Consider the following 52,776-nt stretch of genomic DNA (forward strand, 5'->3'; position numbering starts at 1 on the left):
TACAGAAACGAATTGTGAATAAGACAATCAGCGCATGCTGATAGTACAAACCCGCATATCGTTGCCTAGGGATTGAGCACGCACGGGGTTTTCAAATGCCAAAAACTATCGAATATTGAACATCCATAGAAGGCATGAACACAACAATGCCCCTGCCCCGGTATCGCCTGTGACGAGGCCGCCTCCTACAATGGGCCGCCCTCCCGGCCTGCGGCGCACGCGTGGCAGTCGGCGTGAATGGCACCTTCCTGCTCCCATCCCTTTTGTCCGAGCTCTGAATCCATGCAACGCCGTCAACTTGTTTCCCTGCTTCCCCGTGCTGCAGCCATCGCAGCGGTTCCCGCGCTGGCGCCGGCCTTCGTGCGCAATGCCTTCGCCGATGAGGCAGGCCTGTCCGCCAAGACCCTCACCATCGGCTGCTCGGCCGCCATGAGCGGCCCGCTGGCCGGGTTCGGCTCCGACATCAAGCTGGGCACGGAAGCGGCCATGGCGCAGATCAACGCACGTGGCGGCATCCAGGGCCGCACGCTGCAGCTGCAGATGGTTGACGACGGCTACGTGCCCCAGCGCTCGGCCGACAACGTGCGGCAGATGCTCTCCAAGGGCACGGCCTTTGCCCTGCTGTCCTGCGTGGGCACGCCCAACAACGCCGCCGTCATCCCGCTGATCGAGGAAGCCGGCGTTCCCTATGTGGCGCCGTTCACGGGCGCCTCGTCGCTGCGCAAGGGATCGCGCAACGTCTTCCATGTGCGCGCCAGCTACACCACCGAGGTCCGCCGCCTGGTCCAGCGCCTTGCGGGCATGGGGCTCAAGGGCATTGGCATCGTCTACCTGGACAACGCCTACGGCCGCGAAATGCTGGAGGACGCCACGCGCGCCCTGGAGGCCGAGAAGATGGCCCCCGCCGTGCAGGCGGCCATCGCCACCGATGGCAAGAATCTGGCCGATGTGTTGAACAAAGTGGACGCGGCCCACCCCTCGGCCGTGCTGCTGGCCACGGCTGGCACGGTGTCGGTCGATCTGGTGCGCGGCCTGCGCAAGAGCGCGCCCGGCGTGCTGCTCACCGGCCTGAGCGTGACCCTGCCCAACGACAGCCTCAAGCCGCTGGGCGAGGACGCCCGGGGCATCGCCCTGACCATGGTCGTTCCCGCGCCCCACCAGGCCAAGCTGCAGGTGGTGCGCGACTACCAGGCCGCCATGCGCGCCCACGGGCAGCAGGAGTTCTCGCTGGGCACGCTGGAAGCCTATGTGAACACACGCGTGCTGGCCGAGGGCCTGGAACGCGCAGGCCGCGACCCCAGCCAGGCCAAGCTGCGCTCGGCGCTGGCCGGCATCCGCAACTGGGACATGGGCGGCTTCGTCATCGACTACAGCGGCCAGACGCCCCATGTCGGCTCCAGCTTCATCGACCTGGGCGTGCTGGGCAATGCGGGGCGCTTCATCGGTTGATGAAGGCGGGTGGCTTGCGGGCCAGGCCGCTGGCGGATCGGCCCATCGTTTCTTCCTGTCGCTGCACCAAGGAGCCTTCGCCATGCCTGCCGAACGTCACCCACTTCCGCACCCCGCCTTGCACCCTGCTGCACATCCCGCTTCGCACCGGGGCCTGCAGCGCCGCCTGCTCATACTGGCAGCGGCTGCCCTGCCCGGTCTTGCCCTGGCGCAGAAATGGCCTGCGCAGCCCGTGCGCATCGTTGTGCCCTACACGGCCGGAGGCGGCTCGGACAACATCGCCCGTGCGCTGGGCACGGAGCTGTCGCGCGAACTGGGCCAGCCCGTGGTCGTGGACAACAAGCCCGGCGCCTCGGCCATGCTGGGCGCCGAGCTGGTGGCACGCGCCGCGCCCGACGGCTACACGCTGCTCCTGGCCGACATGCCGCACACCATCACGCCCAGTCTCTACAAGACACCGTACGACGCGCTCAAGGACTTCACGCCCGTGGCCCTGATCGGCTCCTCGCCACTGGTGCTGGCCGTCAACCCCAAGCTCAAGGCGCAGAGCGTGAAGGAATACATCGCGATGGCCCGGGCACGGCCCGGCCAGATCAACTTCGCCTCGGGCGGCACGGGCACGGCCACGCATCTGGCAGGCGAGCTGTTCAAGCAGCAGACGGACACCTTCATCACCCACATTCCCTACAAGGGCTCGGGCCAGGCCGTCGCCGACGTGGTGGCCGGCCATACCGAGAGCATGTTCTCCTCGGCCCCCACCGTGATACCCCATATCAAAAGCGGCGCGCTGCGCGCCCTGGCCACCACGGGTGCCCAGCGCTCGCCGGCCCTGCCCCAGGTGCCCACGATGGCCGAAAGCGGCGTGCGCGGCCTCACCGTGCTGCACTGGTTCGGCCTGCTGGCGCCTGCCCGGTTGCCCCCCGGCATACAGACCGCGCTGCACGATGCCGTGGCCCGCGCCATGGCCACGCCCGCGCTCCAGGCCAAGCTGCAGTCCCTGGGGCTGGAACTGACGCCCCGCACTCCAGCGGAGTTCGGCGCCCAGATGGAGACCGACGCCGCACGCTGGGCCCGCGTCATCAAGGAACGCAACATCAAGGCGGACTGAATGCCCTCCCTGCACCATCACCACGACGCCGTTGACCTGCGCAGCGACACCGTCACGCGCCCCACGCCGCAGATGCTCGAAGCCATGGCCTGCGCCCCGCTGGGCGACGACGGCCTGGACGGCGACCCGACGGTGCGTGCGCTGGAAGAGACGGCGGCCCAGCGCTTTGGCAAGGCCGCAGGCCTGTTCGTGGCCAGCGGCACCATGGGCAACCTCGTGGCCGTGCTCGCCCATGGCCGCATGCCCGGCGAGGTGTTGGCCGAGGCCGGCAGCCATCTGCTGAACGCCGAGCGCGCAGCCGCGGGCCTGACCGGCATGCACTACCGCAGCCTGCCCGGCGACGGCGGCCTGATCGCCCTGCCCGCGCTGGAAGCGGCGCTGGACACCTCGGCATCCGCGCGCTGCCCCAGCGCCCTCGTGGCCGTGGAGAACACCCACAACGCACGGGGCGGCAGCGTCGCGGCGCCCGAGTCGCTGGCGGCCCTGCATGCCCTGGCCGCCCGCCATGGCGTGCCCGTGCATACCGATGGCGCGCGCCTGTTCAATGCCGCCGTGGCACTGGGCCTGTCCTGCCGCGAGATCGCCGCGCACACGGATTCGGTCACCGTCTGCCTGTCCAAGGGCCTGTCGGCTCCGGTGGGCTCGGTGCTCATGGGCCCGGCCGACTTCATCACGCGGGCGCGCGGCATACGGCGCATGCTGGGCGGCACCATGCGCCAGGCCGGCGTGATCGCGGCGGCGGGCCTGGTGGCGCTGGAGCACATGGTCGATCGCCTGGCCGAGGACCACGCACGCGCCCGCCGCCTGCACCAGGGCCTGCGCGCCATCCACCCGGCATGGTGCACGGCCGAGCTGCCGCAGACCAACATCGTGCAGGTGCGCGTAGGCACCAGCGCGGCCGATGCGCGCCTTTGGGAGGCACGCCTGGCCGAAGCCGGCGTGCTGGTGCGCACGGGCAGCGCAGGCCTGCTGCGCCTGGTCACGCACCGCCACATTGACGACGAGGCCGTGGACAGCACCCTGCAGACCTTCACGCGGCTGCATCACGACAACTGAGCACCACGCGAGGCAGGCAGGAGTGCCGGCCCTGGCTACACTGCCCATCGACCCTTGCATCCCCCATCACCATGACCCGCAGCACCGATATCCTCAACCTGACCGACCGCGTGACCGAGCAGCTGCGCAGCAAACTCATCGATGGTGCCTGGGAGCCCGGGCAAAAGCTGTCGGAGGCCTCACTCAGCGAAAGCCTGCAGATCTCGCGCAACACGCTGCGCGAGGCCTTTCGGCTGCTGACCAAGGAGGGGCTGCTGGTGCACGAGCCCAACAAGGGCGTGTCGGTGGCGGCGCCCAGCATCGCCTCCATCATCGACATCTACCGCGTGCGCCGCATGGTGGAGTGCCAGGCGCTGGCCCAGGCCTATCCCATGCACCCGGCTCGCAGCCTGATGCGCGAAGCCGTGGAGGCAGCGCAGCGCCACCGCGAGGCCCAGGACTGGTCGGGCGTGGGCACGGCCAACATGAGTTTCCACAAGGCCGTGGTGCAGCTGGCCGACAGCGAGCGCCTGGACACCATGTTCGAGCACCTGCTGGCCGAGCTGCGACTGGCCTTCGGCCTGCTGCGCGACCCGCACTTCCTGCATGCCCCCTATGTGGACATGAATGCGCGCATCCTGCAGCAGTTCGAGGACGGCAAGCCGGCCGAGGCCGCTGCCGCGCTCAATGACTACCTGGTGCATTCGGAGCGGCTGATCCTCGCCGCCTACGCCCGACGCCTGGCTGAGAAGGGCATCAAGGTGTGAAAACAATAGACACCCCCTGAGGCGCTTCGCGCCTTCCCCCTCTCTCGCTACGCGGGAGGGGGACGACACCCTCGGTGCGGGGCTGCCCTTCCTCGGTGTCCCCGGCTTTGGGCAGCGCCGGTTTCATTGGCGGTGTTCAGCGCACAACACTGGCTCGCATTCAACGCCGCGCGTCCAGGCTCCAGCGCGCCACGGGCGCCAGCATCAGTTGCACGAATCCCCCGGCGATCGCCAGGTTCTTCAGGAACTGCACCAGTTGGCCCTTGTCGCCGAACTGGTTGTGGAACATCAGCGCCGACATGACGCTGAACACGGCCATCACGGCCGCGGCCTCGCGGGTACGCCAGCCCAGCAGCAGGGCCGTGGCCACGCCCAGCTCCACCACCAGCGCCATGGCATACGACAGCATGGGCAGCGGCAGGCCCGCCTTGGCGATATAGGCCATGGTGCCCTCCGGCCCCATCAGCTTGCCGATGCCGCTGTAGATGAACAGCAGGCTCAGCAGCACCCGGGCCAGCAGCGGTGCGAAGTCGGCCCAGGGCGATGCTGCGGCGTGGGCAGCGGAATGCGTTGCGGCGCGCATGGTCGGCTCAACCCGGGACACGGCCGGAACCCTGGCCTTCGGCCGCCTTCACCGAGCCGCCCAGGCGCTGCACTTCGGCCAGGTACTCGGGGCCGCTGCGCATGCGCTGGTACTGGGCCAGGCGCTGCTGGTAGTCGGCATCCCAGTGGTTCATGTCGGACTCGCGGTAGACGTTGAGGCCGGCGCGGTTCCACAGGGCCAGGTCGGCTTGCACTTCGGCGCGCGACAGCGCGGGGCCGGAGGCGACGGGCTCGGCGCCGAACCAGGTTTCTGCAGATACCGTGGCGGCCGAGGCCATGCCCGACCACAAGGCGGAGGAAAGGGCGGCAGAAAGGGCGGTGATGGCGAAGAGGGTCTTTGCGTGCTTCATGGCGAATCCTTTGTCAAATCCTGCAGCGCGTGATTGCGTTCTGCATGGCTGCAGTCTCGTCTTCGCCCGCCTGCACGTCAGTGCCTAAACGCACAGCTTTGCGCAAACTCTCCGGTTCCCGCGCTCACCGTCCACGCCCACCATCCACGCTCACGGCCACTGCAGGCCGGGCCGCGCCACATGCAGGGCCTGCAGGGGCTCGGAGCGCCCGCGCACCTGCACCTGCCGGACTTCGCCCAGGCCATCGGCCACGCCCGCGCGGCGCGCCACCTCCAGCGACAGCACCAGCCGCGCCTGGGCGCTCTTGGTGTATTCCTGCAGGCGGCTGGCCGTATTGACCACCTCGCCCACGGCCGTGAAGGTGGTGGTGTGCTCGAAGCCCACGCGCCCCACGGCGGCGCGCCCCGCATGCAGGCCCATGCCGAAATCCACCGGCTGGCCGAACTGCGCCTCGAAGGTTTGGCTCCATTCCTGCATGCGCCGGTCGATGAGGGCGCTGGCCTGCACGGCCTGGCGGCAGGCCGTGTCCAGGTCGGTATCCAGCCCGAAGATGGCCATCACGCTGTCGCCGATGAACTGGTTGGCCATGCCGCCGCTGTCGTGCACAGCCTGGCCCACGCGCTCGAAATACTGGTCCAGCACCCAGGACAGGTCCACGGGCCATTGCCGCTCGGCCAGGCCCGACCAGCGGCGCAGGTCCACGAACAGGATGGCCACCGCGCGCACTTCGCGGACCTCGCGCTGCTCGTCGCCCCGCCCGGCCTGGGCGGCTGCCGGCGAGCGGAACAGCGGCGCCACCTGCACATCGCCCGTGGGCCGCAGCTGGCAGGCCAGCCGCACGTCCTGCGGCGCGCCCACGCGCTCCAGCGTGAGGCGCTCGTCCCGCCCTGGCGCAGGCAGGTGGGCCGCCGGGCCGGACACGCGCACCCGGCAGGTGGAGCAGCGCGCCCTGCCGCCGCACAGCGACAAATGGGCAATGCCATGCTCGCGGCTGGCTTCGAGCACGCTCATGCCCTGGGCCACCTGCACGGTGCGGCCCGGATAGTGCAGCAGCACCTGGCGGGCGCCGCGCAGGCGCATGCGCCGCCACAGCCAGGGGCCGGCCAGCAGCGCGGCCAGGCAGGCCAGCCAGCCCTGGCGCAGCCCGGTCGTCAGCGCGCGCAGCCACTGCGATGCCTCGGGCGAGGGGCCGGCCGACGCTGGCAGGCCGGCCGCCGCGATCTCGCGCGCCATGGAGACGATGCCCAGCGCCGCCAGCACGGGCAGCAGCACGGCGGCCGTGAGCAGCAGCGGCTGCCAGCGCCGCCACCAGCCGCGCGCGCGCAGGGCCATGTGCAGGCCCATGCAGCCATGGGTCCAGGCAGCCGTCATCAGCAGCAGCTGGATGGCCATGCTGGACGGATTCCAGGAAGAACGCACGATACGCGCATACGAGGGGTCCACGCCCCAGGCCTCCTGCGCCAGCCGCGTGGCCGGCACGTGCAGGGCCAGCAGCAGCGGCAGGCCCAGTCCCAGCAGCAGCCGCACGGCCTCCAGCGCCGGCATGCGCAGGCTGCGCCGCCGCGCGAGCGCCTGCAGCGCCAGCCCCATGTGCACGGCCAGCGCGCCGTAGAGCAGCAGGCTGCCGGGCAGGGATCGCCACACGCCGTGGACCCCCTCGCGCACGGCCTCGGCCGTGCCCAGCGAGACCAGGCCCAGGGCATGATTGAACAGGTGCAGCGCCGCATAGGTCCACAGCACCAGGCCGGTGGACCAGTGGAGGCTGCGCAGGGACGGCAGAGCCGGCAAAGCCGGATGAGGGACACGGGCCATGGAAAGCGATGATGCGCCCGACGGCGGAAGAAGACAGGAGAAGACCGCAAGAACGGCAGCTTGAAGGAACTTAGGCCGGGCCTGGCCGATCCAGAATCTTTGTACCTTACGCCCGCTATTGGTTCCATGGCCCACCCCACCCAGCCCTCCAGTTTCGCCCTGCGCGGCATCGCCCTGTTCGAGGGCCTGGGCAGCGCCAGCCTGGACCGCATCGCCGCCGACTGCGAATGGCGCCCGCTGCAGGCCCGCCAGCCCGTGTTCAGCCGCTGCTCCACGGGCAGCGACGTGTTCTTCCTGGTCAGCGGGCGCGTGCGCATCACCACCTATTCGCCGGGCGGGCGCGAGGTCAGCTTCCGCGACTACGGGCCCCGCGAGCACTTCGGCGACCTGGCGGCCATTGACGGCCAGGCCCGCTCCACCGATGTGGTCACCCTGGAATCCTCGCTGCTGGCCAGCCTCTCGCGCCAGGACTTCCTGGCCCTGCTGGCGCGCGAGCCCGCCGTTGCCCTGCGCATGATGGAAGGCCTGGCCGGCCTGGTGCGGCGGCTGACCGACCGCGTCATGGAACTGAGCACCCTGGGCGTGCCCACGCGCCTGCACATGGAACTGCTGCGCCTGGCGCGGGAGGCGGGCGTATCGCCCGAGCACACGGCCCTCATCAGCCCCGTGCCTTCGCACTCGGTGCTGGCCAGCAAGATCAGCACCAACCGCGAGCAGGTCACGCGCGAGCTGGGCGCCCTCACCCGGCGCGGCCTGCTGCGCAAGGAGGGGCGCCAGGCGCTGCTGGTGACCGATGTGAACGCACTGCAGGCGCTGATAGCGCAGGAAAGCTAGGCGGACTCCATTCGCCAGCCCTGCGGCGACCACACCAGGCGCTCGGTCAGCCCGATGGCCTGCAGAAAATCCTCGTCATGCGAGACCACGACCAGCGTGCCGGCGTAGCCGCGCAGCATGGCCTCCAGCGCCTGCAGGGAAGGCAGGTCCAGGTGGTTGCAGGGCTCGTCCAGCAGGAGCAGGGGCGCGGGCGGCTCGGCATGCAGCGCGCAGGCCAGGGCGGCCTTGAGCTGCTCGCCGCCGCTGAGCCGGTCCGCGGGCTGCTCCACCTGCCGGGCCGCCAGCCCGAGCCAGGCCAGGCGCGTGCGCAACACATCCACGGGGGTGCCTGGGCAGGCGTCCTGCAACTGCTCCATCACCGTGCGCCCGGGCTGCAACAGGGACAGGCGCTGGTCCAGGTAGGCACAGGCCTGCATGCGGCGCACCTCGCCCGCCTGGGGCGCAAGGCGGCCCGACAGCACATCGAGCAGGCGCGTCTTGCCGCAGCCGTTGGGACCGGTCACGGCCAGGCGCTGGCCGCCGTACAGAGACAGGTTCAGGCGCGGCCCCGTGGACAACGAAAACGGCAGCAGCACATCGTCCAGCAGCGCCACCACGTCGCAGGGAGCACCGGCCGGTGGCGGCGCCTGCATGCGGATGCCGGCCTGCAGGTCGATCTGGCGCGCCGCCTCGCGCACGCGCTGGTCCAGCGCCTCGCGCGTGTCTGCATGCTGGCGGCGCAGGCGGCCGGCCGACGCCTCGCTGCGCTCCTTTTGCCGGTCCAGCAGAATGCGCGCCTGGTTGGCCTCCTGGCCCTGGCGGCGGCCGCGCGCCTCGCGGCGCTGCTGGCGCTCCTGCTGCTCGCGCAGCTGCTGCGTTTCGCGGCGGCGCTCCAGCTTGCGCTGCTCCAGCAGTTGCACCGCCGAGACCATCTCGCGCGCCTTGGCTTCGGCATAGAAGGCGTAGCCGCCGCCGTAGCTGCGCAGCCCCTGCGGCGACAGCTCCACGATGCGTTCCATGCCCTGCAGCAGACTGCGGTCATGGCTGACCACGACCAGGCCACCGGGCCAGCGCTGCAGTTGCGCGGCCAGGGCCTGGCGGCTTTCGCGGTCCAGGTGGTTGCTGGGCTCGTCCAGCACCAGATGGTCGGCGCCCGACAGCAGCGCGCCCGCCAGGGCCGCGCGCATGGCCTCGCCGCCGCTGAGGGCGTGGCCCGGCGTATCGGCACGCAGATGGCCCAGGCCCGCCAGCTCCAGCTGGGCCTGCAGGCGCTGGCGCAGATCCCAGCGGTCGGCCAGCCGCTCGAAGTCCCGGGCATCGCAGCTGCCGCCCTCGATGCGCGCCAGCGCCTCCAGCGCGGGCTGCAGCCCGGCCAGCGCCGCCACCGAAGGCTGGTCATGCCAGTCCGTGCGCTGGGCCAGGTACAGCACCTGCCCCGAGCGCAGGCAGCGGCCCTGCGAGGGCGCATCCAGCCCGGCCAGGATGCGCGCCAGCCGCGACTTGCCCACGCCGTTGCGTCCCACCAGGCCGGTGCGGCGGTGGTCGAGGGTTTCGGAAAGATCGGAGAAAAGGGGGCTGCCATCGGGCAGCACGCAGGAAACGCCGTCGAGCGTGATCGTGGTATTCGTCATATCGCAGTTCATGGATGCCAACGCAGTTCCTTGCCGCTTTGCATGCATTGCGCGTGCGGTGGGCAGGGTCGGGAAAAGCGGGCCGCTGGGACAGCGGCAGCATCAATGGCGCATGGGACGAATACCTCCTGCAATGGCGAACGAAGCCGCCATTGTAAATCATGGCCCCGACCTACACCCCGCGTGTCTGATGACAAGACCGCTACGAGCCAACCTGCCCCGAGCATTTGGCGGTTGAAGCGATGCAGAAAACTTTGGAAATATGAGCACCAGACCCTTATCCACCCTAGTTCTCCCTTTCAAGGCCGCACACCTAAAAACGGGTCATCTCCTTCAGGACGGACCGGAAAAAAAATTATTCATCTCAACCGATACTATTAGGCCACTTATTATTAGCAAGCCAAAAATTTTCTTCGGAGTTTTTCACACATAGCTTCATCGCGTAAGCTTTTTTTACGTGCAGAACTGCATAATGGCAGAGGCCATTTCGCCAACTCTGGAGTATGTGATGAATCTCTGCCTAAGCCCGAAGCTCCTCGCAATTGCCATAGGAATTGGAATTTCCTCCACGATGGTGCATGCGGACGTTGATCAATTTCCTTATAAAGAAAAACCATTAAAACTGCTTACCAAGCGCGGCTTTGAGCAACGGAGTTCTTCCGGCACAGATTCCTTATATCGGATTCACCTCAATCCGTTTGTTTTGCAAAAAATAGAAATGGATATGGTTGCTGCCGGAATCAATGAATCATCAACCAACAATAACATCCAGAGATCCGTTCGGTATGTCGCCGAGAAGATACATAATCAGTACACCATTCAAATTGAATCCATTACCTCGTGGGTAGCACCCGTCATCAATGCAAGAATGGCTCAAAGCGAAGCTGAGAAATTGATACTACTCAATGAGGTTTCAGGAATTCATGAAGAAGAGGCAGCACAAAATGATGCCACATTCTCGCAAGCCGTAGGTGACATTTATGAAGGAAATGAAGTAGTCTCGTGGGTCAAATCCGCAACCAACACCAATGATTCGATCACTACCAACAACAAATACTATCTGATAGACCAACCACCATTGGTATACACTAATGAAATAAATTTCATTGATATAAGCAATGAATCCTCACCAACGGATGTAAATTATCACGTCATCCATATTGCCGGATTGATAGGTGGCATGCGCAATAATAGTCTTGTAAGAGGCATAAATCCAGGACAACCAATCAAGGCGTACGGTATGGCTGGAACAGATCCAGTCAGCAAGCTGGATGAAGCATTGCGCAATGCAGATCTCAGCGACGACTTTGCTGTTGCAAGCGTTTCCGTCAATATGCCTCCCGGCATAGTGAATACACATTCTTGGGACAAAAGAGTCGGATGGGCATTACGCGCAGCAAGCAACCGATTTTTTATTGCATTGTCTTCGGGCAACTTCTATGGAGGCATACCACCCACTCCGCAAAATCCGGACAGCCCGGATGCATGCCAGCATGCCTACAACTACCAAGGCAACGCACGCGTCAATGACGGGATCATGGTGGTTGGAGGTCTGAACAGGAGTGGCGCCCGATGGTCAGGCGGAGATTGGGAGTATCAGCCTTTAGGATATAAGCCCGATAACTCATTTCAACTACAAGGCTCCACTATCGGCCCCTGTATTGAGGCTTGGGCTCCAGCGCATGAAATCACATCTACCAGCTCGAGAGGTGGAATCCGTATTTCCTCTGGAACCTCATATTCTGCCCCGATTGTTGCGGCAATTGCATCAAGATATGGAAACAGCCAGACTCGTCCTATTGAACGTGAAACCTACATAAGAAACAGCTTACAGCCCACAGGGTATGTAGAGGCTGGAATTCCACTGAAAAAGGTAGTTTACACTGCGCCATCGACACACTCGATACCCAAGAGATTACCCATAGTCTCTGCCACATCCCCAACAAATCCCGTGAATGTACACACAGTATATGACGGGCGTTTTTATGACATCAACAGCTATTGGAATGCAGGAGCTCCCTGGGGCGAAATCACCGTAGACTTGGGAAGCATCAAAACCGTCACATCTGTTCGGTTAACGATGAGATCTCACCTCACCCCTGACAACGGAGCACTGCGCCGTGTCAACTTTGCGGTATGGGGTGGATCATCGTCCAATGCGGTCAATACCAATTTAGCCTACTTTGATGAACCAGACCATTCTGACCTGGGCCCTGTTCACATCACACTGCCAACCACCTCGACCCGCTATGTGAAGATTCAAGGAAACAGCCATGACTCATGGCTTGCTTTTGCCGAAATCGAAGTCTATGGATATTGATATGCCCCATTGATTCCGGTTTTTCAGCATTCTCTAAAGACATTGGCCTAACGGCCAATGTCTTTTTTATTTATTGCCGGCGCGCTTCACCCGCGAATTACCGAATGATATTCTTTCTTCATCAGAAAAATGCAGATGAAATATCAAATTCAGGAGGTATTTTCGGAATGCCTGCACTCGATATCCATGGACTGCCTCCGGTCATCCAGAGCCTGATTGAAAACAGTGCGCCGACCAACCGGATCACACGCCCATAAGCTATCCGAGACAGGCGCCGATGGCGCGCAAGGGTTCGAAGACTGTGCCGGCGGGTGGCCCTGAAAGCACAGGGCGTTGAGCGCGATCCAGAGAGGCATGGTTCAGGTTCCGGGGTCGGCAGCGGGCGGCGGCCGGCGCGCGCTGCCGCGCGGCCCGGCGATGCGCCGCTGCCATTCAAGGACGAAGACGAAGAAGACGGGCACGAAGAACACGGCCAGCACCGTGCCGCTGACCATGCCGCCGAACACGCCCGTGCCGATGGCGTGCTGGGTCTCGGCGCTGGCGCCCGATGCCAGCATCAGCGGCACCACGCCCAGCGCAAAGGCCAGCGAGGTCATGAGGATGGGCCGCAGCCGCAGGCGTGCGGCCTTGATGGCAGCCTCGCGCAGGTCCTGGCCTTCCTCGCGCAGTTGCTTGGCGAATTCCACGATCAGGATGGCGTTCTTGGCCGACAGGCCGATGATGGTGATCAGGCCCACCTTGAAGAACACATCGTTGGGCATGCCGCGCAGCAGCACGGCCGCCACGGCGCCCAGCAGGCCCAGGGGCACGACCAGCATCACCGACAGCGGGATGGACCAGCTCTCGTACAGCGCGGCCAGCACCAGGAAGACCACCAGCATGGACAAGGCCATGAGCAGGGGCGCCTGCGCGGCCGACTGGCGCTCCTGCAGCGACTGGCCGGTCCAGGCCACGGCAAAGCCGGGCGGCAGCTGGGCCGCCAGCCGCTCCATCTCGGCCATGGCCGCGCCGCTGGACGTGCCGGGCGCAGGCGTGCCCGAGATGCGCGACGCCAGGAAGCCCTGGTAGCGCACCAGCTGCAGCGGCGTCTCCGACCACACCGGCGTGGCGAACTCGGCCAGCGGCACCATGCCGCCCGAGGCATTGCGCACGTTCAGCCGGAGCACGTCATCGACCTGCATGCGCGCGGGCGCGTCGGCCTGCACGATGACCTGCTGCATGCGCCCGGCGTTGGGGAAGTCGTTGACATACAGCGAGCCCATGGCCGTGGACAGCGTCTCGCTGATGGCGGCAAAGCCCACGCCCAGGGCCTGGGCCTTCTGGCGGTCGATCTCCAGCCGCACGCTGGTGCCCGAGGGCAGGCTGTCCTGGTAGGCCGAGCCCAGCACGCTGCTGCTGCCGGCCAGCGCCAGCAACTGGTCGGTGGCCGACTTGAGCGCGGCATGGCCCTGGCCGGTGCGGTCCTGCAGGTACATGGTGAAGCCCGAGGAGGTGCCCAGCTCGTCGATGGCCGGGGGCTGCAGCACCATGATGGCGCCCTCGGGCGCGTGTTCCATGGCCTTTTGCGCGAGCGAGACTTCCTCGCCCGCCGTGGCGCCGTCGCGCTGGTCCCAGTCCTTGAGCGTGGTGAAGGCCATGGCCGCGTTCGGGCCCGAGCCCGCGAAGCTGAAGCCCAGCACCGAGATGCTGGAGGCGATGCCGGGGCGCTGCGCCACATGCTCCTCATAGCGCTTGACCACGTCCAGCGTGCGCTCGGCCGTGGCATCGGCCGGCAGCTGGATGGACGCCATGAAGTAGCCCTGGTCCTCCTCGGGCAGAAAGGCCGAGGGCAGCTGGCGCAGCGCAAACACCAGGATGGCCACGATGGCCGCGAACAGCAGCATCATGCGGCCCGTGCGCCGGACCAGGCCCGTGACATGGGCCTCGTAGCGGTTCGTCAGCCGCTCGAAGCCGCGGTTGAACCAGCCGAAGAAGCCTTTCTTCTCATGGTGGCCCGCCGCCACCGGCTTGAGCAAGGTGGCGCACAGCGCCGGTGTCAGGCTCAGGGCCAGGAAGGCCGAGAACAGGATGGACACGGCCATGGACAGCGTGAACTGCTGGTAGATCACGCCCACCGAGCCGCTGGCGAACGCCATGGGAATGAACACCGCCGTCAGCACCAGGGTGATGCCGATGATGGCGCCCGTGATCTCCTTCATGGCCTTGAGCGTGGCATCGCGCGGCGACAGGCCTTCCTCGGCCATGAGGCGCTCCACGTTCTCGACCACGACGATGGCGTCGTCCACGATGATGCCGATGGCCAGCACCATGCCGAACATGGTCAGCACGTTGATGGAAAAGCCCGCCACCAGCATCACGGCGAAGGTGCCCAGCAGCGCCACGGGCGCCACGATGGCCGGGATCAGCGTGTAGCGCAGGTTCTGCAGGAACAGGTACATCACCAGGAAGACCAGCACCATGGCCTCGACCAGGGTCTGCACCACCTTCTCGATGGAGATCTTGACGAAGGGCGCGGTATTGAACGAGATGGTGTGCTCCATGCCCCTCGGCAGGATGGAGGCCAGCTCGGCCATGCGCTTTTGCACGGCGGCGGCCGTGCGCACGGCATTGGCGCCCGGCGACAGCTGCACAGCGGCGCTGGTGGCGGGCTTGCCATCCTCGCGGTTGGAGAAGGCATAGGACTGCGCACCCAGCTCCACGCGCGCCACGTCGCCCAGCACCAGGCGGGAGCCGTCGGCATGGGCGCGCAGCACGATGGCCGCGAACTGCTCGGGCGAGGTCAACTGGCCCTGCACGGTGAGCGGCGTGGTCACGCGCTGGCCCGGGGCGATGGGCGCATCGCCCACGCGGCCCGGGGCGATCTGCATGTTCTGCTGCTGGATGGCCTGGGTGAGGTCGCCCATGGACAGCCCGTAGGAGATCAGCTTGGCCGGATCGACCCAGACGCGCATGGCGCGCTCGGTGCCGAACAGCTGCACGCGGCCCACGCCCTCGATGCGCCGCAGCTCCTCGACGACATTGCGCGCCATGTAGTCATTGAGTGCCAGCTCGTCGAACTCGCCGCCCGGCGAGATCAGGCCCACCAGCAGCAGAAAGCTCGACGTGGCCGACTCCACCTGCAGGCCGTTCTGGCGCACGGCCTGCGGCAGGCGCGGCTCCACGGCCTTGATGCGGTTTTGCACATCCACCTGGGCCAGCTCGGGGTTGGTGCCGGGCTTGAAGGTGGCCTTGATCTCGGCCGAGCCCGAGGTGTCCACCGAGGACTCGAAGTACAGCAGGTGGCGGACGCTGGACAGCTCGCGCTCGATCAGCGAGACCACGGAGTCATTGAGCGTCTTGGGCGTGGCGCCCGGATAGGTGGCATACAGGCTCACCGTGGGCGGCGCCACCGTGGGATAGCGCGAGATCGGCAATTGCGGAATGGCAAGCACGCCCAGCAGCACGATGAACAACGCGATGACCCAGGCAAAGACGGGCCGGTGAATGAAGAACTGTGGCATGGACGCGAGGTCTGGTTTTCAATGCACGCCAGGGCGCGCTGCGGAAAAAATACGGCGCCTGGCGCCGACACATCTGAGAGGCCATCCGGATGCAAATCCAGATTGCCAGGAGGCATGGGGATGGAGGAAACTCCTGCCGGTGCGGCTTCGGCCTGCGGCGTGTTGCCGCCAGGGCCATTCATCCATGGAGCCGCTGCAAAGCTAACAGCTCTCCCACCCGCTCATACGGCATTGCCGCTGTGACTTCATATTCAGGGATTTGTTTCGCATGCCGGCCAATTGCGGCGGCACAGGGAAACAGCTTGCGTTCTTTCGATGGCATTTCGGCCCGGGAAATGTGGAAGAACGATGGAGATGAACACAGCCCCCGCCGCGACCCCAAAATGGCTTCTATCATTGCCCAGCCCTTGCCTTTCCAGCCATCGACATCGCTCATCCTCGTCGCCGAGGACGAGCCCGAGATCGCAGACATCCTGTGCGCCTACCTGGCCCGCAGCGACCTGCGCACCGTGCATGCCGCCGATGGCCAGCAGGCCCTTGAACTGCACCACCACTTGAAACCCGATCTCGTTCTTCTCGACGTGCAGATGCCACGCCTCGACGGCTGGCAGGTGCTGTCCGAAATCCGCCGGCGCGGCGACACGCCCGTCATCATGCTCACCGCCCTCAACCAGGACGTGGACAAGCTCATCGGCCTGCGCATTGGCGCGGACGACTACGTGGGCAAGCCCTTCAACGCGGCCGAGGTCGTGGCGCGCGTGCAGGCCGTGCTGCGCCGCTGCGGCCAGGGCCGGCTCCGCGATACCAAGCTGCTGCAGGCCGGCCCCTTTCGCGTGGACCTGGACAGCCGCGAGGTCAGCGTGCAGGTGCAGGGCGCCACGCATGTGCCCGAACTCACCGTGACCGAATTCAACCTGCTGGCCAGCCTGGTGCGTTCGCCCCGACGCGTGTTCAGCCGCGCCGAGCTGCTGCTGAGCTGCCTGCCCGAAGGCCACACGCTGGAGCGCACCGTGGACAGCCACATCAGCAAGCTGCGCAAGAAGCTCGAAGGCCTGGGCCTGCAGGGCATGCCCGACAGCGTGCGCAGCGTGGGCTACCGGCTGGGGATGGACCCATGAGCGCCGCACAGGCCGCTGGCCGGGGAGTGCCGTCATGAGCGCAGCGGCCGGGCTGCGCCGGCAGGTGGTGCTGACCATGTCGGCCGTCACGCTGGCCGTGGTGGTGCTGTGCGTGCTGGGCTCGTACGCCTTCTATGCGCTGCTGCTGACCTTTCACCCGGCCAGTGTCTCCGACGGCTGGATGCCCTCCAGCGTGGAGCTGGCCTGGGTGCTACTGACCCTGGTGGTGGCCATGCTGATCGCCATCTTCGTGGCCACGCGGCTGTCGCGGCGCATCCTGCCCTCGCTGGACTCGGTGGCCATCAGCCTGCGCCAGCTGGCCGAGGGCGACCTGTCGGCGCGCGCCAGCACGGACGACAGCGCGCTGCACGAGGCCGCGCAGCTGGTGCACGACTTCAACAGCCTGGCCCGGCGCCTGGAAGGCATGGCGCAGGAGCGCGCCTTCTGGAGCGCGGCCATCGCCCATGAGCTGCGCACGCCCGTGACCATTCTCAGCGGGCGGCTGCAGGGCCTGTCCGACGGCGTCTTCCTGCCCAGCAAGGACATGCTGGCCAGCCTGATGACCCAGGTCGAGGGGCTGACCCGCCTGATCGACGACCTGCGCCTGCTGGGCCTGCAGGAAAACGGCCATCTGCAATTGCAGCTGCGCCAGACCTGCCTGGCGGGCGAGGTGCGCTCGGTGGCCCTGGCCGTGGGGCCGGCGCTGGAGCAGGCGGGCCTGCAGCTGGCGATGGAGCTCGATGACCAGCCCGTGGTCTGCGACCCCGTGCGCATACGCCAGGCCCTGCTGGCCCTGCTGGAAAACGCCATGCAATATGCCCAGCCCGGCCCCCTGCTGGTGGCCGCGCGCGTGCGCCACGGCCTGTGCACCGTGCGCGTGGAAGACAGCGGCCCCGGCGTGGCGGCCGACCTTGCGCCGCGCATCTTCGACGCTTTCCAGCGCGGTGAAGGCGCCCGCAGCCGAAGGAATGCCAGCGTAGGAGCAGGCAACGGCAGCGGACTGGGCCTGGCCGTGGTGCAGGCCATTGCGCAGGCCCACGGCGGGCGGGCACAGTGCCTGCCGGGCGAGCGTGGCGGCGCGCTGTTCGAGCTGAGCTGGCCGGCCTGACCTTGTCAGAGCCGCAGATCAGCCTGCGAAATCATCGGCCCGCACATGGCGTGCGTCCCAGGCGGCAGCCAGCGCAGCCGCCCGGCCCAGGCGCACGCGGCCTGATTCAAAGTCCACGATGCCTGCCTCCTGGGCCGCCGCAGGCCGCGCAGGCCGCTCGCGCGTGCGGCCGTCGGTGAGCAGCCACAGCCAGCCCTGGCAGGAGGCCTCTGCGCCGCAATGGCGCTGCAGCAACTGGCCCGCCTGCTCCACGGCCGCCTGCAGCGGCGTGCCGCCGCCCCCGCCAATGGGAGCGATCCAGTCGTCATTCCAGGCCGCTGCCTTGCGCGGCGGCAGGCGCAATTCCACGCGCGTGCCCGCAAAGCAGATCAGCGCCACCTGCTCGCGGCGACGGTAGGCCTCTTCCATCAGCGACAGCAGCACGCCCTTGGCCCGCGCCAGTGCGCCGCTGGCGGCCATGGAGGCCGAGCAATCGAGCACAAAGCAATGCAGCCGCGTGGCCTGGGGCGGCTCACGGCGGCGCTGCAGATGTTCAGGCGCCAGTGCCTGGGCGCCGCGCGCGGCCAGCGTGCGCGGCCAGTCCCAGCTGCCGGTGGCCTGCCCGCCCTGCGCCTGTGCCAGCCGGGGCTGGCCGGTCGCCTGCTGGCCCGCCCCCGCAGCCCTTGCCTGTGGCGTGGGGCCGCGAGGGCTCAGGCTTTTTTTGTGGCGGGCGCTCCCGCCTTTGCGGCCTCGCGGGCCAGCAATGAGGGCACGGCGACACGCAGCAGGCCCACGGGCTCGGGCGGCATGGCGCCCCAGTCAGCCTCGGAGGGCGGGCTGTCGCCTGCGCCGTTGGCCGTGGATTCCGCAGGCGGCCGGCTTTGTGCCGGCGACTGCGAAGGCGGATTCGATGGCGCTTGCTGTGGTGATTGCTGCTGTGGCTGCTGCTGCGGCGCCCCCGGCTTGCGGCGGTGCACAAGGACCAGCTCGGCCACGGCCTGCACATGGTCGGGCGTGACCTCGGCATCGCCCAGCCAGGCGGCCCAGGCACGGGCGGCGCGCAGCAGCACCAGGTCGGCGCGCAGGCCGTCCACCTGGGCGGCAATGCACAGCGCGCCCGCGGCCTGCAGCACCGCGTCGGACCAGGGCAGCGCGCCGGCCGGCTGCAGGCGCTCGCGTGCCGTGCGCAGCTGCGCGGCCAGCGCGGCCTGGGCGTCTGCATGGCGGGCGCGGAAGGCGGCCGGGTCGGCATCGAACAGCAGCCGCGCGCGCACGATGGCCTGGCGCTGGACCGCATCCTGCACATTGGCCAGGCGCACGCACAGGCCCAGGCGGTCCAGCAGCTGCGGGCGCAGCTGGCCTTCCTCGGGGTTCATGGTGCCCACCAGCACGAAGCGCGCCGCGTGGCGGTGCGAGATGCCGTCGCGCTCGACCACGTTGACGCCGCTGGCAGCCGCATCCAGCAGCACATCGACCAGGGCATCGGGCAGCAGGTTGATCTCGTCCACATAGAGCACGCCGCCATGGGCGCGCGCCAGCAGGCCGGGCGCGAATTTGAGCGCATGGCCGGCCATGGCCTGGCCCAGGTCCAGCGAGCCGGCCAGATGCTCCAGCGAGGCGCCCAGCGGCAGCGTGACGAAGGGCGCGGCATCGATGAGCTCGGCCAGCGCGCGCGCGGCCGTGGACTTGGCCGTGCCGCGCGGCCCCTCGATCAGCACGCCGCCCAGTTGCGGGTCGATGGCGGCCAGCAGCAGCGCCTGGCACAGCAGGGGCTGGCCCGCGATGGCGGCAAAGGGAAACAGCGGCGGCAGCGCGGGCTGGGCGCCGCTGCCCAGGTCAGGGGAGGCGGTCATCCGCGCAATCCTTCGAGATGGTTTTCATGTTCCAGCAGCAGGTCTTCCAGCTGCTGGCGATAGTCGCCGGGCTGCTCCCACAGGCCGCGCTGCATGGCTTCGAGCAGGCGCTCCAGCATGTCGCGCAGGGCCTGCGGATTGTGCTGCACGAGAAAGTCGCGCGTGGCCGCATCCAGCACATAGGCGTCGGCCACCAGGGCGTACTGGTGGTCGCCCACCTGCTGCGTGGTGGCGTCGAAGCCGAAGAGATAGTCCACCGTGGCCGCCATCTCGAAGGCGCCCTTGTAGCCGTGGCGCTTGGCGCCGTCCATCCACTTGGGATTGGTGACGCGCGAACGCACCACGCGCGCAATCTCTTCCTTGAGCGAGCGCACGCGCGGCTGGGCCGGGTTGGCGTGGTCGCCGTGGTAGAGCGCGGGCTGGCGGCCCGAGAGGTGGCGCACGGCCGAGGCCATGCCGCCCTGGAACTGGAAGTAGTCGCCCGAGTCGAGGATGTCGTGCTCGCGGCTGTCCTGGTTGTGGGCCACCACGTCGAGCTCACCCAGGCGCCGGCGCAGCGCGTCGCCTGCGGGCACGCCCTCGGCATCCTGGCCGTAGGCGTGCTGGCTCCAGCCCAGGTAGGCCTGGGCCAGGTCGGCATCGCCCTGCCAATCACCGCTCTGGAACAGTCCGCCCAGGCCCGATCCATAGTGGCCGGGCGGCGCGCCGAACACGCGCCAGCCGGCCTGCAGGCGGGCCTGCACGGCGTCCATGCCCTGCGCCTGCAGTTGCTCGGCCTCGGCCAGGATGCGCGCGCGTATGGGGTTGTCCTCGGCGTCTTCGTCCAGCGCGGCCACGGCCTGCACGGCCGCGTCGAACATCTGCACGGCGCCCGGGAAGGCATCGCGGAAAAAGCCCGAGATGCGCAGCGTCACATCCACGCGCGGCCGGCCCATGCCCACGCGCGGCACCACCTCGAAGTCCACCACGCGCTGGCTGCCGGGCGCCCACTTGGGGCGCACCCCGATCAGCGCAAAGGCCTGGGCGATGTCGTCGCCGCCCGTACGCATGGTGGCCGTGCCCCAGACCGACAGGCCCAGGGTGCGCGGGTACTCGCCATGCTCCTGCAGATAGCGCTCCAGCAGCCTGAGCGTGGCCTGCTGGCCCAGCTCCCAGGCGGCCTGGGTGGGAATGGCGCGCGTGTCCAGCGTGTAGAAATTGCGCCCCGTGGGCAGCACGTCGGGCCGCCCGCGCGAGGGTGAGCCGCTGGGCCCGGGCGGCACGAAGCGGCCCTGCAGGCCGCGCAGCAGCTGGCGCAGTTCCTCGCCGCCGCAGGCATCCAGCGCGGGCGCCAGCACGGCATGCACCTGTTGCAGCGCGGCGCGCGTCTGCGGCCAGTCCCCGGCCGGGGCCTCACCTTCCAGCAACTGCTGCGCCAGCAGCTCCAGGCGCTCGCGCGTGTCGCCCTCATGGCGCCAGGGCTCGTCGCTCACGGCCTGCAGTGCGGCGGGGCGCGCGCCGGTCCAGGGGCGTGCGGGCTCCATGCGCAACGGGTCGAAACCGGGGCTGTCCAGCAGGTCGGCGGCCAGCGCCTGTATCAGGCCTTGGCCTTCGTCCGATGGGAAGCGCGCCAGCGCCAGCAGCGTGTCGCGGCGCTGGCGCCCTTGCGGCGACGCACCGAAGACATGCAGGCCGTCGCGGATCTGGGTTTCCTTGAGCTCGCACAGGTAGGCGTCTATGCGTTCGAGCACGGCATCGTCGTCCTGCGCGGCACCGGGCGCCAGGTCCAGCTCCTGGTCCAGGTGCTGGCGGCGCACGATGTCCAGGATCTGGCGGCGCAGCAGCGCGCCGCGCCGCGCATCGACCAACAGGGCATCGTAGTACTCGTCCACCAGGCGCTCCAGGTCCTGCAGCGGGCCGTGGTTTTCGGCGCGCGTCAGCGGCGGCATCAGGTGGTCGATGATCACGGCCTGGCTGCGGCGCTTGGCCTGGGCGCCTTCGCCGGGATCGTTGACGATGAAGGGGTACAGGTGCGGCAGCGGGCCCAGGATGGCATCGGGCCAGCACGCGCCCGACAGCGCCAGGCTCTTGCCCGGCAGCCATTCGAGGTTGCCATGCTTGCCCACGTGGACCATGGCGTCCACGGCAAAGCGGTCGCGCAGCCAGAAGTAGAAGGCCAGGTAGCTATGGGGCGGCACCAGCTCGGCATCGTGGTAGCTCGCATAGTCCTGCGCGCCCATGCCTTTACCGACCAATGCACGCGCCGGCTGTATGCCGACAAAGACATGGCCCAGGCGCAGGCCCGCGATCATGAAGCGGCCCTGGCGCAGCAGCGGGTCGGCCTCGGGCGCGCCCCAGCGCGCCGTGATGGCGTCGGCCATGCCGTCCGGCAGCGCGGCCAGGCGCGCCAGGTACTCGTCCAGCGCATAGCTTTGCCAGGCCGGGCGCAGCGGCCACTGGGCAGGGTCGTTGGCAATGCCCTGCTGCAGGGTGTGCATCAGCGCCTCGCCATCGGCGGGCAGCTGCGCGGGGTCGCCCAGCTCATGCCCTTCGGCCGCCAGGTGCTGCAGGATGGCGATCACCGAGGCCGGCGTATCCAGCCCCACGCCGCTGCCGATGCGGCCTTCGCTGCCCGGATAGTTGGCCAGCACCAGGGCCAGGCGCTTGTCGCGCGCGGGCAGGCTGCGCAGGCGGCACCAGCGCCAGGCCAGGTCGGCCACGAAGTCCACGCGGTCGGGCTCGGGCTGGTAGGCCACCACGTCGGCCTGGGTGAAGGCGCAGCGGTGGGACAGGCCCTTGAAGCTGATGGCGCGCGTGATGATGCGGCCATCCATCTCGGGCAGCACCACCTGCATGGCGATGTCGCGCGGGCGCAGGCCCTGGCTGTCGGCCCACCAGTCCTCGCGGTTGCCGCCGCTGGCAATGACCTGCAGCACGGGCGCATCTCCGGCCAGGGCCGTGCCCGATTCCAGCGCCGAAAACGCCGTGGTGTTGAGCACCAGCTGCACGGCATGGTCTTCGCAGAGCTGGCGCAGCGTGGCCAGGCACAGCGGGTCCTTGAGCGAGTCCAGCGCCACGGGCAGCGGGTTCATGCCGCGCTGCTGCAGCGACAGGGCCATGGCGTCGAAGGCCGCCGTATTGCCCGCCAGCAGGTGGGAGCGGTAGAACACCAGGGCCACGGTGGGCGCGCCCGGCGTCCAGGCGCGCTGCAGGTCGTCGATGCCGGCCACGTCATGGGCATGGACCTGGGCCTGGGAATGGCTCCTGGCAGCGAACAGCGCCGGGGGAACGTGGACAGCCGCCTGCGGCAGGGTGCGCGGCGGCAGCGGCGCATCGCCCCGGTCCAGCCCGTGGTAGACGGTGGCCTTGAGGAACTCGCGCGCATTGGCCGCGCCGCCCGAGCGCAGGTACTGCCACAGCTGGCGGCAGGCGGCGGCCGGCAGCGTGCTGCGCGCCAGCAGGTGCGGGTCTTCCTGCAGGTCACCCGAGAACATGGCCAGGCGCTGCCCCTTGCGGCGCGCCAGCGAGCCGATCTGCTCGATGCCGTAGGGCCAGGCCGACTCCGAGCCCAGGTGGTCCACGATGACCACGCGCGCATGGCGCAGCACCTCGTCCACATACAGGTCCAGCGAGGCGGGCTGGCGCAGGTACAGCAGATTGGCCAGCCGCACCGAAGGGAAGTCCGCCGACGCCCCGGCCAGCGCGGCCACGGCCGAGGACAGCAGGGCCAGCGTGGTGTCGGCCGAGCTCAGGATGACGATGTCGGCCGGCGTCTGGTCGAGGCGGGTGACGATGCTCTCGTCCTCGACAAAGCCGCCGGGGCGCGTGGACAGCAGGTGCATGGAACAGGTTTCAGTGCGGAATCGGAAGGTCAGGCGGCCACATTCTCCAGGCCCTTGCGCAGCGCTGCTTCATCAAGGTCTTGCCCGATGAACACCAGGCGCGTGCCGCGTGCCTCGCCCTCGCGCCAGGCGCGGTCGAAGTGGTGGTCGAAGCGGCGGCCCACGCCCTGCAGCAGCCAGCGCATGGGCTTGCCCGGGATCTCGGCAAAGCCCTTGACGCGCAGGATGCTGTGCTGCTCCACCAGCGTCTCCAGCGCGGCCAGCAGGCGGTCGCGGTCCACGGCGGGCAGGTCGATCACGTAGGAGTCGAAGTCGTCGTGGTCATGGTCCTCGTCGTGGTCATGGTGGCTCACGCGTTGGTCGATGGTGGTCTCGGCCGCCTTGGCCAGGCCCAGCACCACGTCCAGCGGCAGGCGGCCCTGGGACGATTGCACGATCTTGACCTCGGGCGGCAGCTCCTCGCGCACCAGGGCGGTCACGCGCGCCAGGGCATCGGCATCGGCCAGGTCGGTCTTGTTGAGCACCACCAGGTCGGCCGCACCCAGCTGGTCCTCGAAGAGTTCGTGCAGCGGCGACTCGTGGTCCAGGTTGGGGTCGGCGCGGCGCAGCTCGTCCACGGCCTGGGGATTGGCGGCGAACTGGCCGCTGGCGGCCGCTGGCGTATCCACCACGGTGACCACCGCGTCCACGGTGAACACGTTGGCGATCTCGGGCCACTGGAAGGCCTGGACCAGGGGCTTGGGCAGGGCCAGGCCCGAGGTTTCGATGATCACGGCGTCGATCTGGTCGCGGCGCTCGGCCAGCGCGCGCATCACGGGGAAGAACTCCTCCTGCACCGTGCAGCACATGCAGCCGTTGGCCAGTTCGTACAGCGCGCCTTCGCGCTCGTTGCCCTCGTCGTCGCAGCCGATGCCGCAGCCCTTGAGGATCTCTCCGTCGATGCCCAGCTCGCCGAACTCGTTGACGATGACGGCAATGCGCCGACCATCTGCGTTGTCCAGGATGTGGCGCAGCAGCGTGGTCTTGCCGCTGCCCAGGAAGCCGGTGACGATGGTGGCGGGAATCTTGGCGGTTTGCATGGAAGGTTCTCCAGAAAAAAGAGGAAGTCAGACGGTGGCGAAAGGCACGGCGCTGCGCAATGAAGGGAGAACCTCCTGCGCAAACAGTTCCATGCCGGCGAGGGCCTGGGCATCGCCCCACAGGCCGTTGGCGTTGAAGACGCAGCGCAGCTGGCCAATGCCCGTGCGCTCGCGCAATGCGGTGATCTGCGCATGGCACTGTTCGGGCGTGCCATGGATGAATTGCTCGGCCAGCACGCGCGGCACATCGATGGGCAGCACCTGGTCGGCCGGCACGCCGCGCTTGCCCGCAAAGTACACGCGCCGCTGGTACAGCTGCGGCCACAGCGTGGCCAGCTGGGCCTGCACGGCGGCCTCATCGGCACCGATGCAGACATAGCGCGCCAGCGATGAACGCGCGCGCAGCGCGGCGGCATCGCGCCCGCGCTCTCGGGCAGCGGCCTCCAGGCGCTCCAGCTGCATGCCTTCGGGCGGCTCCAGGCTCAGCAGCAGGGGCAGATTCTGATCGACGGCAAAGCCCAGGGTCTCTGCCGTGGAGCCGGCCACATACAAGGGAGGATGCGGGCGCTGCACGGTCGAAGGCAGGGCGGGCCGGTCCTCGAAGCTCCACGGCCCCTGCCCCGCCACGATGGGCCTGCCCGACAGCGCCTCCACCAGGATGCGGCAGGACTGCTCGAAGCGCTCGCGCGTGCTGTCCGCATCGATCTGCAGGGCGTGCAGCGCAGCCGGCTCCGTGCCCCGGCCCACGCCCACGTCGATGCGGCCCGCGCTTTGCAGGTCCAGCTGGGCAATTTCCTCGGCCAGCATCAGCGGATGGTGCAGCGGCAGCACCAGCACCGAGGTGCCCACGCGCAGCCGCTCGGTGCGCGCCAGCACGGCGGCGGCCAGCAGCAGGGGCGAGGGATAGGGCCAGGCGGTATCGGGCACGCGGAATTCGTTGAACCACACGCCCTGGAAACCCAGGCGCTCGGCGCGCTCGAACAGCGCCAGGAATTCACGGTGGTCGCCGCGCGTGGCGTCGCGCGTCCAGCCGGCCAGATCGATGCGCATGGGGTCAGTTCTCCTGTTTCAGCCGCGCGCGCAGCAAGGTTTGCGGGGGTGCGTCGATGCGCTCGAAATCCACGCCGAACACGGCATCCAGCCCCGGCGCATGCAGCAGTTCGGCAGGGGCTCCATCGAGCGCAATGCGCCCCTGGTCCAGCACGATGACGCGCCCGAAGTGCGCCAGCGCCAGGTCCAGGTCATGCATGACCACCAGCACCAGCCGCTCGCGCCCACGCTGCGCCAGCGCCTGCACCAGGGCCAGGCGGTGGCGCACGTCCAGCGCGGCGCCGGGCTCGTCGGCCAGCAGCACGGGCGGGTCGGTGGCCAGCACCGTGGCCAGCAGGGCACGCGCCTGCTCGCCGCCCGACAGCGTGGACCAGCGCCTGCGCGCGAAATCCTGCAGCCCGGCGCCGGCAATGGCCGCCTCGACATCACCCCTGCCCGCCAGCCGCATGTGCATGAGCTCGGCCAGCGTCAGGTCCCAGTGCGGTGCAAAGCGCTGGGGCATGTAGCCCACGCGGCGTGCGCGCTCGGCCACGGGCAGGGTTGCAATGTCTTGCCCGTCCAGCAGCACGCTGCCGGATGCAGGCGCCTGCAGCCCCGCCAGCAGGGACAGCAGGCTGGACTTGCCCGCGCCATTGGGTCCGACCAGGGCCACGGCGCCGCAGGCGGGCAGCTGCAGCGAGACGGCGTCCAGCACGCTGCGGCCACGGTGGCGCAGCGTGAGGGACCGGGCCTGCAGGCGTGGTGGGGCGCAAGGGATGGCACCGTTCATGCGGACCTCAGCCTGCGCGCCAGCAGCACGATGAAGAAGGGCCCGCCGGCCACGGCCGTGACCAGGCCCAGCGGGATTTCGGCCGGCGGCAGCACGCTGCGCGCAATCGCGTCGGCCAGCGTGACGATGATGGCGCCCGTGAGCGCCGACGCCGGCAGGGCCGCGCGGTGCAGCGGTCCCGCCATCCAGCGCGCGATGTGCGGCGCAGCCAGCCCCACGAAGGCCACCAGCCCGCCATAGGCCACGGCCACGGCCACCACCAGCGAGCCGGCCAGCACGGCCAGCGGCGTGAAGCGCGCCACATCCAGGCCGAAGCCCTGGGCCGCATCGGCACCCAGGCCCAGCAGGTCCAGCCCGCGCGCCAGCGCCATGGCCCCGGCCAGGCAGGCCAGGGAGGCACCGGCCAGCAGGCCCAGCCCGCTCCAGGACGGCGTCTGTATGCCCCCCAGCACCCAGCTGAGCACCACCTGCAGGCTCACCGTCTCATCGGACAGCGCCAGCATCAGGAACGAGCGCAGCGCGCCCAGCACGGCCGCCAGCGCCACGCCGGCCAGCAGCATGCCGGCCGCATCGGTGGCACCGGCCACGCGCGAGACGGCCAGCACCAGCATGGTCGAGCCCCAGGCGCCCGCAAAGGCCAGCACGGGCAGCGTCCAGGCCTGGGGCAGGCCGAACAATAGATGCATGGGAACCAGCAAGGCGACAGTCGCCCCCAGCGCCGCGCCGCCCGAGGCGCCCAGCAGATAGGGCTCGGCCAGCGGATTGCGGAACACGCCCTGGAAGATGGCTCCCGACAGGCCCAGCAGCGCGCCCACCAGGGCGGCTGCCAGCACGCGCGGCACGCGCCACTGCAGCAGCAGCCGGCTGCGCAGGCTGTCTTCGCCGCCCAGCGCGGCCAGCAGGTCGGCCGGGCTGGCCCACTGGTGGCCCGCGCAGGCGGCGATCAGCAGGCTGGCCAGCAGCAGCAGGACCGCACCGGCCCAGGGGCGCCACGCAGGTGTCCGTGAAAGGGAATTCATGCGGCCTCCCCGGCCCAGGCCGCAGGGTGCAGCCAGCGCGAGAGCTTTTCCACGCCGCCGAAGGTGCGCGGCCCGGGAATCAGGAACTCGGCGCGCGCCACTGTGGTGGCCCGGCCGCCGCGCACGGCACGCAGGTCGCGCCAGCCGCGCTGGCCGATCAGGTCCTGCATGGCCTCCTGCGTGCCTGCGAACAGCAGCACATCAGGGTCGGCGGCCAGCACGGCCTCGGGCGAGACCTGGGGCACCGTGCCCAGGCCGTCCAGCGCGAACGCGGCGCCCGCGCGCACCATGGCCTCGCCGGTATAGGTGCCCGGCCGGGCCGCCAGCAGCATGCCGTTGCCCAGCCGGCCCGTGACCATGAGGGCGCGCGGCCGGGGCTGGTCGGCCACCTGCCGGTCCACGCGCAGCAGCCGCGCTTCCTGCGCCAGGGCCAGCGCCTGGCCGCGCGCCTGCACGCCCGTGGCGCGGGCCACCAGGCGCAGGTTGTCCATCACCTCGGCCAGCGAGCGGCTGAGCAGCACCATCACCGGCACGCCGATGCGCTCCATGGGATCGACCAGCTGGTGCGCCGCCTGGCGCGCGGGCGTGACGATGACCAGGTCCGGCTGGCGCGCCACCACGGCGTCAACCGAGAACCCCAGCCGCCCGCCCACCTTGGGAATGCGCTCCACGCCCGGTGGAAAGCGCGTGAAATCCTCCACGCCCACCACGCGGTCCAGCAGGCCCAGCGCGGCCACCAGCTCGGTGTTGGAGGCAAAGATGGAGACGATGCGCTGCGGCGGCGCAGCAATCTCCACGCGCCGGCCCAGCGCATCCTGCAGCACCACCGGCCCGCCTGCAGCGACGGTGTCGGCCCATGCCGCGGGCAGGCCGCAGGCCAGGGCCGCCGCCGCGCCCTGGCGCAGCAACTGGCGGCGCGTGGTGCTGGATTGCCTCATGCCGTGGTCCTCAAAACTCTGCTTGCAGGCCGACCATGAGTTCGCGCCCGGCCATCGACGTTCCGCAGCCGCCGTTCTGGTACGCCGGGTTGGCGATGCAGGGCGCACGGTCCAGCGCGATGAAGATGGGATGGCGGTTCAGGTCGAACAGGTTGTTGACGGCCGCGAACAGCTTGACACCGCGCGACACGCGGTAGTCGGCCCGCAGGTTCCAGATGGTGAAGGCACCTTTGCGGTGGATGAAGGTGCTGCTGGGCTCGCCCTGCGGGATGAGCAGCGCCTCTTCCGTGTCGTACCACATGGGACCGCGCAGCAGCGTGGACAGCTGCAGGCTCCAGTCGCCCTGCAGCCGCCCGCTGCCGCGCCCGTAGCGCACGCCGGCCGAGGCCTCGTAGCGGTACATGCGCTGCACCTTGTCGGTATTGGCCGAGGCGGCCGAGCCCTTGTCCCGCATGCTGAAGTGGTAGTAGCCGCCAGCCCAGGCCTTGAGCTGGTGGCCCGTCAGGTTCAGCGCCCGCGCCAGGTCCATGTCGGCCTGCATTTCCAGGCCGCGCGCCACGATGTCGGCCGCGTTGTTGGCGTAGTCCGAGGTGTTGGTCGTGGCCCCGCGCGAGACGGTGATGATGCGGTCGCTGATGGTGTTCTGGAACAGGGCCGCATCCACGCGCCAGCCAGGCTGCTGCAGCGCGGCGCCGACCTCGATCTGGCGGCTGGTCTCGGGCTTGAGGTTGGGGTTGCCGAAGGTGCGGCCACCGCCGACGGCCGTGAAGTCCGAGGCCAGCTCCGTGGCCGTGGGCGCGCGGAAACCCGTGGAGGCCGCAGCGCGCAGCGTGAGCCGGTCCGTGGCTTTCCAGGTGGCGCCGGCCGACCAGGTGTGGTTGTCGTAGTCGCGCGTGCTGGCCTGGGCCAGGGCGAGATTGGGCGTATCGTCGAAACGCGTCGTGCCCCAGGTCTTGCGCAGGCCGGCACGCAGGGTCAGGCGGTCGTCGAACAGGGTCTGCGCGTCCTCGAAGTACAGCGCGTGCACCTGCTCGGTCTGGTTGTTGTCGTAGGGCGCGACCTGGCCCGCCGGGCCGCCCGGCATGGCCACGCGCAGGCGGTCGGAGCGCAGCTTGCTGCGCTCCCAGTCAAAGCCCATCAGCAGGTCATTGGTCTGGCTGACACGCAGGCGCGGCTGAAAGCGCAGGCCCGTGGCGTCCAGCTGGCGATGGTTGTAGTCGCGCGCCGTGCCGGGCACGGCACTGTTGCCCGAGCGGATCACGGGCGATGCCCAGTTGAACTCATCGGTATCGACCAGGCTGTAGAGGTGGGTCGTCCAGCTCAGGCGCTGGCCGGGCAGTGCGCCCTCGTAGGTCAGGTCCAGCGAGCGGTTGCTGCGGTTGTCGCGGCTGTAGATGTTGGCGCCCGATCCGCGAAAGCCTGCGTTGTAGATGCCGTCCGTGCGCAGTTGCAGCTCCACGCGGTGCAGCTCGTGCAGCTGCCAGCCCAGGGCGCCGCTGGCGCCGCGCCGCTTCCAGCCCGTGTTCTCCATGCGCGTGCCGCCGTCGCCCGACTCGTAGTCGCCGCGCCCGCCTGCGCTCACGCCGAAGTACCAGTCGAAGCGGTCATTGGCGCCGGCCGTCTGCGCATCGGTGCGCCACAGGTCCCATGAACCGGCCTGGACCTGAGCGCGCGTGCCGGGTGCGGTAGCTCCCGTCTTCATGATGATGTTGACCACCCCGCCCATGGCCTGGCTGCCGTAGATCACCGAGGACGGGCCGCGCACGATCTCGATGCGCTCCACATCCGAGGGGCTGAGCTTGGACAGGTTGGCCGTGCCCGCGCGCCGGCCGTTGACCAGCACCAGCACCTGGCTGCGGAAGTCGCGCCCCTGGCCGTCGGTGGAGGCGCCGCGCAGGTTCATCGAGGTCTGGGCCGCCGTCCATTCGCTGAGAAAGCCCACGGCGTTCTCGGCCAGCAGGTCGGTGACCGAGCGCGCGCTGGAGCGCTCTATGGCCTCGCGGTCGATGGTCTGCGTGGTGCCCGCGATGCGGCTGCGCGCCTCGGGCCGCGCGGTGGCGGTCACGAAGACGGCGTCCAGCGCATCGTCGGCGGAGTCCGTGGATCGGCCCGAGGCCGGCTCCTGCGCGGCGCCGGCCGCTGCAGCGCAGCTGGCCAGCAGGACGGCGGCCGCTACGGGCCGCAGGCTGGAGACAAGAGGGAGAACAGAGAGAAGGCCGGAGGAATCGGCGGCCGAAGAAGCGAAGCGCATGCGTTGAACCCAACTGCCCCACTCACCCGCGGGGCCTATCGTCTGAACCACGCCGCACAGCGCGCACGCCGGAGCCGGCCACGGCAGCGCAGGCTGGGGCCGGACCGGACAGGCGCACTCCCGCGGCGTCCGAAAGCAATGCAGAAGGCCGGTATCCGGGCTTGCGGAACGCTGCGGCGCGCAGGGTGGGCGCGCTGCGGCAGGCATCCCCGCCTTCCCATGCCCGAGAAGGACACAGTGGCTTGCGGCGCGTGGTTTGTGGGGCGTCCGCGTGGGGAGTTGTATTCCGCTGACCGTTGCGGGGGCAGCGCAGGCATTGCGAGCGGCCACCTCGATGGCATCGCGCACCTGCTTCCCGTTGAACCCCTGGCCGGTGAACGGCATGGGGCACCTTCAGCAACAGCGCACCGCCACGGCCCAGGGGCTGCGGCGGTGCGCCAGCGGCGGATTATCGCCCAGCCCAGAAGCCCGGCACCCGGGCCAGCGCCCGCAGCGCGCGACGGCTGCTGCGCGCGCTGGTGGCCAGGCGGGCCTGCAGGTAGCCGGCGGCGAACCAGGCGCGCGGATCCGTGCCGGCCTCGTCACGAAAATGCTCCGCCGCCACGGCCATGTCGTTGTGCAGGCCCAGCGCGTCCTGGGCGGGCACCAGCGCCTCGGCAAAGCGCCGGCCCTTTTTGCCGGGCCACATTCCGGGCGCGAATTCCCGCGCAAAGTCCGCCAGGTAGCGCAGGCGCTTGAGCCGCTTGCGCACGCGGTGCTGCTGCGCCAGCGACAGGCGGTCGAAGTGCCGGCCGTCGCGCAGCACCTGGCGGTGCAGGCGCGCCAGCCGCCGTGCCAGGTACTTGCGCGTGCCTGCGGCGGACAGGTGGGCAAAACGGGCCGATGGCTCTGCCTGCGGCGCCTGCGCCAGCGCCTGGATCCCGGCCAGCGCGTGCAGGAATGGCGGCTCGCGCACGGCAGCGGCTGCATCCGCCTGCACGGCCTGCGGCGCCTGCCAGTCGCACAGGGGCGCATGGGCGGCCTGCAGCAGCGGGCGCACCACATCGGCCAGCGTATCGGCATCGCGCAGCGTGCCCAACTGCGCAAAGGCCTGGGCCAGGGGTTCATCCCATTCGGCGCGCATGCCGGGCGCCAGCCCTGCGCACTCACGCAGCACGGTGCGCAGGCGCCGCAGGGCCACGCGCAGCTGGTGGATGGTCTCGGCATCGCTGCCACCGCCCTCCAAGACCGCCAGATGCGACTGCACCTGGGCCAGGGCAGCAGCCAGCGCCGCACGCACAAAGCCGGCCGCATCGGGCCGGTCAGGGTGCTGCTTCGCAGGGGTGGACATGGTCAGGCAAGGAGATGTGGACGTTGCCGACGATTGTGGGCGCAGCGCCGCGCCAGGGTCAATCCATGGTCAATCGGCGCCCTCCCCGCTCAGGCTGTGCAGCGCGGGCCGGGCAATGCGCACATAGTCGGCCGAGTCCAGCACGATGGAGCGGTCCAGCCGGCCCGCGTTGAAGGCGATCTCGCCAAAGCGCTCGACCAGGGCCGGGTCCACCACCAGGCGCACCTGCGGGTTGAAGGAGAACGGCGGCACCGATCCCATCACGCAGCCCGTGGCGGCCTGGGCCTCCTCGGGCGAGGCCAGCGTGGCCTTGCGCACGCCCACGGCCTGGGCTAGGCGCTTGAAGTCCAGCTTGCGGTCGCCGGGCAGCACGGCCAGGAACAGCTGGGGATCGCCCGCACCGGCCGCATCGCGGCTCTTGCAGAGCATGGCCTTGGCGCCCTGGCCGGGGGCGGTGCCCCGGATTTCGGCGACCAGGTCAGAGCGGCCTTCGGCCGGATGTTCCAGCACGCGAAAACGCGCGCCCTGGGATTGCAGCAGGTCTACAAGGGTGTCGAACATGGTGGAAAGCGCAGAGAAGTCGTCTGGATTTTGACATTTTGTCCAATTCAAAACAAAATGTCCAACATGACCCAACGAACCCCTGAACAGCGCCAGCTTCTGGACCAGTTGGCCCAGATCGCCGAAGGCCTGGGCCAGACCTTTGCCCCGTTCTGCGAGGTGGTGGTGCATGACCTGCTCGACCCCTCCCATGCGGTGCTGGCCATCCACAACAACCTGTCGGGCCGCGAAGTGGGCCAGGGCGCGACGGAGCTGGGCCTGGCCCGCATCCTCGACCCCGGCTACGAGCAGGTCATCGCCAACTACCCCAACCAGTTCGCCGATGGCCGCCAGGCCAAGAGCACGTCCATCGGCATCCGCGACTCCGAGGGCCGCTACATCGCCGCGCTGTGCATGAATGTGGACCTGACGATGTTCCAGGGCTTCCAGGGCATGCTCAACCGCTTTGCCGCCGTCAGCGGCGACACCCCCGCGCGCGAAATGCTGGACCCCACGGGCGCCGGCGCAGGCGCCGACACGGTGCGTGCCCGCATCGACCAGTTCGCGGCCCGCCTGGCGACCACGCCGCGCGCCCTCAAGCCCGAGGAGCGCCGCGCCCTGGTCCGCGAGCTCAAGGGCGCCGGCCTGCTCGATGTGCGCCGCTCCATGGAGACCATTGCCGCCCACCTGGGCGTGTCGCGCGCCACGGTCTACAGCTACGCCAAATAGCTTCCGGCACCCCGCCGGTCTGCAACCCCTTCTCTCCCGTACCGATGACAAGCCTTCCCACCTACGACGACGTGGCCGCAGCGGCCCAACGCATCCAGGGCCATGCCCACCGCACGCCCGTGCTCACCTCGCGCACGCTGGACGATGCGCTGGGCGCCCGCGTCTTCCTGAAGTGCGAGAACCTGCAGCGCATGGGCGCCTTCAAGTTCCGCGGCGCCTTCAACGCCCTGTCTCGCTTCAGCCCGGCGCAGCGCAAGGCCGGCGTGGTGGCGTTTTCCTCGGGCAACCACGCCCAGGCCATCGCCCTGGCAGCACGGCTGCTGGAGATCCCCGCCACCATCGTCATGCCGCATGACGCGCCCGCCGCCAAGGTGGCGGCCACCAAGGGCTATGGCGGCCAGGTGGTGGTCTACGACCGCTATACCGAAGACCGCGAGCAGATCGGCCGCGACCTGGCCGAGCGCCACGGCCTGACCCTGATCCCGCCCTACGACCATGCCGACGTGCTGGCCGGCCAGGGCACGGCCGCCAAGGAACTGTTCGAGGAAACCGGCCCGCTGGACGCCCTCTTCGTGCCGCTGGGCGGCGGCGGCCTGCTGTCAGGCACCGCCCTGTCCACGCGTGCGCTCAGCCCCGAGTGCGCGCTCTACGGGGTGGAACCCGAAGCCGGCAACGACGGCCAGCAGTCGCTGCGCGCAGGCCGCATCGTCCACATAGACACCCCCAAGACCATTGCCGACGGCGCCCAGACCCAGCACCTGGGCGGCATCACCTTCCCCATCATCCAGCGCGACGTGACCGACATCCTCACCGCCAGCGATGCCGAGCTGGTCGACGCCATGGGCTTCCTGGCCACGCGCATGAAGCTCGTGGTCGAGCCCACCGGCTGCCTGGGCCTGGCCGCCGCGCGCCAGAAAAGCGAAGAGCTGCGCGGACGGCGCGTGGGCATCATCCTCAGCGGCGGCAATGTGGACATGCAGCGCTTTTGCAGCCTGCTGGGCACGCCGATGTGAATTCGCCACAGGGCCCTGAAAAACGACTGGGCACGCTGTGGAGCCGGCTTCTATACTGCGGCGGCAATTGTGAATTAATGTTTCATCGTTAACAAATCCACAACCCCAGCGTGCTTGCCAGGCAGCCCCGAGGACCAGAGGATGCCGCCGCGCGCCCACCACTGCGCCCCATGAACAAGCCCACCAGCCTCCATTCCACCTGGATCATCCCGGCCCTTTCCTCCTTGCTGGTCCTGCATGCCGCAGGCGCCATGGCGGCCGACATCACGCTCACCCCCCCGGCGGGCGGCGGCTTTGTCATCAAGAACCAGGGCGGCCAGGAGCGGTTCAGGGTGCAGGACAGCGGGCAGGTCTACGTGCCCGGCCTGCCCGCCACCACGCCCGGCGGCCAGCTGACCTGCCATGACGGCGCCACCGGCCAGCTGGTGCAATGCGCGGCAGGCACCGGGGTGGGTGCAACAGGAGCCACAGGCGCGACAGGAGCCACCGGCGTCACGGGCGCCACGGGTCCTGCCGGTGCCACGGGAGCCACCGGCCCCACAGGCGCAACCGGCGCCGGCGCAACGGGGGCCACCGGCGTCACAGGGCCTACGGGAGCGACAGGCGTCACCGGCGCCACGGGAGTGACCGGAAGCACCGGGGCCACCGGAGCCACCGGGGTGACGGGCTCGACCGGCGCCACCGGGGCCACGGGCATCACCGGGCCTACGGGTGCCACGGGGACGACCGGTGCCACCGGCCCCACGGGAGCCACCGGCCTGCAGGGCACGGCGGGAACGGCCGGGCCGCAAGGCATACAGGGCATTACCGGGGCCACGGGCACGACAGGCGCCACTGGCAACACCGGCGCCACTGGCAGCACCGGAGCGACCGGGCCCACGGGTGCCACCGGCCCCACTGGCAGCGTAGGTTCCCTGACCGAGGCGTTCGCCAGTACGGCATGCGTTCCCAGCAACACGGTCGCCACCAGTGTCACGGCGACCTGCACGGCCGGGTCCGTTGTCTCGGGCGGATGCAACTCGGCCGACCCTACCCAGCATTCGTTGGCCGGCTCCCGGCGCCTGGCCAGCAACCAATGGATCTGCACCTACAACTGCGGCAGCACAGCCAACATTACGGCCTACGCGTACTGCCAATAGGGCGGCCCGCGCAAGCCGCCGCCCTCACCCCGCCCTCACCCGCGCGGGCTGAAGGTGCGCGGAAACACCACGGGCGCGCTGCGGTCGGCCAGGCGGTAGCCCATGGCCGGGCGGCGTGACGTGCCCTCCACCTGGCCGGCCTCGACCAGAAAGCCGGCCGCCATCATGCGCGTGCGAAAACCGCTCTTGTCCACAGGGCGGCCCAGCACCACCTCGTAGGCCTGCTGGAGCTGCGGCAGCGTGAAAGGCTCGGGCAGCAGAAAGGCCGGCAGCGAGGTGTATTCCACCTTGCCCCGCAGCCGCTCCACCGCTGCGCGCAGGATCTCGCCGTGGTCGAAGGCCAGCGCAGGCGCGCGCAGCAGTTCATCGACGGCAAACCACGACACATCGGCCGCATTCGCGCCCTTGGCCAGGATCAGGTCGTGGCCCGGGATCAGCGCGAAATACACATGCGTGGCCGACCAGCCACGCGGGTCGCGCGCCGCGCCGCCCCAGCTTCCCAGCTGCTCCAGGTAGGGGCTGTCCACACCCGTCTTGTCCAGCAGCTTGCGCCGCGCGCAGGCCAGCAGGTCTGCGTCCTGGCGCACATCCACAAAGCCGCCGGGCAGCGCCCACAGCCCCGGAAACGGCTCGCTGCCCGCCGTGGGGCGCTGCACCAGCAGCACCTGCAGGGCATCGTCTGCCACCGTGAAGATGACCACGTCCACCGTGGTGAACGGGCGCGGGAAGTCCAGCGCGCCCTGCGGGGATGGGGAATTTTTTTCAGCCATGGGATGGATTGTGCTTGACGTGCCGGATTTTAAGTTGCACTATGCAACCCATACAAGTTGCACAGAGCAACTTAAAGGAGAAGCACCATGTTCGGCATCCGTTTCATCAAGTCCCAACCCACGGTCCACCTCATGCAGTTCCGCGCCGGCAAGGTGGTGCGCGAGGGTGCGGGCCAGTCCTTCTTCTACTACGCGCCCACCACCACCCTGGTCGCGGTGCCCGTGGGCAGCCAGGACTGCCACTTCATGCTGGAGCTGGTGACGGCCGACTTCCAGAGCGTCACCGTGCAGGGCCAGGTCACCTACCGCATCAGCACACCGCGCCAGACCGCCACGCTGATGGACTTCTCCCTGGCGCGCGACGGCCAAAAATACCTGTCCGAAGACCCGCAGCGCCTGGGCGACCGCGTGACCATGCAGGCCGAGGTCATCATCCAGCAGGCCGTGCAGGCGCTGGACCTCAAGCAGGCGCTGCGCTCCTCGGCGCTCATTGCGCGCACGGCCCAGCAGGAGCTGGCCGCCCAGCCCGAGATCGAGGCGCTGGGGCTGGAGATCCTGGGCGTCTCGGTCATGGCCGTCAAACCCACGCCCGACATCGCCCGCGCCCTGGAAGCCGAGGCGCGCGAATCCAACCTCAAGGCTGCCGACGACGCCGTCTATGCCCGCCGCATGGCTGCCGTGGAAAACGAGCGCGCCATCCGCCAGAACGAGCTCGATACCGACGTGGCCGTGGAAAAGAAAAAGCGCCAGATCCGCGAGGCCCAGCTGGAAGCCAAGGCCGCCCAGATGCGCAAGGAAAACGAGCTGCGCGCCGAACAGATGTCTGCAGACGTGGCGCTGGAGACCAGCCGCCGCGACTTCGTCGAAGGCCAGGCCGCCAACAGCCGCACCCTGGCCGAGGCCGAGGCCTACCGCGTGGGCGCCGTCATGCAGGCCCTGGAAAAGGCCGATCCGCGCATCGTGCAATCGCTGGCCGCCGTGGGCATGCAGCCGGGCCAGCTCATCGCCCAGGCCTTTGGCGGCATTGCCGAGAAGGCCGAGCGCATCGGCCAGCTCAACGTCTCGCCCGAGCTGCTGCAGTCGCTCATGGGAGCCGGTGCAGGCCATGCAGCCGCCGTGCCCGATCCCGAGCCCGCAAGGAGCCGCCGTGAACGCCAATGAACGCAAGACCGTGCTGGTGGTGCGGCGCACGCGGCTCGATGAGCTGGTGGCCAGGTACCACACGCTGTCCCAGGCGCGCTTCTACATCGAGCACCTGGGCGCCGACTTCGGCGACTACCTGCGCGAAAGCGCCGCCTACGCCGCCGCCCTGCAGGCCGTGGTGCAGGCGCTGGAGGCGCGCGGCCGCTACCAGATCGTGGACCGCGCCCTGGTGCCCAACTTCGTCTTCGGCGCCGACGACATCGTGGTGGCACTGGGCCAGGACGGCATGGTGGCCAACACCATGAAATACCTGGACGGCCAGCCGCTCATCGGCGTCAACCCCGAGCCCGCGCGCTGGGACGGCCTGCTGCTGCCCTTCGCCCCCGCCGACCTGGCCGCCCTGCTGGGCGACGTGGCCGCCAACCGCCGCCCCACGCGCGCCGTCACCCTGGCCGAAGCGCGCCTGAGCGACGGCCAGGTGCTGCGCGCCGCCAACGACCTGTTCATCGGCCCGCGCAGCCATACCTCGGCCCTGTACGACATCACGCTGGGCGAGCGGCGCGAATCCCAGTCGTCCTCCGGTCTCATCGTCGCCACGGGGCTGGGCTCGTCCGCATGGATCAAGAGCATCGTCACGGGATCGATGGGCATTGCCCGCGCCGTGCGCGGCGCGTCCACCGACTTCGACTACCAGCCCTTCGCCTGGGATGCGCCACGCCTGGACTTCGCCGTGCGCGAGCCCTTTCCCAGCCGCTCCTCCACGGCCGAACTGGTCTACGGCCAGGTCACCGCCGGCCAGCCGCTGACCCTGCGCTCGCGCATGCCCGACCATGGCGTCATCTTCTCGGACGGCATGGAGGCCGACTACCTGCAGTTCACGGCGGGCATGCAGGCCACCATCGGCCTGTCGGACCGGCAGGGCTGCCTGGTGGTGTGAAGCCCGAAGCACGGACAATCATCAACACAACAAGAAAATCCATGGAAATGGACCGTATGAACAACAAGAACACACTGACATCGACCAGCAAATTCATGAGCCTGGTCCTGCGCCACAACCCCGGCCGCGCCGGGCTCGCCCTCGACGCCCAGGGCTGGGTCTCCATCGACGCATTGCTGCGCGGCGCCCAGGCGGCCGGCCGCAACATCTCACCCGCACTGCTGATGGAGGTGGTGCAAAGCTGCCCCAAGCAGCGCTTTGCCATCAGCGCCGACGGCCTGCGCATCCGCGCCAGCCAGGGGCATTCCGTGCAGATCGACCTGGGCCTGCAGGCCAGCGTGCCGCCGCAGCGCCTCTACCATGGCACGGCCACGCGCTTTCTGGACTCCATCCTGCGCACCGGCCTGGACCGGCGCAACCGCCACCACGTGCACCTGACCGACAACCTGGCCACGGCCCGCTCCGTGGGCCAGCGCTATGGCCGGTTGGTGCTGCTGGAGATCGATGCGGCGCGCATGCATGCCGATGCCTGCCTGTTCTACCGCTCGGACAACGGCGTCTGGCTCACGGACAGCGTGGCACCGCACTACCTGCGCGTGCTGGCCGAAGAGGAACACGATGAAACCCATCATTGCCCTTGACGCCGATGGCGTGCTGCTGGACTACAACCGCGCCTATGCCGGTGCCTGGGAGCGCGCGTTCGGCCAGCGCCCCGCCGAGGCCGACCCCCATGCCTACTGGGCCATGGACCGCTGGGCCGTGCAGGCGCTGGACGGCGAGCGCCTGCAACAGTTCAGGGCCTGCATGGACGACGACTTCTGGCGCAGCATTCCCGCGCTGGGCAATGCCTTGCAGGCCTGCCAAGACCTGCAGGGCGCTGGCTACGAACTGGTCTGCGTGACGGCCCTGGCGGCGCACTTCGAGCAGGCCCGCCTGGGCAACCTGCGCGACCTCGGCTTTCCCATCGACCGCGTGATCGCCACGGGCCGGACCACCGGCCTGCGCAGCCCCAAGGCAGACGCCCTGCAGCGGCTCGGCCCGGTCGCCTTCGTGGACGACTATCTGCCCTACCTCCGGGACATTGGCCCGGGCATTCACGCGGCCCTGGTGTGCCGCGGCCCGAACGGCACGCCCAACACCGGGCCGGACCTGGTCCACGCCCACTCGCAGCACGCAGACCTGATGGCCTTCAGCCAGTGGTGGCTGCAGCAAGCTCCATCGCATTCCTGAAACGGCACACACGGCAACGAGACAGCCCATGACTACGACAGACCACATCGCCTCCCTGCAAGACCTCCAGAACGCCATGGCCCAGGGCCTCACCCCGCGCCTCCTGCCGTTCTGGGGCCACCAGCCAGCGGCCGATGGCTCCATCGGCAAGACCTGCATGAGCCAGTGGTTCGAGGCGGGCTTCGAGGTCGATGGCCAGCACTACCCCACGGCCGAGCATTTCATGATGGCGGGCAAGGCACGGCTGTTTGGCGACGAGGCGGCGCACGCGGCCATCGTGCGCTGCCGCACGCCGGGCGAGGCCAAGAAGCTGGGGCGTGGCATCCAGGGCTTCGATGAAGCGGCCTGGGTGGCCGCGCGCATGGGCATCGTGGTGCGCGCCAACGAGGCCAAGTTCTCCCAGAACCCGGCCCTGGCCAGCTATCTGCTGAACACGGGCGACCGGATTCTGGTGGAAGCCAGCCCCGTGGACGCCATCTGGGGCATCGGCCTGGCCGCCGACGACGTGCGCGCCACCGACCCCGCGCGCTGGCAGGGCCTGAACCTGCTGGGCTTTGCCCTCATGCAGGTGCGCGCGCGGCTGCGCAGCACCGCTCCTGACCGACCATGAGCGCGAGCACGGGCATGGCCATGGACACGCTGGACCGATACCGTGGTGCCCTGCTGGGCCTGGCCTGTGGCGACGCCGTGGGAACGACGCTGGAATTCCAGCCGCGCGGCAGCTTTGCGCCGCTGACCGACATGGTCGGCGGCGGCCCGTTCTCGCTGCCCGCAGGCAAGTGGACCGACGATACCTCCATGGCCCTGTGCCTGGCCGAAAGCCTGCTCCAGCGCGGCGGCTGCGACCCGCAGGACCAGATGACGCGCTATGCCAACTGGTACGAATGGGGGTACTGGAGTTCCACCGGCAACTGCTTTGACATCGGCATGGCCACCAGGACGGCCATCCAGCGCTTCCTGGCCACCGGCGATCCGCTGGCCGGGTCGCCCGACCCGGACCAGGCCGGCAACGGCTCCCTGATGCGGCTGGCGCCCGTGCCCATGTTCTTCGGCCCCGACGAGGACCTGGTGCAGCGCATGGCTGAACTCAGCTCACGCACCACCCACGCGGCACCTGAATGCCTGCAGGCCTGCCGCCTGTTCGCCGTGGCGCTGTGCCGGGCACTGCAGGGACTGCCCCGGTCGCAGGTTCTGGACCTGGGCGGCGTTCTGCCAGACGGCGCCAGCCCGCGCCTGCGGGAGATTGCCCGTGGCGACTATCGCGACAAGCCGGCCGCACAGATTCGCGGCAGCGGCTACGTGGTGGACAGCCTGGAGGCGGCCCTGTGGTGCTTTGCGAGGCATGACAGCTTTGAAGGCGCGGTACTGCAGGCCGCCAACCTGGGCGATGACGCCGACACCACGGCAGCCATCACGGGCCAGTTGGCAGGAGCCCTCCACGGCGCCAGCGGCATTGCGGACCGCTGGCTGGAACGCCTGCACCTGGCCCCTGAGATCACAGCCCTGGCCGATGCGCTCTGGCAAGCCGCCAGAGGTGCCAGTGACGCTTCTCCGACCGCACCTCTCAGCAACTGAGCGGACTGGACCAGGCTTGTCTGCGCAACCTCCACGCACCCGAGCTCCGTGACACGCGGGCCTTGCTCTTTACGAATGGCGTGCATGGGCGGCTTTTGACTGAGCCACGCTCCATTATCAGAGCAGTCTGATTGCATCACCTCATATCTTCGGCGTAGAGTGCGAAATACTAAAGAGGCCACCCATCGAATGATTCGATGCTTTCATTTCCAGCCCCTCATTATTCACTCAAAAGTTCAATAAAACTATTGCGTGATATTTTCGAGAATCATACTTCAGCAATGGAGCGAATCAGTATCATGCATTCTTCTTTCATTCCCTCATTTTTCTCGCAAGTACGCCGCCTTGCATTGATCGCCCTTCCATTTCTCATCGCCTTTTCAGCGGCAACGATGAACACCAATGCCTTTGCCGGGGGCGTATTCTCCCCCACCAGCTCCAGCATTTCACTGCCCGAGGAAATAACAGTACCCGGAAATTACTCCAACGGATCGACGCTATGGAAGTCTACGGCAACCGTATTTCATCTTCGAGCAGTGCTGAACACGGCATTCGAGTACGATGTTTCCAAAGCTGTTGTAGCCGCCAATGTTCAATCCGGAAACAAGACGCCCGGATACAATAATGTCTACAGCACCAATATTCCCGGCATTGGAATCCGCTGGTGGGCAACATGGCGCGGGCCCAGCGCTCCCAGTGGCAGAACCATGCCCATTACCACCGAATCAGAAAATCATTCTGGCGCGCTGGGTTATTTCTGGAATGCTTCATCCACCCAGGATGTCTGGATCGAGCTGGTGAAAACCGGCAGCGTTTCCGCTGGCGTGCTAACGGGCTCCGGGATGAACGTCGATATGCGATTCCAGTGCCCCAGCTGCACCGCAGGAAACGTCAACCTGTCCGGCCGCACCAGGGTGGTGGTCGGTCCCTCCTGCTCGGTGGCCGCCTCGACCATCTCCGTACCCATGGGCGCTGTGCCCATCCTGCGATTCACGGGCCTCCAATCCACCTCCATCCCCCAGCACTTCGACATCACGCTGGAATGCAAGGGCGGCGCGCCCGAAAGCGTTCTGCGCCCCCACATCACGCTCACCGATGCCAATGACACCAGCAATCAGAGCACCGTCCTGACCTTGAGCCAGACCGCGCCAGACGGCAAGCCAGTTGCCACCGGAATAGGCATACAGATACTGAAGGATGGCACCGCACTCGGATACGGCCCGGACTCCAACGTGCCTGGCAACACCAACCAATGGAGTGCGGGAACCATCGTCCAGGGCGTTGCCCAGTTCAAGATCCCGCTGACTGCCAAATACGTGCAGACCGCTGCGGCAGTCACGACGGGGCAGGCCAACGGCAGGGCCACCTTCACGCTGAACTACCAGTGAGCAGCGTCCCCGCCCTCAGGGCTTCTTGTCCAGCTGCATTTCCCAGGACTTGAGCTGCTTGGTGCGGGCGCGGGCGAAGTCGCTCCAGCAGTTGGCGCGCGCATCGTCCTTGGCAAAGCTGGCGGAATTGAATTCAGAGAGGAACTCGCAGGCACTGCGTGCGTACTGCACCCAGTTCCTCTGCGCCACTTCCAGCTCTTCCGACGCCTGGGGCATGCGGGCCTTGAGCTTGAGCGACAGCGAGGCGTAGGCGGCCTTGACCATGGCCACGTTCTGCTCGTGCAGGCAGGCGCGCACCTCGGACATGTTGGTGGAGCTTTCCTCGCAATTGCCCGAGCTGGTGGGATTGGCGGCCCAGGCCACGGGGCTGGCACACAGCAGGGCGGCGCAGGCGAGAGGGGCGAGTAGGGACGCTAGGGCTTGGTGCATGGAAGAGGGCTCGCTGGGAGGTGCCGGTGAGCGCAGCACCCCGGCCGTCGCGATTACACCATCGACCCGCCCTGCCTCGGGCCCACATTCCCCTGGTGATCACCCTGATGCAGCGACGCAAAGTGCATAAACATGCTCCCAAAGCTTTGTTGCCGTGGGTCAAGGGCGGCCAGAAGATGCAGGCGTACGCATCTTTCGTTGGCCCTGTTATTCCCCGCTCCCCCGCTCCCGCCATGCACACAAGCCCCACCCTGCGCCGCCAGCCCCGCGCCACCCTTTCCGCATCCCTGACCTTCATCGCCGCCGCGCTGGCCCTGGCCTGCACCCAGGCCCGGGCCGATGCCACGCTGGACAAGATCAAGCAGCGCGGCAAGGTCACCATTGGCGTGCTGGTCAATGGCGGGCCCTTCGGCTCCATCGACCCGTCCACCCAGCAGCTCGTGGGCTGGAACCCCGAGCTGGCACGCGCCCTGGCCAAGGGCCTGGGCGTGGAGGCCGAGCTGGTCCAGGTGCAGACCGCCACGCGCGTGCAGTTTCTGCAGGCCGGCAAGGTGGATCTGCTGATCGCCTCCATGGAGCTGAACCCCGACCGTGCCGAGACCCTGGGCTACGCGCCCACGCCTTTCTACCGCGTGGGCGGCATTGCCGCCGTGCGCAAGGGCAGCGGCATCGCCAGGTGGGAAGACCTGCGCGGCAAGCCCGTGTGCGTGTCCCAGGGCAGCAGTTTTGCCAAGCCGCTGGCCAGCGAGTACGGCGCCCAGGTGCATGGCTACAAGAGCTCGTCGGACTCGCTGCTGGCGCTCAAGGGCGGCAACTGCGTGGCCGCCGTGCATGACAGCACGCTGATCTACCCGCTGCTGCGCAGCAACCCCGAATGGGCGCAGTACTCGGCCCCCATCGCCGGCGAGGTGCTGCCCGCGCCTTCCGTGGTCTGGACCCGCAAGGGCGAGGCCGACACCATCGCCGCCGTGGACAAGGTGGTGCAGGACTGGCACCGCACGGGCTGGCTGATCGCCGCCGAAAAGCGCGTGGGCATAGAGCCGGCCAACCCGCTGCTGCCCGAGCTGCAGGCCAAGTTCAAGTCCGCCAGCTGACCGCCGACCGCCACGGCGGTCCACCCCTGCTTTTTTTCCGACCACCCAGGCCCAGGCCCCGCAAGACGGGGCCGGGCCTTCCGTTCCCTGATGGATTCACGCATGCCCCGCCTTCTTTCCCCCCTTGCCGCCGCCCTGGCCCTGCTGCTGGGCGCCGGTGCCGCCCACGCCGATGCCACGCTGGACAAGATCAAGCAACGCGGCAAGCTGTCCGTGGGCATCGACGGCGCCAGCCCGCCGTTCGGCGTGCTGGACCCCGCCACCGGCAAGACCGGCGGCTACCAGACCGAGCTGGCCGCCGACATCGCGCGCCGCCTGGGCGTGCCTCTGGAGACGGTTCCCGTGACGGCCTCCACGCGCGTGCAGTTCCTGCAAAGCGGCAAGGTGGACCTGTTGATCGCCAACATCCAGTGGACGCAGGAGCGCAGCGAGATCCTCTCGTTCGCGCCCACGCCCTATGACCTGATCGGCGGCGGCGCCCTGGTGGCCAAGGCCAGCGGCATCAAGCGCTGGGAAGACCTGCGCGGCAAGGTGGCCTGCGTGTCGCAGGGCAGCAACTTCGCCAAGCCCCTGGCCGAGAGCTATGGCGCCGTGGTCAAGGGCCTGCGCGGCATTCCCGAGTCGCTGCTGGCGCTCAAGGGCGGCACCTGCGCGGCTTCGGTCCATATCCAGCCCGCGCTCTATGAAAAGCTCACCGGCCCGAATGCAGCCGAGTGGAAGGACTTCGAGCTGGGCACGCAGGACCAGTTGATTCCCTCGCCCACCGTGGTGTGGACGCGCCGCGGCGAGGCCGACACCCAGGCCTTCGTGGACAAGGCCATCCAGGACTGGCACCGCACGGGCTTTCTGCTCAAGGTGGCCCGCGCCAGCGGCGTGCCCGACACCTGGATCGCCGAGCGCCACGAACGCGCGCTGAAGGGCCAGTTCGACCGCGCGCCCTACGACTTCGCGGTGTATGCGGCAGCACAAGCCGATGCGCAGGCAACCCAGGCCGCCGTCAAGGGAGCCAGGCCATGAAGCCGACCCGCACCGCACTGGCGGCCCTGCTCGCCCTCACGGCCCTGGCAGCCCATGCCGACGCCACGCTGGACCGCATCAAGCAGCGCGGCAAGATCGTGGTGGGCGTGATGCTTTCGGGGCCGCCGTTCGGCACCATCGACCCCGTCACGCAAAGGCACGTGGGCTACAACGTGCAGCTGTCCGAAGGCGTGGCCAAGGGCCTGGGCGTGGGGGTGGAGACCGTGCAGGTCCAGCCGTCCAACCGCGTGCAGTTCCTGCAGCAGGGCAAGGTGGACATCCTGATCGCCAACATGCAGTGGACGCAGGAGCGCAGCGAGATCCTGTCCTTCGTGCCCACGCCGTTCGAGGAAGTCGGCGGCGCCGCCATCGCCAAGAAGGGCAGCGGCGTGCGCCAGTGGGACGACCTGCGCGGCAAGCCCGTGTGCGTGTCGCAGGGCAGCAATTTCACCAAGCCGCTGGCCGATCAATACGGCGCCCAGATCAAGGCCTTCCGGGGCCAGCCCGAGTCGCTGCTGGCCCTCAAGGGCGGCAACTGCGCGGCCGCCGTGCATGTCAGCCCCACGCTGCGCGAACTCGTGGCCAGCAATGCGGACTGGAAGGACTACGAGATCGTCTCGCCCGCGGACATCATTCCTTCGCCCTCGGTGATCTGGCTGCGCAAGGGCGAGTCCGACACGCAGGCGGCCATCGACCGCATCGTGCAGGACTGGCACCGCACGGGCTGGCTGATCGAGGTGGAGCAGCGCAACGGCATGACGCCCACGCCGCTGCTGCATCAGCTGCACGACAAGTTCAGGAAGGCGCCCGCATGAGCACCCACACCAGCACCAGCACCCGCACCAACACCAACACCAGCGGCCACATCACCGGCCCCGCCGACCTGGTCACCGCGCTGCGCCACGCCCTGGGCGATGCCCATGTGCTCACGGGTGCCGATGCGGCCGGCTACCTGACCGACCAGCATGGCCGCCTCACGGGCCAGGCCCTGGCCGTGGCACGGCCTGCCGACACGGCCCAGGTGGCGCAGCTGGTGCGCCTGTGCCGCGCCCACCGCACGCCCATCGTGGCCCAGGGCGGCAACACCGGGCTGATGGGCGGCGCCACGCCCGACGCCTCGGGCCACGCCGTGCTGCTGTCGCTGGCGCGCCTGAACCGCGTGCGCGCCATCGACACCGACAACGACACCCTGACCGTGGAAGCCGGCGCCGTGCTGGCCCATGTGCAGCAGGCTGCGCGCGATGCGGACCGGCTGTTCCCCCTCAGCCTGGGCTCCGAGGGCAGCTGCACCATTGGCGGCAACCTGTCCACCAACGCGGGCGGCACCCAGGTGCTGCGCTACGGCAACGCGCGCGAACTGGTGCTGGGCCTGGAAGTGGTGACGGCCGAGGGCGACATCTGGGACGGCCTGCGCGGGCTGCGCAAGGACAACACCGGCTATGCGCTGCGCGACCTGTACGTGGGCAGCGAAGGCACGCTGGGCATCATCACGGCGGCCACGCTGCGCCTGCATCCGCTGCCCCGCGCCCAGCACACGGCCCTGCTGGCCTTTGGCTGCATACGCGATGCGGTGGCCTTCCTCAACCAGGCGCGGGCGGGCTTCGGTGCCAGCCTGACGGCGTTCGAGCTGATGTCGGACACGGCACTGGGCCTGATAGCCCGCCATGTGCCCGAGCAGCCGATACCGCTGGCGCTCAAGGCACCCTGGTTTGCGCTGATCGAGCTGTCCGACAGCGAGGGCGAGGACCATGCGCGCCAGCGCTTCGAGTGCGTGGTGGGCCAGGCCTTCGAGGACGGCCTGGTCACCGATGCCGCCATTGCCGAGAGCCTGCAGCAAAGCCAGGCCCTGTGGCGGCTGCGCGACCAGGCCCTGGGCGAGGCCCAGCGGCGCGACGGCCGCAACATCAAGCACGACGTGTCGGTGCCCATCTCGCGCATCCCCGACTTTCTTGCGGCCACGGCCGCGCTGCTGCAGGCGCGCTTTGGCGCCGTGCGGCCCGTGGCCTTCGGGCACCTGGGCGACGGCAACCTGCACTACAACGTCTCGCACGCGCCGGACAGCACGCCCGCGCAGCTGTTTGCCCAGGAAGACGCCATCCACGAGGTGGTGCACGACAGCGTGCACGCCCACGGCGGCTCCATCAGCGCCGAGCACGGCGTGGGCCAGACCAAGCGCGACCTGCTGCCCCGCTACAAGAGCGCCGTGGAGCTGCAGCTCATGCGGCGTCTCAAGCAGGCCTTCGACCCGCTGGGCCTGCTCAATCCCGGCAAGGTGCTGCAAGCCCTGCCGGACGATTTGCCGAACGATTTGCCGCACGACTTGCCGCAGGTTTCTCCAACGCCAGCCGCCGCATTCCAGGAAGGCCCCACGCCATGACCACGCCCTTTCCCCTTTCGCAGCGCGTGCAGCGCGTCAGGCTCTCGCCCAATGCCGCGGCCAGCGCGCGGGCCACGGCCCTGGCCCGCCAGGGCCGCGACATCATTGCGCTGACCACGGGCGAGCCCGATTTCGACACGCCCGAGCCCATCAAGCAGGCCGCCATCGCGGCCCTGGCCCGGGGCGAAACCAAGTACACGCCCACGCCCGGCACGGCCGCGCTGCGCCAGGCCATCAGCGCCAAGTACCGGCGCGAGAACGGCCTGGACTTCGACGCCGGGCAGATCATCGTCAGCAACGGCGGCAAGCAGGTGATCTACAACGCGCTGGCGGCCACGCTGGACGCGGGTGACGAGGTCATCGTTCCCGCGCCGTACTGGCCTTCGTTTCCCGACATCGTGCGCGTGAACGACGGCACGCCGGTCATCGTGGACTGCGGCATTGAGCAGGGCTTCAAGCTCACGCCGGCCGCGCTGCAGGCCGCCATCACGCCGCGCACGCGCTGGCTGGTGCTGAACACGCCGGGCAACCCCTCGGGCGCCGTCTACAGCCGCGAGGAACTGGCCGCCCTGGCCCAGGTGCTGCGCCTTCATCCGCAGGTGCTGGTGCTGCTGGACGAGCTGTACGAGCACATCTGGTTCACGCCCCAGGCCCCCGCGCACTGGCTGGCCGTGGCCCCCGACCTGCGCGAGCGCACGCTGCTGGTCAACGGCGTCTCCAAGACCTATGCCATGACCGGCTGGCGCATCGGCTGGGGCGCAGGCCCGGCCGCGCTGGTGCAGGCCATGGTGGTGATCCAGTCGCAGGCCTCGTCAGGCCCCAATTCCGTGGCCCAGGCCGCAGCCACGGCGGCGCTGCAGTCGCCCGACCAGAGCTTTGTGCAGCAGGCCCGCAACGCCTATGCGCGGCGCGCGCAACGGGTCACCCAGGCGCTGGCCCAGGTGCCGGGCCTGGCCCTGCTGCCGCCGGGCGGATCGTTCTTTGCCTTTGTGCACTGCGGCGCGCTGATAGGCCACCTGCGCCCGGGCGGCCAGCCCATCGCCAGCGACACCGACCTGACCGAATGGCTGCTGGAGTCCGAAGGCGTGGCTGCCGTGGATGGCGGGGCCTACGGCCTGTCGCCGTATTTCCGCATCTCCACCGCCGCCAGCGACGAGGTGCTGGTCGAGGCCACGGCCCGCATTGCACGCGCCGTGGCCGCGCTGAAAGACCCCGCTGCGCAAGCGCACGCGCATGCACAGCCGGCTGCCCTGGAGGCCGTGCCATGAACGACAGCCTGCTTGCCCAGGGCGTGCAAGCGCTCAAGGGCCTGGGCCTGAACTACGCCTTCGTGCTGGATGTGTCCGAGCGCCAGGCCTTTGTGCGCGGCATGTTCGTGACCGTGCAGCTGGCCCTGCTGACCATTGCCGGCAGCCTGGCGGCCGGCGTGGCGCTGGCGGCGGCCCTGACCTCGGGCCGCGCCTGGCTGGCACGGCCTGCGCGCGCCTTTGTGGAGGTCACGCGCAACACGCCCACGCTGGTGCAGCTGTACTGCGCCTTCCTGGTGCTCAACATGCTGATCACCCAGCAGCTGCGCGACTGGGGCGCGGGCAACAACCCGCTCACGCCCTTTGTCTGGGTGGTGATCGTGGTCTCGCTGCACAAGGGCGTGTTCCATGCCGAGGCGCTGCGCGCCGGCATCGAGGCCGTGCCCGCCACCACGCTGGAGGCGGCGCGCTCGCTGGGCTTTTCGCAGCGCCAGCTGCTGGTGCGCGTGCAGCTGCCGCTGGCCGTGCGCTTTGCCCTGCCCTCGCTGACCAACAACCTGGTGGACCTGGTGAAGATGACGGCCGTGGCCTCGGCCATCGCCGTGGGCGACGTGACCTACGAGTCCATCATGATCTGGTCGCAGCGCGACAACGTGCTGGAGCTGCTGCTGCTCATCCTGCTGTGGTTCGGCCTGCTGACCTGGCTGGTCAGCCTGGCGGGTCGCTGGCTGGAACAACACCTGAGGATGCCCGGCTATGGCCAATGAAGCCACCCTGAACACCGGCGGCGCGCCCCGCCCGCTGCCCGCCGCCCTGCTGCGCGCGGCGCGCAGCCCCTGGCTGATCGCAGGCGCCGCACTGCTGGCCCTGTGCGCCTGCTGGGCCGCCACGGACAGCGCCCCGCCCGCCTTCGTGCACCTGTGGAAATGGCTGCCCGCGCTGCTGCGCGGCCTCCTGGTCAACATCGAGATCAGCGTGCTGGCCGTGGCCATCGGCACCGTGGCCGGCCTGGTGCTGGGCGCCCTGTCGCTGTCGCCCACGCCGGCCGTGCGCACGGGCGTGCGCTGGTACGTGCAGCTGTTTCGCAATGCGCCCATCCTGGTGCTCATCTACTTCACCACCTATGTGTTCCCGTTCGAGCTGAAGCTGGTGGGCTGGACCTTTCCGTTCCCCGACTGGGTCAAGGTGGTGCTGGGCCTGGCCCTGCCCACCAGCGCCAACGTGGCCGAGATCTTCCGGGGCGCCATCCAGTCCATTCCCAGCGCGCAGTGGGAGGCGGCCCAGTCGCTGGCCTTTCGCCGCAGCGAGATCTTCCGCCTCATCGTGCTGCCGCAGTGCGTGCGCCGCATGCTGCCGCCGTGGATGAACCTCTACGCCAGCATCACCATGAGCACCTCGCTGGCCTCGCTGGTGGGCGTGCACGACGTGGTGGACACCGCCCAGATCGCCAGCAACACCGTGGCACGCACGGACTTCACCATCCTTGTGTATTTCACGCTGCTCGCGCTTTTCTTTGCCTATTGCTATCCCATCGCCCGGGCAACCCGGGCATTGGAGCGACGCCATGAACGCCACTGACTCCTTTCTCTCCCAACTCGCCACGGCCGATGACCCCGCAGGCACGGCGCCCGCCCTGGTCCACCTGCAGGATGTGCACCTGTCCTTTGGCGACAACCAGGTGCTCAAGGGCATCGACGTGCAGGTGCGGCGCGGCGAGGCGGTGACCATCATCGGGCCCTCGGGCTCGGGCAAGTCCACCATCCTGCGCTGCATCACCGGCCTGCTGCGGCCCCAGCGCGGCGCCATCTCGGTGGCGGGCACGCGCGTGGACCAGCTGCGCACCGAGGCCGAGCTGATCGCCCTGCGCAAGCGCGTGGGCTTCGTCTTCCAGCAGTACAACCTGTTCCCCCATCTGTCGGTGCTGGAGAACCTGGTCATCGCCCCCACGCGCGTGGTCGGCCGCGACCGCGCCACGGCCGAGCGCGAGGCCCGCGCCCTGCTGCAGAAGGTGCGCCTGGACCACAAGGAATCCGCCTACCCCGGCGAGCTGTCCGGCGGCCAGCAGCAGCGCGTGGCCATTGCGCGCGCCCTGGCCATGCGGCCCGAGCTGATCCTGTTCGACGAAGTGACCTCCGCCCTGGACCCCGAGACCGTGGGCGAGGTGCTGACCGTGATCCGCGACCTGGTCAGGGACGGCATGACCTGCGTGCTGGTCACGCACGAAATGCGCTTTGCCGAAGAGGTCAGCGACCAGGTCTATTTCACCGAGGCCGGCCGCATCGTCGAGCACGGCCCGGCCGCCCAGATCTTCGGCAGCCCGCGCAGCGAGCGCACGCGCGAATTCCTGCAGCGCGCCCTGGGCGATGGTGCACGGTCCAGGCCTGCGCCAGCCGCCCCGGCCACAACGCCGCTGCCCTTCAACAGCCTGCGCTTTGCCCTTTGATCCCCACCTCCAGGAGCACATCCCCATGACCGCAGAAACAACGACTGAAACCCCGGCCGGCACAGGCGCAGATACAGGCACCCATACAGACGCCGCCGCCCTGCGCCGCCAGGCCGTGGACGCCGCCCTGGCCGACGTGCGCCAGCTGCTGCAGGCCGGCGCGCCCGACCGCAGCACCCTGTCGGCCATCACCACACGCCTGGAGCAGCTGGCCGCGCACAAGGCCTTGTTCAGCCGCGCGGACTTCCCCCCGCCCGCGCAGACCGAAGGCGTGGGCGCCTCCACGCGCTACCGCCTCAACCCGGCCGATGGCGATGCGGGCCTGGCCCTGTACCTGAACTCCATCAACCCCGGCAAGACCACGGCGCCGCACAACCACACGACCTGGGCCGTGATCGTTGCCGTCGAAGGCCAGGAGCTCAACCGCCTCTACGAGCGCACGGACGACCGCAGCAACCCCGCACGCGCCAGCATCCACCTGGCGCGCGAATTCACCGTGCAGCCCGGCGCCTCCATCGCCTTCCTGCCCGATGACATCCACAGCATTGCCGTCGTGGGCGAGCAGCCCACGCTGCACTTCCACCTCTACGGCCAGCCGCTGGAAACCCTGAGCGGCCGCGTGGCCATCGACCCCGACACCGGCGAAGTCAAGAACTACAACGCCGCCTACTTCCGTCCCAGCGAGGCCGTGGCATGAGCATCCCCCAAGACAAGCACCGGCCCCTGGGCCCGTCGACCCGCCTGCTGCACGCAGGCACGCCGCCGCTGCAGGGCGGCTCCGGCCCCGTCAACGTGCCCGTGGTGCGCACCAGCACCGTGCGCTTTGCCGACAGCGCCGCCTACGCCGACCTGCACCACCGCCGCGAGGCCGGCGAGCGCGTGGCCTCCTATGGCCGCCACGGCCTGGACACGCACCGCGCGCTGGAAGACGCCGTGGTCGCGCTGGAGGGCGGGCACCGCGCCTTTCTCACGCCCTCGGGCCTGTCCGCCATCACCCTGGTGCTCATCGCCCTGCTCTCGCCCGGCGACCATGCCCTGGTGGCCGACAGCGTCTACTCCCCCGTGCGCCGCGTGGACGCCACCTTGCTGCAGCGCCTGGGCATCACGCTGGAGTACTTCTCGCCCTCGCGCGACGATCTGGCCGGCAAGATCCGCCCCAACACCCGCCTGGTCTACCTGGAATCGCCCAGCTCCCTGCTCTACGAAGTGCTGGACCTGCCCGCCCTGGCCGCCGTGGCGCGCCAGCACGGCATTGCCGTGGCTACCGACAACACCTGGAGCGGCGGCTGGTTCTACCAGCCCTTGGAGCACGGCGCCAACCTCTCCATCCAGGCCGCGACCAAGTACATCGCCGGCCACTCGGACGTGATGCAGGGCATCGTCATCACCGACGGCCCCGCGCTGTCGAAGAAGATATCCACCGCCTACGAGGCCCTGGGCCTGACCATAGGCGCCGACGACGCCTACCTGGCACTGCGCGGCCTGCGCACCCTGCCCGTGCGCCTGGCCCAGCACCAGCGCCACGCCACCGAAATCGCGCAGTGGCTGGAGCAGCAGCCCCAGGTCGGCCGCGTCTTCTACCCGGCCCTGCCCTCCGATCCCGGCCATGCGCTGTGGAAGCGGGACTTCAGCGGGGCCAGCGGGCTGGTGTCATTCGCGTTTGCCGAAGGGGTGGACGCCGGTGCCGGCGCCGTGTTCGTTGACTCGTTGCGGCAGTTTGCACAGGGGGCTTCCTGGGGTGGGTATGAGAGCCTGGCGCTGGTGGCGCAGCCTGAGAGGCTGCGGGAGCACAGTGTGTGGACGGGGACTGCGCCTGTGGTGCGGCTGCATGTGGGGCTGGAGGATCCTTTGGATTTGATTGCGGATCTGGAGAGGGGGTTTGGGGGGGTGGTGGAGCGGTTCAGGTTGGCTGCCTGAGATTTTTTGGGGGCTGCTGCGTTTGCTGCGTTTGCTGCGTTTGCTGCGTTTGCTGCGTTTGATGGGTTTGCTAAGATAGCAACAA

At 68.8% G+C, this 52,776-nt stretch carries 46 protein-coding genes and 1 riboswitch; of the genes, 28 read left to right on the forward strand and 18 right to left on the reverse strand.

The genetic code is table 11. The annotated features are described in order from the left end of the window. Positions 1–282: 282 nt before the first annotated feature. The 4 genes from IAE24_RS06075 to IAE24_RS06090 all read left to right on the forward strand — a co-directional run bounded on the left by IAE24_RS06075 (position 283) and on the right by IAE24_RS06090 (position 4,359). Complete coding sequence (locus IAE24_RS06075) at positions 283–1,449, forward strand: ABC transporter substrate-binding protein (RefSeq protein ID WP_199959098.1); 1,167 nt, start codon at positions 283–285, stop codon at positions 1,447–1,449. Positions 1,450–1,531: 82 nt separating this feature from the next. Further along, entirely contained in the window at positions 1,532–2,557 is a 1,026-nt protein-coding gene (locus IAE24_RS06080; protein ID WP_071956849.1) for a tripartite tricarboxylate transporter substrate binding protein, read from the forward strand. After that, on the forward strand, positions 2,558–3,613 hold the full coding sequence (locus IAE24_RS06085) for a threonine aldolase family protein (RefSeq protein WP_199959096.1): 1,056 nt from the start codon (positions 2,558–2,560) through the stop codon (positions 3,611–3,613). It abuts the gene before it with no gap. Positions 3,614–3,684: 71 nt separating this feature from the next. Next, positions 3,685–4,359, forward strand: coding sequence for a GntR family transcriptional regulator (locus tag IAE24_RS06090; RefSeq protein ID WP_012207532.1), 675 nt, complete (start codon positions 3,685–3,687; stop codon positions 4,357–4,359). Between the two features lie 160 nt (positions 4,360–4,519). Here IAE24_RS06090 and IAE24_RS06095 read toward each other — a convergent pair whose 3' ends face one another. The 3 genes from IAE24_RS06095 to IAE24_RS06105 form a co-directional block, all read right to left on the reverse strand. Further along, positions 4,520–4,942, reverse strand: coding sequence for a DoxX family protein (locus tag IAE24_RS06095; RefSeq protein ID WP_199959088.1), 423 nt, complete (start codon positions 4,940–4,942; stop codon positions 4,520–4,522). 7 nt (positions 4,943–4,949) lie between these two features. Further along, complete coding sequence (locus tag IAE24_RS06100) at positions 4,950–5,312, reverse strand: DUF4148 domain-containing protein (protein WP_199959086.1); 363 nt, start codon at positions 5,310–5,312, stop codon at positions 4,950–4,952. A gap of 150 nt (positions 5,313–5,462) precedes the next feature. After that, on the reverse strand, positions 5,463–7,124 hold the full coding sequence (locus IAE24_RS06105) for an adenylate/guanylate cyclase domain-containing protein (RefSeq protein ID WP_199959084.1): 1,662 nt from the start codon (positions 7,122–7,124) through the stop codon (positions 5,463–5,465). Between the two features lie 126 nt (positions 7,125–7,250). Between IAE24_RS06105 and IAE24_RS06110 the strand changes: the two genes are divergently transcribed. Continuing rightward, positions 7,251–7,958 carry a Crp/Fnr family transcriptional regulator gene (locus tag IAE24_RS06110; RefSeq protein WP_199959076.1) on the forward strand — a complete coding sequence of 236 codons (708 nt, stop codon included), beginning with the start codon at positions 7,251–7,253 and terminating at the stop codon, positions 7,956–7,958. On the opposite strand, the gene IAE24_RS06115 is transcribed toward IAE24_RS06110, so the two are convergent. After that, the gene (locus tag IAE24_RS06115; protein ID WP_199959074.1) at positions 7,955–9,580 is read right to left on the reverse strand and encodes an ABC-F family ATP-binding cassette domain-containing protein; all 1,626 of its coding nucleotides are present in this window, start codon (positions 9,578–9,580) and stop codon (positions 7,955–7,957) included. The genes IAE24_RS06110 and IAE24_RS06115 overlap by 4 nt on opposite strands. 460 nt (positions 9,581–10,040) lie before the next feature. On the opposite strand from IAE24_RS06115, the gene IAE24_RS06120 reads away from it, so the two are divergent. Further along, on the forward strand, positions 10,041–11,888 hold the full coding sequence (locus tag IAE24_RS06120; protein WP_199959066.1) for a S8 family serine peptidase: 1,848 nt from the start codon (positions 10,041–10,043) through the stop codon (positions 11,886–11,888). 359 nt (positions 11,889–12,247) lie between these two features. Here IAE24_RS06120 and IAE24_RS06125 read toward each other — a convergent pair whose 3' ends face one another. Further along, positions 12,248–15,388, reverse strand: coding sequence for an efflux RND transporter permease subunit (locus tag IAE24_RS06125; protein ID WP_199959064.1), 3,141 nt, complete (start codon positions 15,386–15,388; stop codon positions 12,248–12,250). Between the two features lie 383 nt (positions 15,389–15,771). Between IAE24_RS06125 and IAE24_RS06130 the strand changes: the two genes are divergently transcribed. Together IAE24_RS06130 and IAE24_RS06135 are read left to right on the forward strand one after the other, a co-directional pair. Continuing rightward, positions 15,772–16,506 (forward strand): response regulator, encoded by a 735-nt coding sequence (locus IAE24_RS06130; protein ID WP_016448779.1) that lies wholly within the window; start codon positions 15,772–15,774, stop codon positions 16,504–16,506. Positions 16,507–16,540: 34 nt separating this feature from the next. Continuing rightward, complete coding sequence (locus IAE24_RS06135) at positions 16,541–17,614, forward strand: ATP-binding protein (protein ID WP_013800609.1); 1,074 nt, start codon at positions 16,541–16,543, stop codon at positions 17,612–17,614. 18 nt (positions 17,615–17,632) lie between these two features. On the opposite strand, the gene IAE24_RS06140 is transcribed toward IAE24_RS06135, so the two are convergent. The 11 genes from IAE24_RS06140 to IAE24_RS06190 form a co-directional block, all read right to left on the reverse strand. Further along, on the reverse strand, positions 17,633–18,094 hold the full coding sequence (locus IAE24_RS06140; protein WP_084027467.1) for a vWA domain-containing protein: 462 nt from the start codon (positions 18,092–18,094) through the stop codon (positions 17,633–17,635). 209 nt (positions 18,095–18,303) lie between these two features. Further along, the gene (locus tag IAE24_RS06145; protein WP_199959062.1) at positions 18,304–19,446 is read right to left on the reverse strand and encodes an ATP-binding protein; all 1,143 of its coding nucleotides are present in this window, start codon (positions 19,444–19,446) and stop codon (positions 18,304–18,306) included. Further along, on the reverse strand, positions 19,443–23,267 hold the full coding sequence (gene cobN / locus IAE24_RS06150) for a cobaltochelatase subunit CobN (RefSeq protein WP_199959053.1): 3,825 nt from the start codon (positions 23,265–23,267) through the stop codon (positions 19,443–19,445). The genes IAE24_RS06145 and cobN overlap by 4 nt, the downstream gene beginning before the upstream one ends. Before the next feature lie 29 nt (positions 23,268–23,296). Continuing rightward, positions 23,297–24,346, reverse strand: a complete 1,050-nt coding sequence (gene cobW / locus IAE24_RS06155; RefSeq protein WP_199959051.1) for a cobalamin biosynthesis protein CobW — start codon at positions 24,344–24,346, stop codon at positions 23,297–23,299. A 27-nt stretch (positions 24,347–24,373) separates the two neighbouring features. Continuing rightward, positions 24,374–25,396: an LLM class flavin-dependent oxidoreductase gene (locus IAE24_RS06160; RefSeq protein ID WP_199959043.1), complete on the reverse strand. Its 1,023-nt coding sequence runs from the start codon at positions 25,394–25,396 to the stop codon at positions 24,374–24,376. 4 nt (positions 25,397–25,400) lie between these two features. Beyond that, positions 25,401–26,165 carry an ABC transporter ATP-binding protein gene (locus tag IAE24_RS06165; RefSeq protein ID WP_013800603.1) on the reverse strand — a complete coding sequence of 255 codons (765 nt, stop codon included), beginning with the start codon at positions 26,163–26,165 and terminating at the stop codon, positions 25,401–25,403. Beyond that, a complete protein-coding gene (locus IAE24_RS06170; protein WP_071956860.1) occupies positions 26,162–27,184 on the reverse strand; it encodes a FecCD family ABC transporter permease in 1,023 nt (340 codons plus the stop codon). Before IAE24_RS06170 ends, IAE24_RS06165 begins: the two co-directional genes overlap by 4 nt. After that, positions 27,181–28,122 carry an ABC transporter substrate-binding protein gene (locus IAE24_RS06175; protein ID WP_199959041.1) on the reverse strand — a complete coding sequence of 314 codons (942 nt, stop codon included), beginning with the start codon at positions 28,120–28,122 and terminating at the stop codon, positions 27,181–27,183. Before IAE24_RS06175 ends, IAE24_RS06170 begins: the two co-directional genes overlap by 4 nt. 10 nt (positions 28,123–28,132) lie before the next feature. Beyond that, entirely contained in the window at positions 28,133–30,373 is a 2,241-nt protein-coding gene (locus IAE24_RS06180; protein ID WP_199959039.1) for a TonB-dependent receptor, read from the reverse strand. A gap of 129 nt (positions 30,374–30,502) precedes the next feature. Next, positions 30,503–30,783, reverse strand: a riboswitch (cobalamin riboswitch). Positions 30,784–30,821: 38 nt separating this feature from the next. After that, a complete protein-coding gene (locus IAE24_RS06185; protein ID WP_199959038.1) occupies positions 30,822–31,703 on the reverse strand; it encodes a CHAD domain-containing protein in 882 nt (293 codons plus the stop codon). A gap of 69 nt (positions 31,704–31,772) precedes the next feature. After that, positions 31,773–32,264, reverse strand: coding sequence for a YbaK/prolyl-tRNA synthetase associated domain-containing protein (locus tag IAE24_RS06190; protein ID WP_012207551.1), 492 nt, complete (start codon positions 32,262–32,264; stop codon positions 31,773–31,775). Positions 32,265–32,330: 66 nt separating this feature from the next. Between IAE24_RS06190 and IAE24_RS06195 the strand changes: the two genes are divergently transcribed. From IAE24_RS06195 to IAE24_RS06205, 3 genes are all read left to right on the forward strand, one after another. Next, positions 32,331–32,972: a helix-turn-helix transcriptional regulator gene (locus IAE24_RS06195; RefSeq protein ID WP_013800599.1), complete on the forward strand. Its 642-nt coding sequence runs from the start codon at positions 32,331–32,333 to the stop codon at positions 32,970–32,972. Between the two features lie 44 nt (positions 32,973–33,016). Further along, positions 33,017–33,985: a threo-3-hydroxy-L-aspartate ammonia-lyase gene (locus IAE24_RS06200; RefSeq protein WP_199959035.1), complete on the forward strand. Its 969-nt coding sequence runs from the start codon at positions 33,017–33,019 to the stop codon at positions 33,983–33,985. Positions 33,986–34,155: 170 nt separating this feature from the next. Next, positions 34,156–35,124 carry a collagen-like protein gene (locus IAE24_RS06205; protein WP_199959034.1) on the forward strand — a complete coding sequence of 323 codons (969 nt, stop codon included), beginning with the start codon at positions 34,156–34,158 and terminating at the stop codon, positions 35,122–35,124. A gap of 35 nt (positions 35,125–35,159) precedes the next feature. Here the strand turns inward: IAE24_RS06205 and IAE24_RS06210 are convergent, their stop codons facing one another. After that, positions 35,160–35,894, reverse strand: a complete 735-nt coding sequence (locus tag IAE24_RS06210; RefSeq protein ID WP_016448794.1) for an NUDIX hydrolase — start codon at positions 35,892–35,894, stop codon at positions 35,160–35,162. Between the two features lie 87 nt (positions 35,895–35,981). Here IAE24_RS06210 and IAE24_RS06215 point away from each other — a divergent pair, with 87 nt between their 5' ends. From IAE24_RS06215 to IAE24_RS06245, 7 genes are all read left to right on the forward strand, one after another. Further along, on the forward strand, positions 35,982–37,055 hold the full coding sequence (locus tag IAE24_RS06215) for an SPFH domain-containing protein (protein ID WP_199959032.1): 1,074 nt from the start codon (positions 35,982–35,984) through the stop codon (positions 37,053–37,055). After that, entirely contained in the window at positions 37,042–37,974 is a 933-nt protein-coding gene (locus IAE24_RS06220; RefSeq protein WP_071956866.1) for a sugar kinase, read from the forward strand. The genes IAE24_RS06215 and IAE24_RS06220 overlap by 14 nt, the downstream gene beginning before the upstream one ends. 56 nt (positions 37,975–38,030) lie before the next feature. Next, positions 38,031–38,615 (forward strand): RNA 2'-phosphotransferase, encoded by a 585-nt coding sequence (locus IAE24_RS06225; protein WP_123691026.1) that lies wholly within the window; start codon positions 38,031–38,033, stop codon positions 38,613–38,615. Continuing rightward, a complete protein-coding gene (locus tag IAE24_RS06230) occupies positions 38,593–39,204 on the forward strand; it encodes an HAD family hydrolase (protein WP_199959030.1) in 612 nt (203 codons plus the stop codon). Before IAE24_RS06225 ends, IAE24_RS06230 begins: the two co-directional genes overlap by 23 nt. Positions 39,205–39,232: 28 nt before the next feature. After that, a complete protein-coding gene (locus IAE24_RS06235; protein WP_199959028.1) occupies positions 39,233–39,814 on the forward strand; it encodes an NADAR family protein in 582 nt (193 codons plus the stop codon). After that, on the forward strand, positions 39,811–40,779 hold the full coding sequence (locus IAE24_RS06240; RefSeq protein WP_325100511.1) for an ADP-ribosylglycohydrolase family protein: 969 nt from the start codon (positions 39,811–39,813) through the stop codon (positions 40,777–40,779). Before IAE24_RS06235 ends, IAE24_RS06240 begins: the two co-directional genes overlap by 4 nt. Positions 40,780–41,078: 299 nt before the next feature. After that, positions 41,079–42,167, forward strand: a complete 1,089-nt coding sequence (locus tag IAE24_RS06245; protein WP_233626097.1) for a fimbrial protein — start codon at positions 41,079–41,081, stop codon at positions 42,165–42,167. A 15-nt stretch (positions 42,168–42,182) separates the two neighbouring features. Here the strand turns inward: IAE24_RS06245 and IAE24_RS06250 are convergent, their stop codons facing one another. Further along, positions 42,183–42,596 (reverse strand): lysozyme inhibitor LprI family protein, encoded by a 414-nt coding sequence (locus IAE24_RS06250; RefSeq protein ID WP_034397148.1) that lies wholly within the window; start codon positions 42,594–42,596, stop codon positions 42,183–42,185. Positions 42,597–42,829: 233 nt separating this feature from the next. On the opposite strand from IAE24_RS06250, the gene IAE24_RS06255 reads away from it, so the two are divergent. The 10 genes from IAE24_RS06255 (at position 42,830) to metC (ending at position 52,691) form a co-directional block, all read left to right on the forward strand. Continuing rightward, complete coding sequence (locus tag IAE24_RS06255; RefSeq protein WP_012207562.1) at positions 42,830–43,690, forward strand: transporter substrate-binding domain-containing protein; 861 nt, start codon at positions 42,830–42,832, stop codon at positions 43,688–43,690. A 102-nt stretch (positions 43,691–43,792) separates the two neighbouring features. Beyond that, the gene (locus tag IAE24_RS06260) at positions 43,793–44,707 is read left to right on the forward strand and encodes a transporter substrate-binding domain-containing protein (RefSeq protein WP_199959026.1); all 915 of its coding nucleotides are present in this window, start codon (positions 43,793–43,795) and stop codon (positions 44,705–44,707) included. After that, complete coding sequence (locus IAE24_RS06265) at positions 44,704–45,522, forward strand: transporter substrate-binding domain-containing protein (RefSeq protein ID WP_016448804.1); 819 nt, start codon at positions 44,704–44,706, stop codon at positions 45,520–45,522. Before IAE24_RS06260 ends, IAE24_RS06265 begins: the two co-directional genes overlap by 4 nt. After that, positions 45,519–47,084, forward strand: a complete 1,566-nt coding sequence (locus IAE24_RS06270; protein WP_199959024.1) for an FAD-binding oxidoreductase — start codon at positions 45,519–45,521, stop codon at positions 47,082–47,084. The genes IAE24_RS06265 and IAE24_RS06270 overlap by 4 nt, the downstream gene beginning before the upstream one ends. Further along, a complete protein-coding gene (locus IAE24_RS06275) occupies positions 47,081–48,352 on the forward strand; it encodes an aminotransferase class I/II-fold pyridoxal phosphate-dependent enzyme (protein WP_199959023.1) in 1,272 nt (423 codons plus the stop codon). The genes IAE24_RS06270 and IAE24_RS06275 overlap by 4 nt, the downstream gene beginning before the upstream one ends. Next, complete coding sequence (locus IAE24_RS06280) at positions 48,349–49,098, forward strand: amino acid ABC transporter permease (protein ID WP_034397155.1); 750 nt, start codon at positions 48,349–48,351, stop codon at positions 49,096–49,098. The genes IAE24_RS06275 and IAE24_RS06280 overlap by 4 nt, the downstream gene beginning before the upstream one ends. Then, positions 49,088–49,909: an amino acid ABC transporter permease gene (locus tag IAE24_RS06285; protein ID WP_199959015.1), complete on the forward strand. Its 822-nt coding sequence runs from the start codon at positions 49,088–49,090 to the stop codon at positions 49,907–49,909. Before IAE24_RS06280 ends, IAE24_RS06285 begins: the two co-directional genes overlap by 11 nt. After that, entirely contained in the window at positions 49,896–50,774 is an 879-nt protein-coding gene (locus tag IAE24_RS06290; protein WP_325100512.1) for an amino acid ABC transporter ATP-binding protein, read from the forward strand. Before IAE24_RS06285 ends, IAE24_RS06290 begins: the two co-directional genes overlap by 14 nt. Positions 50,775–50,799: 25 nt before the next feature. Then, positions 50,800–51,471 carry a cysteine dioxygenase family protein gene (locus IAE24_RS06295; protein ID WP_199959013.1) on the forward strand — a complete coding sequence of 224 codons (672 nt, stop codon included), beginning with the start codon at positions 50,800–50,802 and terminating at the stop codon, positions 51,469–51,471. Next, positions 51,468–52,691: a cystathionine beta-lyase gene (gene metC / locus IAE24_RS06300; RefSeq protein WP_097201319.1), complete on the forward strand. Its 1,224-nt coding sequence runs from the start codon at positions 51,468–51,470 to the stop codon at positions 52,689–52,691. Before IAE24_RS06295 ends, metC begins: the two co-directional genes overlap by 4 nt. Positions 52,692–52,776 lie beyond the last annotated feature (85 nt).

The organism is Delftia sp. S65 (assembly GCF_016516495.1).
In the GTDB taxonomy this organism is placed as follows: domain Bacteria; phylum Pseudomonadota; class Gammaproteobacteria; order Burkholderiales; family Burkholderiaceae_C; genus Comamonas; species Comamonas acidovorans.

What these genes read in the sequence shown, in the direction of transcription:
- IAE24_RS06225 (WP_123691026.1), top strand. Translation starts at nt 38,031, where the DNA reads ATGAACAACAAGAACACACTGACATCGACCAGCAAATTCATGAGCCTG.
- IAE24_RS06135 (WP_013800609.1), top strand. Translation starts at nt 16,541, where the DNA reads ATGAGCGCAGCGGCCGGGCTGCGCCGGCAGGTGGTGCTGACCATGTCG.
- IAE24_RS06275 (WP_199959023.1), top strand. Translation starts at nt 47,081, where the DNA reads ATGACCACGCCCTTTCCCCTTTCGCAGCGCGTGCAGCGCGTCAGGCTC.
- IAE24_RS06270 (WP_199959024.1), top strand. Translation starts at nt 45,519, where the DNA reads ATGAGCACCCACACCAGCACCAGCACCCGCACCAACACCAACACCAGC.
- IAE24_RS06145 (WP_199959062.1), bottom strand. Translation starts at nt 19,446, where the DNA reads ATGACCGCCTCCCCTGACCTGGGCAGCGGCGCCCAGCCCGCGCTGCCG.
- cobW (WP_199959051.1), bottom strand. Translation starts at nt 24,346, where the DNA reads ATGCAAACCGCCAAGATTCCCGCCACCATCGTCACCGGCTTCCTGGGC.
- IAE24_RS06180 (WP_199959039.1), bottom strand. Translation starts at nt 30,373, where the DNA reads ATGCGCTTCGCTTCTTCGGCCGCCGATTCCTCCGGCCTTCTCTCTGTT.
- IAE24_RS06210 (WP_016448794.1), bottom strand. Translation starts at nt 35,894, where the DNA reads ATGGCTGAAAAAAATTCCCCATCCCCGCAGGGCGCGCTGGACTTCCCG.
- IAE24_RS06295 (WP_199959013.1), top strand. Translation starts at nt 50,800, where the DNA reads ATGACCGCAGAAACAACGACTGAAACCCCGGCCGGCACAGGCGCAGAT.
- IAE24_RS06080 (WP_071956849.1), top strand. Translation starts at nt 1,532, where the DNA reads ATGCCTGCCGAACGTCACCCACTTCCGCACCCCGCCTTGCACCCTGCT.
- metC (WP_097201319.1), top strand. Translation starts at nt 51,468, where the DNA reads ATGAGCATCCCCCAAGACAAGCACCGGCCCCTGGGCCCGTCGACCCGC.
- IAE24_RS06075 (WP_199959098.1), top strand. Translation starts at nt 283, where the DNA reads ATGCAACGCCGTCAACTTGTTTCCCTGCTTCCCCGTGCTGCAGCCATC.
- IAE24_RS06105 (WP_199959084.1), bottom strand. Translation starts at nt 7,124, where the DNA reads ATGGCCCGTGTCCCTCATCCGGCTTTGCCGGCTCTGCCGTCCCTGCGC.
- IAE24_RS06115 (WP_199959074.1), bottom strand. Translation starts at nt 9,580, where the DNA reads ATGAACTGCGATATGACGAATACCACGATCACGCTCGACGGCGTTTCC.
- IAE24_RS06100 (WP_199959086.1), bottom strand. Translation starts at nt 5,312, where the DNA reads ATGAAGCACGCAAAGACCCTCTTCGCCATCACCGCCCTTTCTGCCGCC.
- IAE24_RS06175 (WP_199959041.1), bottom strand. Translation starts at nt 28,122, where the DNA reads ATGAGGCAATCCAGCACCACGCGCCGCCAGTTGCTGCGCCAGGGCGCG.
- IAE24_RS06285 (WP_199959015.1), top strand. Translation starts at nt 49,088, where the DNA reads ATGGCCAATGAAGCCACCCTGAACACCGGCGGCGCGCCCCGCCCGCTG.
- IAE24_RS06255 (WP_012207562.1), top strand. Translation starts at nt 42,830, where the DNA reads ATGCACACAAGCCCCACCCTGCGCCGCCAGCCCCGCGCCACCCTTTCC.
- IAE24_RS06205 (WP_199959034.1), top strand. Translation starts at nt 34,156, where the DNA reads ATGAACAAGCCCACCAGCCTCCATTCCACCTGGATCATCCCGGCCCTT.
- IAE24_RS06240 (WP_325100511.1), top strand. Translation starts at nt 39,811, where the DNA reads ATGAGCGCGAGCACGGGCATGGCCATGGACACGCTGGACCGATACCGT.
- IAE24_RS06085 (WP_199959096.1), top strand. Translation starts at nt 2,558, where the DNA reads ATGCCCTCCCTGCACCATCACCACGACGCCGTTGACCTGCGCAGCGAC.
- IAE24_RS06290 (WP_325100512.1), top strand. Translation starts at nt 49,896, where the DNA reads ATGAACGCCACTGACTCCTTTCTCTCCCAACTCGCCACGGCCGATGAC.
- IAE24_RS06245 (WP_233626097.1), top strand. Translation starts at nt 41,079, where the DNA reads ATGCATTCTTCTTTCATTCCCTCATTTTTCTCGCAAGTACGCCGCCTT.
- IAE24_RS06185 (WP_199959038.1), bottom strand. Translation starts at nt 31,703, where the DNA reads ATGTCCACCCCTGCGAAGCAGCACCCTGACCGGCCCGATGCGGCCGGC.
- IAE24_RS06090 (WP_012207532.1), top strand. Translation starts at nt 3,685, where the DNA reads ATGACCCGCAGCACCGATATCCTCAACCTGACCGACCGCGTGACCGAG.
- IAE24_RS06170 (WP_071956860.1), bottom strand. Translation starts at nt 27,184, where the DNA reads ATGAATTCCCTTTCACGGACACCTGCGTGGCGCCCCTGGGCCGGTGCG.
- IAE24_RS06230 (WP_199959030.1), top strand. Translation starts at nt 38,593, where the DNA reads ATGAAACCCATCATTGCCCTTGACGCCGATGGCGTGCTGCTGGACTAC.
- IAE24_RS06110 (WP_199959076.1), top strand. Translation starts at nt 7,251, where the DNA reads ATGGCCCACCCCACCCAGCCCTCCAGTTTCGCCCTGCGCGGCATCGCC.
- IAE24_RS06280 (WP_034397155.1), top strand. Translation starts at nt 48,349, where the DNA reads ATGAACGACAGCCTGCTTGCCCAGGGCGTGCAAGCGCTCAAGGGCCTG.
- IAE24_RS06250 (WP_034397148.1), bottom strand. Translation starts at nt 42,596, where the DNA reads ATGCACCAAGCCCTAGCGTCCCTACTCGCCCCTCTCGCCTGCGCCGCC.
- IAE24_RS06190 (WP_012207551.1), bottom strand. Translation starts at nt 32,264, where the DNA reads ATGTTCGACACCCTTGTAGACCTGCTGCAATCCCAGGGCGCGCGTTTT.
- IAE24_RS06195 (WP_013800599.1), top strand. Translation starts at nt 32,331, where the DNA reads ATGACCCAACGAACCCCTGAACAGCGCCAGCTTCTGGACCAGTTGGCC.
- IAE24_RS06165 (WP_013800603.1), bottom strand. Translation starts at nt 26,165, where the DNA reads ATGAACGGTGCCATCCCTTGCGCCCCACCACGCCTGCAGGCCCGGTCC.
- IAE24_RS06215 (WP_199959032.1), top strand. Translation starts at nt 35,982, where the DNA reads ATGTTCGGCATCCGTTTCATCAAGTCCCAACCCACGGTCCACCTCATG.
- IAE24_RS06120 (WP_199959066.1), top strand. Translation starts at nt 10,041, where the DNA reads ATGGCAGAGGCCATTTCGCCAACTCTGGAGTATGTGATGAATCTCTGC.
- cobN (WP_199959053.1), bottom strand. Translation starts at nt 23,267, where the DNA reads ATGCACCTGCTGTCCACGCGCCCCGGCGGCTTTGTCGAGGACGAGAGC.
- IAE24_RS06125 (WP_199959064.1), bottom strand. Translation starts at nt 15,388, where the DNA reads ATGCCACAGTTCTTCATTCACCGGCCCGTCTTTGCCTGGGTCATCGCG.
- IAE24_RS06160 (WP_199959043.1), bottom strand. Translation starts at nt 25,396, where the DNA reads ATGCGCATCGATCTGGCCGGCTGGACGCGCGACGCCACGCGCGGCGAC.
- IAE24_RS06235 (WP_199959028.1), top strand. Translation starts at nt 39,233, where the DNA reads ATGACTACGACAGACCACATCGCCTCCCTGCAAGACCTCCAGAACGCC.
- IAE24_RS06095 (WP_199959088.1), bottom strand. Translation starts at nt 4,942, where the DNA reads ATGCGCGCCGCAACGCATTCCGCTGCCCACGCCGCAGCATCGCCCTGG.
- IAE24_RS06260 (WP_199959026.1), top strand. Translation starts at nt 43,793, where the DNA reads ATGCCCCGCCTTCTTTCCCCCCTTGCCGCCGCCCTGGCCCTGCTGCTG.
- IAE24_RS06265 (WP_016448804.1), top strand. Translation starts at nt 44,704, where the DNA reads ATGAAGCCGACCCGCACCGCACTGGCGGCCCTGCTCGCCCTCACGGCC.
- IAE24_RS06200 (WP_199959035.1), top strand. Translation starts at nt 33,017, where the DNA reads ATGACAAGCCTTCCCACCTACGACGACGTGGCCGCAGCGGCCCAACGC.
- IAE24_RS06130 (WP_016448779.1), top strand. Translation starts at nt 15,772, where the DNA reads ATGGCTTCTATCATTGCCCAGCCCTTGCCTTTCCAGCCATCGACATCG.